63 protein-coding genes and 2 pseudogenes (2 of these 65 cut by a window edge) are annotated in these 57,671 nt (G+C 47.3%); 6 read left to right on the forward strand and 59 right to left on the reverse strand.

From position 1 onward, the window contains the following. From C7U56_RS16180 to C7U56_RS04165, 34 genes and pseudogenes are all read right to left on the reverse strand, one after another. On the reverse strand, positions 1-119 hold the 5' end (the start) of the coding sequence (locus C7U56_RS16180) for a DUF4314 domain-containing protein (RefSeq protein WP_107000233.1). 349 nt of this gene lie to the left of the window's left edge; only the first 119 of its 468 coding nucleotides appear in the window; the start codon lies at positions 117-119; its stop codon lies beyond the left edge, outside the window. After that, a complete protein-coding gene (locus C7U56_RS04010) occupies positions 116-595 on the reverse strand; it encodes a gamma-glutamylcyclotransferase family protein (protein ID WP_107000234.1) in 480 nt (159 codons plus the stop codon). The genes C7U56_RS16180 and C7U56_RS04010 overlap by 4 nt, the downstream gene beginning before the upstream one ends. Positions 596-725: 130 nt before the next feature. Beyond that, positions 726-1,244 carry a gamma-glutamylcyclotransferase family protein gene (locus tag C7U56_RS04015; protein ID WP_181357161.1) on the reverse strand — a complete coding sequence of 173 codons (519 nt, stop codon included), beginning with the start codon at positions 1,242-1,244 and terminating at the stop codon, positions 726-728. After that, on the reverse strand, positions 1,237-1,473 hold the full coding sequence (locus tag C7U56_RS04020) for a DpnD/PcfM family protein (protein ID WP_107000236.1): 237 nt from the start codon (positions 1,471-1,473) through the stop codon (positions 1,237-1,239). Before C7U56_RS04020 ends, C7U56_RS04015 begins: the two co-directional genes overlap by 8 nt. A gap of 68 nt (positions 1,474-1,541) precedes the next feature. Next, a pseudogene (locus C7U56_RS04025) lies at positions 1,542-2,480 on the reverse strand (amidoligase family protein). A 232-nt stretch (positions 2,481-2,712) separates the two neighbouring features. Continuing rightward, positions 2,713-3,789 carry a hypothetical protein gene (locus tag C7U56_RS04030; RefSeq protein ID WP_107000237.1) on the reverse strand — a complete coding sequence of 359 codons (1,077 nt, stop codon included), beginning with the start codon at positions 3,787-3,789 and terminating at the stop codon, positions 2,713-2,715. A gap of 221 nt (positions 3,790-4,010) precedes the next feature. Then, complete coding sequence (locus C7U56_RS04035; protein WP_107000238.1) at positions 4,011-6,140, reverse strand: DNA cytosine methyltransferase; 2,130 nt, start codon at positions 6,138-6,140, stop codon at positions 4,011-4,013. After that, positions 6,130-7,401 (reverse strand): site-specific DNA-methyltransferase, encoded by a 1,272-nt coding sequence (locus C7U56_RS04040; protein WP_107000239.1) that lies wholly within the window; start codon positions 7,399-7,401, stop codon positions 6,130-6,132. The genes C7U56_RS04035 and C7U56_RS04040 overlap by 11 nt, the downstream gene beginning before the upstream one ends. Positions 7,402-7,417: 16 nt before the next feature. Next, a complete protein-coding gene (locus C7U56_RS04045; RefSeq protein ID WP_107000240.1) occupies positions 7,418-7,645 on the reverse strand; it encodes a hypothetical protein in 228 nt (75 codons plus the stop codon). After that, complete coding sequence (locus C7U56_RS04050) at positions 7,638-7,937, reverse strand: DUF2256 domain-containing protein (protein WP_107000241.1); 300 nt, start codon at positions 7,935-7,937, stop codon at positions 7,638-7,640. The genes C7U56_RS04045 and C7U56_RS04050 overlap by 8 nt, the downstream gene beginning before the upstream one ends. 401 nt (positions 7,938-8,338) lie before the next feature. Next, positions 8,339-8,698, reverse strand: a complete 360-nt coding sequence (locus C7U56_RS04055; RefSeq protein WP_107000242.1) for an HNH endonuclease — start codon at positions 8,696-8,698, stop codon at positions 8,339-8,341. 3 nt (positions 8,699-8,701) lie between these two features. Further along, the gene (gene metK, locus C7U56_RS04060) at positions 8,702-9,769 is read right to left on the reverse strand and encodes a methionine adenosyltransferase (RefSeq protein ID WP_107000243.1); all 1,068 of its coding nucleotides are present in this window, start codon (positions 9,767-9,769) and stop codon (positions 8,702-8,704) included. A gap of 274 nt (positions 9,770-10,043) precedes the next feature. Then, positions 10,044-12,473 carry a phage/plasmid primase, P4 family gene (locus tag C7U56_RS04065; protein ID WP_107000244.1) on the reverse strand — a complete coding sequence of 810 codons (2,430 nt, stop codon included), beginning with the start codon at positions 12,471-12,473 and terminating at the stop codon, positions 10,044-10,046. Continuing rightward, positions 12,470-13,033, reverse strand: a complete 564-nt coding sequence (locus C7U56_RS04070; protein WP_107000245.1) for a type II toxin-antitoxin system PemK/MazF family toxin — start codon at positions 13,031-13,033, stop codon at positions 12,470-12,472. Before C7U56_RS04070 ends, C7U56_RS04065 begins: the two co-directional genes overlap by 4 nt. Positions 13,034-13,243: 210 nt before the next feature. Next, on the reverse strand, positions 13,244-13,690 hold the full coding sequence (locus C7U56_RS04075) for a hypothetical protein (protein WP_107000246.1): 447 nt from the start codon (positions 13,688-13,690) through the stop codon (positions 13,244-13,246). 8 nt (positions 13,691-13,698) lie between these two features. Beyond that, complete coding sequence (locus C7U56_RS04080) at positions 13,699-14,247, reverse strand: hypothetical protein (protein WP_107000247.1); 549 nt, start codon at positions 14,245-14,247, stop codon at positions 13,699-13,701. Positions 14,248-14,282: 35 nt separating this feature from the next. Further along, on the reverse strand, positions 14,283-14,594 hold the full coding sequence (locus C7U56_RS04085) for a hypothetical protein (RefSeq protein ID WP_107000248.1): 312 nt from the start codon (positions 14,592-14,594) through the stop codon (positions 14,283-14,285). After that, entirely contained in the window at positions 14,591-15,289 is a 699-nt protein-coding gene (locus C7U56_RS04090) for a hypothetical protein (protein WP_107000249.1), read from the reverse strand. Before C7U56_RS04090 ends, C7U56_RS04085 begins: the two co-directional genes overlap by 4 nt. Before the next feature lie 8 nt (positions 15,290-15,297). Continuing rightward, positions 15,298-16,680, reverse strand: a pseudogene (locus C7U56_RS04095) (SNF2-related protein). Next, the gene (locus C7U56_RS16185; RefSeq protein WP_338108845.1) at positions 16,677-17,096 is read right to left on the reverse strand and encodes a VRR-NUC domain-containing protein; all 420 of its coding nucleotides are present in this window, start codon (positions 17,094-17,096) and stop codon (positions 16,677-16,679) included. The pseudogene C7U56_RS04095 and the gene C7U56_RS16185 overlap by 4 nt, the downstream one beginning before the upstream one ends. Continuing rightward, entirely contained in the window at positions 17,083-17,319 is a 237-nt protein-coding gene (locus C7U56_RS04105) for a hypothetical protein (RefSeq protein ID WP_107000250.1), read from the reverse strand. Before C7U56_RS04105 ends, C7U56_RS16185 begins: the two co-directional genes overlap by 14 nt. A gap of 9 nt (positions 17,320-17,328) precedes the next feature. After that, positions 17,329-18,396: a DUF932 domain-containing protein gene (locus C7U56_RS04110; RefSeq protein WP_107000251.1), complete on the reverse strand. Its 1,068-nt coding sequence runs from the start codon at positions 18,394-18,396 to the stop codon at positions 17,329-17,331. A gap of 97 nt (positions 18,397-18,493) precedes the next feature. Beyond that, on the reverse strand, positions 18,494-18,832 hold the full coding sequence (locus tag C7U56_RS04115) for a hypothetical protein (protein ID WP_107000252.1): 339 nt from the start codon (positions 18,830-18,832) through the stop codon (positions 18,494-18,496). 12 nt (positions 18,833-18,844) lie between these two features. After that, positions 18,845-20,851 (reverse strand): DNA polymerase, encoded by a 2,007-nt coding sequence (locus C7U56_RS04120; protein WP_420867017.1) that lies wholly within the window; start codon positions 20,849-20,851, stop codon positions 18,845-18,847. Positions 20,852-20,920: 69 nt separating this feature from the next. Beyond that, positions 20,921-21,505 (reverse strand): DUF2815 family protein, encoded by a 585-nt coding sequence (locus C7U56_RS04125; RefSeq protein WP_107000254.1) that lies wholly within the window; start codon positions 21,503-21,505, stop codon positions 20,921-20,923. A 45-nt stretch (positions 21,506-21,550) separates the two neighbouring features. Then, positions 21,551-22,774 (reverse strand): DUF2800 domain-containing protein, encoded by a 1,224-nt coding sequence (locus C7U56_RS04130; RefSeq protein ID WP_107000255.1) that lies wholly within the window; start codon positions 22,772-22,774, stop codon positions 21,551-21,553. 11 nt (positions 22,775-22,785) lie between these two features. Then, positions 22,786-23,439 carry a hypothetical protein gene (locus C7U56_RS04135; protein ID WP_107000256.1) on the reverse strand — a complete coding sequence of 218 codons (654 nt, stop codon included), beginning with the start codon at positions 23,437-23,439 and terminating at the stop codon, positions 22,786-22,788. Next, entirely contained in the window at positions 23,436-23,870 is a 435-nt protein-coding gene (locus C7U56_RS04140; protein ID WP_146143903.1) for a hypothetical protein, read from the reverse strand. The genes C7U56_RS04135 and C7U56_RS04140 overlap by 4 nt, the downstream gene beginning before the upstream one ends. Further along, the gene (locus C7U56_RS04145) at positions 23,848-24,396 is read right to left on the reverse strand and encodes a DUF7768 domain-containing protein (RefSeq protein ID WP_107000258.1); all 549 of its coding nucleotides are present in this window, start codon (positions 24,394-24,396) and stop codon (positions 23,848-23,850) included. Before C7U56_RS04145 ends, C7U56_RS04140 begins: the two co-directional genes overlap by 23 nt. Before the next feature lie 81 nt (positions 24,397-24,477). Further along, positions 24,478-25,230, reverse strand: a complete 753-nt coding sequence (locus C7U56_RS04150) for a sigma-70 family RNA polymerase sigma factor (RefSeq protein ID WP_107000259.1) — start codon at positions 25,228-25,230, stop codon at positions 24,478-24,480. A gap of 428 nt (positions 25,231-25,658) precedes the next feature. Then, entirely contained in the window at positions 25,659-26,006 is a 348-nt protein-coding gene (locus C7U56_RS04155; RefSeq protein ID WP_181357162.1) for a helix-turn-helix domain-containing protein, read from the reverse strand. A 519-nt stretch (positions 26,007-26,525) separates the two neighbouring features. After that, a complete protein-coding gene (locus tag C7U56_RS16105) occupies positions 26,526-26,660 on the reverse strand; it encodes a hypothetical protein (RefSeq protein WP_267895294.1) in 135 nt (44 codons plus the stop codon). A gap of 294 nt (positions 26,661-26,954) precedes the next feature. Continuing rightward, complete coding sequence (locus tag C7U56_RS04160; RefSeq protein ID WP_055052881.1) at positions 26,955-27,158, reverse strand: hypothetical protein; 204 nt, start codon at positions 27,156-27,158, stop codon at positions 26,955-26,957. Between the two features lie 5 nt (positions 27,159-27,163). Next, a complete protein-coding gene (locus C7U56_RS04165) occupies positions 27,164-28,063 on the reverse strand; it encodes a helix-turn-helix domain-containing protein (protein ID WP_107000261.1) in 900 nt (299 codons plus the stop codon). Between the two features lie 358 nt (positions 28,064-28,421). Here C7U56_RS04165 and C7U56_RS04170 point away from each other — a divergent pair, with 358 nt between their 5' ends. The 6 genes from C7U56_RS04170 (at position 28,422) to C7U56_RS04195 (ending at position 32,247) form a co-directional block, all read left to right on the forward strand. Beyond that, positions 28,422-28,916: a helix-turn-helix domain-containing protein gene (locus tag C7U56_RS04170; protein ID WP_107000262.1), complete on the forward strand. Its 495-nt coding sequence runs from the start codon at positions 28,422-28,424 to the stop codon at positions 28,914-28,916. 27 nt (positions 28,917-28,943) lie between these two features. Next, positions 28,944-29,609, forward strand: coding sequence for an ImmA/IrrE family metallo-endopeptidase (locus tag C7U56_RS04175; RefSeq protein WP_181357163.1), 666 nt, complete (start codon positions 28,944-28,946; stop codon positions 29,607-29,609). A gap of 18 nt (positions 29,610-29,627) precedes the next feature. Next, positions 29,628-29,900 carry a hypothetical protein gene (locus C7U56_RS04180; RefSeq protein WP_107000264.1) on the forward strand — a complete coding sequence of 91 codons (273 nt, stop codon included), beginning with the start codon at positions 29,628-29,630 and terminating at the stop codon, positions 29,898-29,900. Positions 29,901-29,944: 44 nt separating this feature from the next. Continuing rightward, positions 29,945-31,417: a Y-family DNA polymerase gene (locus tag C7U56_RS04185; protein ID WP_107000265.1), complete on the forward strand. Its 1,473-nt coding sequence runs from the start codon at positions 29,945-29,947 to the stop codon at positions 31,415-31,417. 11 nt (positions 31,418-31,428) lie between these two features. Further along, the gene (locus C7U56_RS04190; protein WP_107000266.1) at positions 31,429-31,881 is read left to right on the forward strand and encodes a YolD-like family protein; all 453 of its coding nucleotides are present in this window, start codon (positions 31,429-31,431) and stop codon (positions 31,879-31,881) included. Positions 31,882-32,055: 174 nt separating this feature from the next. Beyond that, the gene (locus tag C7U56_RS04195) at positions 32,056-32,247 is read left to right on the forward strand and encodes a DUF6219 family protein (RefSeq protein ID WP_055247149.1); all 192 of its coding nucleotides are present in this window, start codon (positions 32,056-32,058) and stop codon (positions 32,245-32,247) included. Between the two features lie 66 nt (positions 32,248-32,313). Here the strand turns inward: C7U56_RS04195 and C7U56_RS04200 are convergent, their stop codons facing one another. The 25 genes from C7U56_RS04200 to C7U56_RS04315 all read right to left on the reverse strand — a co-directional run. Then, positions 32,314-32,637, reverse strand: a complete 324-nt coding sequence (locus C7U56_RS04200) for a hypothetical protein (protein WP_181357164.1) — start codon at positions 32,635-32,637, stop codon at positions 32,314-32,316. A 111-nt stretch (positions 32,638-32,748) separates the two neighbouring features. Then, positions 32,749-33,522, reverse strand: coding sequence for a hypothetical protein (locus tag C7U56_RS15875; RefSeq protein ID WP_233430176.1), 774 nt, complete (start codon positions 33,520-33,522; stop codon positions 32,749-32,751). Further along, positions 33,523-33,906 carry an SMU1112c/YaeR family gloxylase I-like metalloprotein gene (gloA2, locus tag C7U56_RS04210; protein ID WP_107000447.1) on the reverse strand — a complete coding sequence of 128 codons (384 nt, stop codon included), beginning with the start codon at positions 33,904-33,906 and terminating at the stop codon, positions 33,523-33,525. Between the two features lie 121 nt (positions 33,907-34,027). Continuing rightward, a complete protein-coding gene (locus C7U56_RS04215; protein ID WP_107000448.1) occupies positions 34,028-34,354 on the reverse strand; it encodes a hypothetical protein in 327 nt (108 codons plus the stop codon). A gap of 45 nt (positions 34,355-34,399) precedes the next feature. Next, on the reverse strand, positions 34,400-34,618 hold the full coding sequence (locus C7U56_RS04220) for a hypothetical protein (protein WP_107000268.1): 219 nt from the start codon (positions 34,616-34,618) through the stop codon (positions 34,400-34,402). 231 nt (positions 34,619-34,849) lie between these two features. Then, complete coding sequence (locus tag C7U56_RS04225; protein ID WP_233430177.1) at positions 34,850-35,299, reverse strand: VanZ family protein; 450 nt, start codon at positions 35,297-35,299, stop codon at positions 34,850-34,852. 168 nt (positions 35,300-35,467) lie between these two features. Then, positions 35,468-36,370 (reverse strand): sugar phosphate nucleotidyltransferase, encoded by a 903-nt coding sequence (locus C7U56_RS04230; RefSeq protein ID WP_107000270.1) that lies wholly within the window; start codon positions 36,368-36,370, stop codon positions 35,468-35,470. Between the two features lie 22 nt (positions 36,371-36,392). Then, on the reverse strand, positions 36,393-38,261 hold the full coding sequence (glmS, locus tag C7U56_RS04235) for a glutamine--fructose-6-phosphate transaminase (isomerizing) (RefSeq protein ID WP_107000271.1): 1,869 nt from the start codon (positions 38,259-38,261) through the stop codon (positions 36,393-36,395). A gap of 89 nt (positions 38,262-38,350) precedes the next feature. Then, positions 38,351-39,736 carry a phosphoglucosamine mutase gene (gene glmM, locus C7U56_RS04240; RefSeq protein ID WP_107000272.1) on the reverse strand — a complete coding sequence of 462 codons (1,386 nt, stop codon included), beginning with the start codon at positions 39,734-39,736 and terminating at the stop codon, positions 38,351-38,353. A gap of 1 nt (position 39,737) precedes the next feature. Continuing rightward, positions 39,738-41,159 (reverse strand): oligosaccharide flippase family protein, encoded by a 1,422-nt coding sequence (locus tag C7U56_RS04245; protein ID WP_107000273.1) that lies wholly within the window; start codon positions 41,157-41,159, stop codon positions 39,738-39,740. 184 nt (positions 41,160-41,343) lie between these two features. After that, the gene (locus C7U56_RS04250; protein ID WP_233430178.1) at positions 41,344-42,480 is read right to left on the reverse strand and encodes a Coenzyme F420 hydrogenase/dehydrogenase, beta subunit C-terminal domain; all 1,137 of its coding nucleotides are present in this window, start codon (positions 42,478-42,480) and stop codon (positions 41,344-41,346) included. A gap of 74 nt (positions 42,481-42,554) precedes the next feature. Next, the gene (locus C7U56_RS04255) at positions 42,555-43,661 is read right to left on the reverse strand and encodes a polysaccharide pyruvyl transferase family protein (protein WP_233430179.1); all 1,107 of its coding nucleotides are present in this window, start codon (positions 43,659-43,661) and stop codon (positions 42,555-42,557) included. 38 nt (positions 43,662-43,699) lie between these two features. After that, positions 43,700-44,095, reverse strand: coding sequence for a hypothetical protein (locus C7U56_RS16275; RefSeq protein WP_207655654.1), 396 nt, complete (start codon positions 44,093-44,095; stop codon positions 43,700-43,702). Then, positions 44,077-44,397 carry a hypothetical protein gene (locus C7U56_RS15745; RefSeq protein WP_207655655.1) on the reverse strand — a complete coding sequence of 107 codons (321 nt, stop codon included), beginning with the start codon at positions 44,395-44,397 and terminating at the stop codon, positions 44,077-44,079. Before C7U56_RS15745 ends, C7U56_RS16275 begins: the two co-directional genes overlap by 19 nt. Then, positions 44,387-45,709 carry a hypothetical protein gene (locus C7U56_RS04265; RefSeq protein ID WP_107000275.1) on the reverse strand — a complete coding sequence of 441 codons (1,323 nt, stop codon included), beginning with the start codon at positions 45,707-45,709 and terminating at the stop codon, positions 44,387-44,389. The genes C7U56_RS15745 and C7U56_RS04265 overlap by 11 nt, the downstream gene beginning before the upstream one ends. A 3-nt stretch (positions 45,710-45,712) precedes the next feature. Next, positions 45,713-46,753, reverse strand: a complete 1,041-nt coding sequence (locus C7U56_RS04270; RefSeq protein WP_233430196.1) for a glycosyltransferase family 2 protein — start codon at positions 46,751-46,753, stop codon at positions 45,713-45,715. A 54-nt stretch (positions 46,754-46,807) separates the two neighbouring features. After that, positions 46,808-48,019: a glycosyltransferase family 4 protein gene (locus C7U56_RS04275; RefSeq protein WP_107000277.1), complete on the reverse strand. Its 1,212-nt coding sequence runs from the start codon at positions 48,017-48,019 to the stop codon at positions 46,808-46,810. Continuing rightward, positions 48,019-49,200, reverse strand: coding sequence for a radical SAM protein (locus C7U56_RS04280; RefSeq protein ID WP_107000278.1), 1,182 nt, complete (start codon positions 49,198-49,200; stop codon positions 48,019-48,021). Before C7U56_RS04280 ends, C7U56_RS04275 begins: the two co-directional genes overlap by 1 nt. Positions 49,201-49,352: 152 nt before the next feature. Further along, the gene (locus C7U56_RS04285) at positions 49,353-50,201 is read right to left on the reverse strand and encodes an acyltransferase family protein (RefSeq protein ID WP_233430180.1); all 849 of its coding nucleotides are present in this window, start codon (positions 50,199-50,201) and stop codon (positions 49,353-49,355) included. Positions 50,202-50,289: 88 nt separating this feature from the next. Then, a complete protein-coding gene (locus C7U56_RS04290) occupies positions 50,290-51,399 on the reverse strand; it encodes a glycosyltransferase (RefSeq protein ID WP_107000279.1) in 1,110 nt (369 codons plus the stop codon). Positions 51,400-51,514: 115 nt separating this feature from the next. Continuing rightward, complete coding sequence (locus C7U56_RS04295; RefSeq protein WP_330663209.1) at positions 51,515-52,699, reverse strand: glycosyltransferase; 1,185 nt, start codon at positions 52,697-52,699, stop codon at positions 51,515-51,517. Positions 52,700-53,012: 313 nt separating this feature from the next. Further along, complete coding sequence (locus tag C7U56_RS04300) at positions 53,013-54,137, reverse strand: glycosyltransferase family 4 protein (RefSeq protein WP_107000281.1); 1,125 nt, start codon at positions 54,135-54,137, stop codon at positions 53,013-53,015. A gap of 472 nt (positions 54,138-54,609) precedes the next feature. Further along, positions 54,610-56,070, reverse strand: a complete 1,461-nt coding sequence (locus tag C7U56_RS04305; protein ID WP_107000282.1) for a sugar transferase — start codon at positions 56,068-56,070, stop codon at positions 54,610-54,612. Positions 56,071-56,381: 311 nt separating this feature from the next. Continuing rightward, positions 56,382-57,020 carry a hypothetical protein gene (locus C7U56_RS04310; RefSeq protein WP_107000283.1) on the reverse strand — a complete coding sequence of 213 codons (639 nt, stop codon included), beginning with the start codon at positions 57,018-57,020 and terminating at the stop codon, positions 56,382-56,384. A gap of 41 nt (positions 57,021-57,061) precedes the next feature. Continuing rightward, on the reverse strand, positions 57,062-57,671 hold the 3' portion of the coding sequence (locus tag C7U56_RS04315) for an LCP family protein (protein WP_107000284.1). 419 nt of this gene lie beyond the right edge of the window; 610 of the gene's 1,029 nt are visible here — the last part of the coding sequence; its start codon lies beyond the right edge, outside the window; it ends in the stop codon at positions 57,062-57,064.

Consider the following 57,671-nt stretch of genomic DNA (forward strand, 5'->3'; position numbering starts at 1 on the left):
GTTCCCTGCGTTCCGATGGGCGGTGCCTGCCTATCATCCATCTCATCGAGGACGATCCGGCATCCGACCGGGAACTCTTTTCTCAACTTCTTGACCATTTTCTGATCTGCGAAATTCATGCCTGCACCTCCTCAATCATCCGCTGGGCGGCATCCTTATCCATGCATTCCTTCAGCGCACCTTCGAGGATGTGCATCGGGAAGTGGAATGCCTTGTAGCCGTCATGCAGGACTTTGTAGTAATACCGGCTCGGTGCGCGGCGTCCGAAGTCGTTCTCCATGATATATACCATTGCGGTCACCATCTCCGGTTCTGCCCCTTCCCGGAGCAGTTCGATGTTCAGGTCTTCCTTGCGGTAGTAATTCGGGTAGCCCTCATAGAGGTCGAGGTTTCCTTCGTCCCTTTCCGAAATCTCCCACACCAGAACCGGCGTGTTCTTCTTCGGGTTCGGTGCGATGGTGGCGCAGCCCCGGAACAAAAGCTCCCAGCCTGCCAGCACCGCCTGCCCTGCAATTTTTGCATCCGGACACCGGTATGCCATCTGCTCCACCGACAGGTTGCTGCCGTAGGCGATGTAATATTTCTTGTTCTTCATTTAAATCTCTCCCTTCGGTTTTCTCCGCTCTTGTCTGGCGGTATGGTATATATCACTCTTCTGCCCTGATTTATCAAGGCCGATGAGCATCATATACTGCACAATGTTTTTTGCTTTTGATCGTGTACTCTTACATCATCTGCTTCTTCAGATACCGGATGGCTTCCGCCCTTCCGATACTAGCTGTCAGTCCACGCTTCAGTGTGTCCAGCGGAAATTCCCAGTCGCTGTATCCGCCGCGCAGCAGTTCAAAATACTCGGCATCCGGGCAGCCAAGCCGCCGGTCCTCGTGCATCACATAAGCGATGCAGGGCTTTGCCTTTTTCATGCGGTTCCCGTTCAGGTTCCAGACCGGAAGCTGGAACTGCTTCTTGTAGTAATATCTTGGGCAGCCCTCGTACCGGTCAAGCAGGAGTTCATCATATTCCGAGAGCTTCCAGACCACTGCCGGTACGCTTTCATTGGCGTCCTGCTCAATGGTGGCATAGCAGCCGGTCTTGCTCTTTTTGAACAGAAGCCGGTAGCCCTTGATCTCGGTCGTGCCGACCACCACAGCATAGGGGCATCTCTTTCCCATCCGCTCCATGTCGAGGTTGCTTCCGTAGGCAAGATAATATCTGGATGGGCTTCGGCTGATCAATTCAAACATCCGCCTCACCGTCCTCCCTGCCAGTGAATTCCACGCCCTGAAAATCATCTGTCCCAAGCTCAATCTGGCTGTCCTGCCACCAGTCCTCTGCCACTCGCTGGGCTTCCTCCACGGTCGGCTCTTTCATTTCGGATTCATAAATGGTCACCGTTCTCTGGTAGGTCTCGGTGATGGTCACCTTAAAGGTCCTGCCGCCCGGTGTGCTTTCATTTTTTAACGTGCTTTTCATAAACCTGCACCTCCTTCTACCACCTCAAGGGCGGTTGCCCGCCCAAAAGGTGCCCGTACAGCTGGCGCTTATTTGTTGCGCCATGCTGCGTTGCCCTCCATATTCCGCAGAAGGATTTCCCTTGCCGTTGCGAACTCCTCACCAATGAATCCCAGCCGGAGCATTCAGCACCGCATTGCGTATTTGTCGTTGTCGGTCTGCTGGGGCTTCGGGCTTGCCGTTCTGACCATCTTGGCAAGCTGGCTCATTGCGAGGCAAAGCTGGATGTAGGCTTTCATCTCACCGGCATGCAGTCCGTTACGCTTTCCGTCCGCTGGGTCTGCGAATTGGAAAAGGCGGAATTCAATGGTTCCTTTTGTAAAGGTGGCATGGAGGTTCAGCATATGGTACCGGCTTGAATTGTAGTGGGCATTCCGGTTTTCCCAGCTTGAACCGTTGCCTTCGTACCAGATGTCTTCCAGCTTGCGCATGGTGGTCGGCTTCTCGCGGTTCAGCCGGTCAAGGAAGCGGTGGTTGACCACCTGGCAATAATGTCCGGTGCGCCCCGCGTCAATCCGGATGGCTCTGCCGATCTGCTGTTCGTGCGCCGCCATGATGTTCACAAGGTTGCGGATGGTCTTTGCGGTGTGGTCGCCCTTGCCGATGTGGATGTGGACCCCGCATCCGCGGCTTGGGCTGCTCTTTGCTCCTGCCTTGCGGAGCAGCCGAATGATTTCCTGCAAGGTTTCGATGTCGTCGTAGGTGAGGATTGGGGTGACCAGTTCGCATTTTTCTGCGTCCGGTCCGTAGATGCTCACATCCCTCTGGAATTTCCAAACCCTGCCCTGCTGGTCTTTGCAAGCCCAGCTGTAATATCCGTACTCACTGGCGGCGTTCCATGCTCTGGTTCCGAAGTACTCGGCAACCTTTCTTGCCGCTTTTTCTCTGGTGATGTTGTTCATCTCGATCTCAACTCCGATGGTCTGGTTCTTCATGGCTTCAATCTGCTCTCTTGTTTTATCGTTCATGGTATGTTCTCCTTTGTTTTTTCCTTGTTTTCCCTTTCGGTATGTGCATATTACCGTCAGGTGCGGATAATAGCAAGGATATAAAAGAACATATATTCGACAAATATGAGGTGGAATGATCGTGTACATTTCTGCGGTTTATCCGCTTGATAATGTACATTTTCAGAGTTAATATCGGTATAATGGAAGAGGGTATCACTTATTTTCCGGCCCCCATTTGGGGCTTGGGAGCTTACGCTCCCGCCTCCAGCATCTGCGCCGTATCCGCCCCACAGTCGGGCTGTGTCGGCTGGGCTGCATCCTGTGCGGCCGTTTCCCCAGTGGCAGGATTGCCGTTCTGTGCCGCCTGTTTCGCGGCTTTCAGGGCATCCCGCTTTGCCTTTTCCCTTGCGAGGAACTTCTGTGCTTCCTCATCCGTGCGGAAAGCCGCATGGCCGGAAAGATTCTCCATGAGGATCTTGCGGGTCTCTTTGAAATCCGGACCGTTCATCCCCAGCCGCAGGAGCCATGTGCGGAGTGCGTATTTCTCATTCTCATCGTTGACATCCTTTGCCTGGATACGCTTCTGGCTGATGGCCTGCTGGTTCATCAGGATGGCAAGGTGGCCAAAAGCCGTCAGGTGATCATAGTCGGAAGCCGTCGGGAATCCTGTGAAGGAAACCTTTTCTTCTGTGATCACCAGACCTTCCATCGCAGTTCCGCACTGTGCTTCGTAACTCTTAAGCGCCTCGATGAAGTTTGCCACCGTGTAAGTACAGCTATCATCCCGCAGTGTTTCGACCAGATCGGTTTCCACATGGAAGTGCCCGCCCGTTGCCTTGCTGATGAGTCGGCCCCGGCTGTAGATGAGGTTGACCAGATTGCGAAGGCTCACGCCGTTATGCTGGCTGGTGGGGAAAGCAAGTTCCAGATCCAGCGGCACTTCTTCCGGCTGCTCTTCTGCTTCCGGCTGCTCTTCGCTTTCCGATTCCTCTGCATCCGGCTCATCCTCTGCCGTGTCATCCGGCTCTGCTTCGGCCACAGGCTCCTCTGCCAAGTTTTCAGTCGGCTCTGTGTTTTCCGGCTGGTCACCCGCACTCTCAATGCTCTCGCCGCCGCGGATCAGTCCCTCATTCAGCAGGGTTTTCAGCAACTCGGCATCTGCATTTTCCGGTTCGACCAGAAGATTACCGTCCCGGTCGATGGTGTAGTTGCCGATGTCATAAGCATACAGCGGTGCTCTGGTGTAGTAAGGATGGATACCCGTCAGCTCCTCCATGCGATTTGCAAGTGTCTTGCGGTCGGCTATGTTCAATTCAAATTTCAACATAATTCATTGCCCCTTTCGTTTTTTGTCTTTGTACGTCCCGATGTTTTTTTCGGTAGCACATATATCACTCTGAACCGGTCAAATAGCAAGGCCATTTCCCGATATTCTTCATGTTCGACCAATTACACAAGGGACTGCGAAATCTGTTGTGTAAATAGGACCAATATGTAAGCCCACCATATCACTAGGTCGCTTTCTACCTAGTAATATAGCGGGCCAGTTTATTCTTCCAGACCTGCACACCATGCGATGCCGGCCAGAACAAAAAATGCGTTGGCTAAGCATATGCCGTTGCCCCAGATACGGTACTCTGCCGAATCCGTATACGGGTCAGCCAGCCATTTCCGGATCTGTTTCTCCGTTTTCGGCTTCTTGGCGTGGGTCACGATCTTGCGGTGCGTTTCAAACACATCTGCCCAGAACGCCAGCTCTTCTTCGGTCGGATCTTCTGTTCCAAGGTTCCGGCACCACCAGTCCGGGAAGCCCTGCAGTCTGGCACACTCGGTCGGTGTCAAGCGGCGGACGGTATAGGTCACAGGTGTCGGCTGCGCTTCCGGGTTATCGATGACCAGACGGTCATTGAAAGCATCCTGCCCGTTGAAGCCGCTTGGATGCGCCCCGGTTGCCACCGTTCCCATGACACCCTCGTTCAGATGCGGCACCGGTGCGACGGTGGTCGGGTCTTTGTAGTCCCGTGCCATCAGAGTCGGTGCGACTTCTTTTGCCACCTGCATATAGGAGCCGGTGGTCATGGCATACACATCCTCCGGTGCGCAGACTGCATGGCGGTCAGTGGCATCCAGTGTAAAGCAGACATCCTCATTGACGCCATCCCCCTGCGGACCGTTCTCATCCTTGCGGCCGATCATGTTACCCTGCAGGACGAAGGTCTGCTGCTTCATTCCCGGCTCTGCTGCAAGTGCCGCTGACTTCTCTCCCAGATCCCGGACTTCATCCCTCTGGTTCTGGGTAAAGGCGACCGGCTCTACCACGCAGATACCGCCCTGATTGCAGGTCGGATCTCCACCACTGCGGTCTAGTGTCCGGGAGGTCTCCGCTTCATAGAAGCCGCTATGTGGATTATCGGACATCATGGAGTGGCTGGCTTTAGAGCAGACACCGTAGCATTTCGGAACGAACAGTGTCTGGTCGTTGTTGCAGCCGAGGGTAGCTGACTTTTCTTCCTGCCAGATAGCGCCCTTGCCACCGCCTTCACACCCGGAACGGATCTTCAATGTGACCGCCGGAGAGTTTTCAACTTCTTTCACCGGGCTTTCCACTGAATTTTCAACAGCGTCCATGACCATTGGGACATTACCGCCACCCGTACCACACCGGCTTGTCAGTGTCTGCACCTTACCGTCCTCGGAAATCTTCACCCGGCTGTCCGCAGGATGATTTTCCAGTGCGATGGCGGCCGGCACGACACCAGCCCGGAGGGTCGGTGACCGTTCCTCTTCGTATCCAATGCTTCTGGCATTTGCGGAATGCTCGGTACAGAAACCAGCGGCTTCCATAACACACGGCGGATGATGTGCCTCCGCACGGAGGGTGGCTGTCACCTCTTCCGTCACATCCATCCTCTCTCCGCCCTGATCGTTCAGACAGAGCCGTCCTCCTGCTCCACTGCAGCCTGTCTCTCCAGTGCTGCTTTCAGCACCGGCGGCAGCTCTTTGCCACGCACGGAAGCCCTCCGCAGAATACCGAGACACGCCTTCGGACTCAAATAATACCTTTTGGGCACTCTGGTCTGCAAAATCTGCGACAAGGTAGATACGTTTTCTTCTTTGGGGAACGCCCCACCATTGTGCATCAAAAACTCGATACGCGACGCTCCATCCGTCTCCCACGTAGTAGTCAGCGTCGGGCCATCCTTTCTTCTCAGGCGCAGGCACCGAGGCGGACGGTTCTTTAACACCGATGACGGCTTCGAGGACTGCTTTGAAGTCCTGTCCTTGGTTTGAGGAGAAGGCCCCTGGCACATTCTCCCACACGATAAATCTTGGTTTTTCTCCATTGGTCTTACACCTCATTTCCTTCACGATTCGGATTGCTTCGTAAAACAGGCTGGACCGTGAACCATCCAGACCATCCCGCTTACCCGCGATGGACATATCCTGACAGGGACTGCCAAAAGTGATGATGTCTACAGGAGGTAGGTCTGCACCGCTGATAGTAGACACATCTCCATAATGCTTCACCTGCGGCAGACGCTTGGTCGTGACCCGGATGGCAAACGGCTCGATCTCACTGCTCCACACCGGAGTAATCTGCCCGGTCAAAAGCCCGCCCAATGGAAAACCCCCGGAGCCATCAAAGAGACTGCCGAGGGTCAGCTGTTTATTCTCCATCAGCGACCTCCCTTTCCGGCTCGAAGGTCGCCACTTCCTCGAACTTCAGCTTCTGACTGTCACGGATGACATACACATCATCGTAGTGACCCTCGCTGTGTTCGATATAACGCTTCACGATCACATCCACGAACTTCGGGTCCAGCTCGATGCCCCGGCACACACGGTCGGTTTCTTCGCAAGCGATCAGGGTAGAACCGCTGCCAAGGAACGGATCGAGGACGATGCCGTTGGTCATGGTGGAATTTCGGATCGGATAGCTCATCAGGCCGATGGGCTTCATGGTCGGATGATCCTTGTTGGACTTCGGCCGGTCATACTCCCAGATGGTCGTCTGCTTCCGGTCGGAATACCACTGGTGTTTCCCCTTCTGCTTCCAGCCGTAAAGACACGGCTCGTGCTGCCACTGGTAAGGACTGCGTCCCAGCACCAGAGCATTCTTCTTCCAGATACAGCACCCGGACAGGTAGAACCCTGCATCCTTGAATGCCTTTCTAAAGTTCAGCCCTTCCGTATCTGCATGGAAGATATAGATGGAGCCGTCATCCGCCAGATGCCCGTGCATCTGCTGGAACGCTGCCAGCAGGAACTGGTAGAATTCCGAATCGCCCATGTTGTCGTTCAGGATCTTGCCAGCCGTTTCTTCCACATCCACGTTATAAGGGGGATCGGAAAGTACCAGATTTGCCTTGGTGCCGTCCATCAGGGTATCGTAGCATTCTGGCTTGGTGGAATCGCCGCACAGAACGATGTGCTTACCCAGATGCCAGAGATCGCCCTCTTTGGAGAAGCTCGGCTGCTTCAGCTCCGATTCCACATCGAAGTCATCTTCCTTGACCTCCTTGCTGTGGACCTTGTTGAACAGCGTCTCGATCTCCGGCGGTTCAAAACCGGTCTTTCCAAGATCGAAGTTGGAATCCTCAATGTCCTTCAAAAGATCAGCCAGCAGGGAATCATCCCATGCACCCGTGATCTTGTTGAGTGCGATATTCAGGGCCTTCTCCCTGGTCTTGTCGATGTCCACCACCGCGCAAGGTACTTCGGTGTAGCCCAGCTCCATCGCTACTGTCAGTCTCTGGTGACCACCGATAATCGTCATGTCGGCATTGACCACCAAAGGATCTGCGAAGCCGAACTCCGTAATGGAGTTCTTGATTTTCTCGTACTCTTTATCCCCCGGCTTCAGCTTTTTCCGGGGATTGTATGCAGCCGGCTTGAGTACGGACACCGGCAGCATCTTCAGTTCAGCAGTCGCTTTCATGTAGGTTCCTCCTAATTCAGATTCCCATGCGAATGACCCCTGAAAACGGCACGAAAAAGGAGCCGAACAAAAAGCCCGACTCTATTTCATCTCCATCTTCCTGCGGCTGTTCAGCCATCTCGCACCATTCCGGGTTTTCCCCATTCACAGATGCCAAGACCTTATCTTCCGCATCGTCAATCGCATGTACACAGATACCCCCGGTGTTGAACATCGGATACACACCGATAATTTTCTTACTCACTCCTGTTCGCCTCCTTCTTCCTGCCCCGATTGGCACAAGCCCGACTGCAATATTTTCGTTCCAGTCCGTACTGATGCCGGTAGGAAAACTCTCTGCCGCACACCGGACAGATCTTTGACCGCACTGTTCTCCAGTTTTCCGGCTTTGGGTGGGTGTTGTTCCATCTTGACCGGCATTCTGGTGAGCAAAACTTTCTCGGTCTGCCTTTATGATTCGGTACAATGGCTGTACCGCACTGAGGGCAGAAGGAAAAAGCCATGTCCTTGATCATCTCAGCCGTGTAATCATCCATCTGTCCTCACCATCCTCTCATTTTTCGCCGTTTCTGCGGCGGTTTCTTAGAAAAATCTCATAATTCATGCGAAAAGGGGCGAAGTGGAAATCGGCACTGTCCCGCCCGGTTGAATTGTTGTTGCGGCGGCCGATTTTCGCTCGCCCTCGCTCCTCCCGGAACAAGCTAAAATGTGCGAAAGCTCCCTGTTTTCGAGAAGTTTCACACACTTTGGTTCATTTCGGGGAAAAAGAATGGCACCGAAACCGAAGCTCCGATGCCTGTACATTTTCCTGTTTCATTTTGCGCCGTTAATCCTCTGACCCCCGGCCTATGAATTTTGCGGTTTTTCACAGAAAAGGGCGCACCGGTCTCCGTGTGACTTCACCGTAGAGAAGTGACCCCGGCCCCCGGCGGGGGTGTCAGTAGGTGTAGGTCGGGTTGATGTCTTCGGTCAGCGTCTTCTTATCGTGACAACTCTTGCAGAGAGACTGCCAGTTGTTCTGATCCCAGAAAAGTTTCTGATCACCACGGTGTGGAATGATGTGATCCACAACCGTTGCCCGGACGTACTTGCCCTGCTTGGCACACTGCACACAGAGCGGATGAGCTTCGAGATACGACTTCCGGGCTTTCTGCCAACGTCTGTTGTATCCACGCTTCGCTGCCGGGCGGGTCACCTCTGGATGGAGAGGCAGGTGCTTCTCACAGTAGAGCCGGCCGGCTTCCACCAGCTCTGGGCAGCCGGGGTGATGGCACGGTGTCTTTGGTCTGTATGGCATGGGTCAGTCCTCCCACGGAAGACCAGCCTTACCGAAGTGACCGTAAGCACTGACCTTGTTGTAGTCTACATCCAGCAGTCCCAGACGCTGGATGATCCCCTGCGGGGTCAGATCGTAGCTGTCATGGACATAGGCTTCGATGAAGTCAATGGACTGGTGTTCCGTACCGAAGCACTCCACCGACACCCCCACCGGCTGCACCACGCCGATAGCGTAAGCCAGCTGGACTTCGCACTTGTCAGCGTAGCCCGCCTGCACGATGTCCTTGGCAATCTTCCTCGCCATGTATGCTGCGGAACGGTCTACCTTGGTGGGATCTTTACCGCTCAGAGCGCCACCACCCATGCGACCGATACCGCCGTAGGTATCGCACGCCAGCTTTCGGCCAGTTACACCACAGTCGGCGTAGCTGCCGCCCAGCACGAAACGACCGGTCGGATTGACGAGCTTCGTAAAGTCACCGTCCAGACCGTATTCGCAGGCGGCCAATACCATCATGGATTCGATGATGTGCCGGAAGTCGCTGACCTCCACATCCGGGCTATGCTGCACGGAACAGAGGAAGGTGGTGATACGACCGGTGTCGTAATCGTAGCTGACCTGTGCCTTGGCATCTGCACGGAACATCTTAGACGGATGGTTCTTCAGCAGTTGCAGGAACTTGGTAGCGACCATATACGGGATCGGCATCTGCTCTGCCGTCTCGTTGGTGGCGTAGCCATACATGATTCCCTGGTCACCGGCACCGCCCTTATCCACACCCAGTGCAATATCCGGGGACTGCTTGTCCACCAGAATGCCGATGCGAAGAAGCTCGGTCAAGTTCCAGCCCAGCTTTTCAGCACCGATGCGGTTGAACACATCGTGGACAATCTGCTGATAGTTTGGCCGGTAATCGGTGGTGACCTCGCCGGCAATAAAGAGCTGACTCTTTTTCAGCAGACACTCAATCGCCACACGGGCGTTCCTGTCATGCTGAAGAATGTCGGTCGCAATGGCATCTGCAATCTGGTCACAGATCTTATCGGGATGGCCATTGCTGACCTGTTCACAGGTGATAATCTTACTCATGTTCTGTCCTCTCTTTCATGTATCACAAAGCAGGCCGTTTTTGCCCTTGCCCACAAATAGGCTCCCACAAAGACTGCCTGCCCTGTCTCTGTTCATGGTTTCCGTTCATTCTCTTACTTCCCTTTCTTCTTCTCAACTCATGTAGCATGTAGCAACCATGTAGCTGAATTTTATATAAGAAAGCTATAAAAGAAAGTAATAATAAAAAAGGTTATGAAATCTCGGCTACAAACCAGCTACATGCTACAAAGCACCCAAAATCAGACAAAATAGGTCACAAAAGACTGTCCTTTGGCTTATATGCATCCTGTACCGTCAGGTCTTCCGCTCCAGCTTCTACTTCCTTGAACTTGCAGTCCATGATCAGCGTAGTCTGTCCGCCACCGCCTTTGGGGCGCTTTCGGACCACTTTGAAATGCACGCCGATAGCATTTTTAAAGTTCTTCTGATTCTCTGAGGAATACCCGTTCTCCTCACACCACTTTGTGTACAGCTGGTATGCTGCTGCCGTCCGAAGTTCCGACCCATCCTCTTTTTCAAGCCACGCCTCAATGAACTGCCCGATCCAATCAGAATCATCCTTGTAATCTTCCGTGGCTTTCGTGACAGCCTGCGGAAGTTCCAAACCCCGCTGGCAGAACTTTTTGTACCCTTCCAGACACCAGTTAAAAATACCTGACAGGTTCTCTGGCTTCGCAAACTGCCCCTTCAGCCCCTGGTCCTGTTCTCCCTCTTCAAAGTGACGGTTAAACGGGATGATCTTCAGTCGGCCGGATTGGAACAAGGTCATATCATTGACATTAGGCAGGTAGTTCGTATTGATAAAAATCTTGAACACCGGCACAAAATCAAAGCTGTTCTCATTTAGGAATCGGGCGTTGATGGTATCGTTGCCGGTCATTCTTTTTACGAGAGCTGCATTAAATGTGATCTTCTTCTCCGGCTCAGAGATATTTACAAATCTGGAGCCGACCAGACGAGCCACTTCTTCCGAAGGTCCGCCTGTGTTCCCACCACGGAATTTAGCTGCCAGCATATCCGGATTCGATGTCTTTCCATAGTCGCCCATGATCTTCAGGAAGGTTTCCATTGCAGTGCCTTTGCCGTTTCGGGAAGTGGCACCGTAAAGGATAAACATACACTCCTGCGAGGTATCTCCTGTCAGGGCGTATCCCAAAGAACGCTGAAGGAAGTCTGCCAGATCTGCATCTCCACACATGACCTCCTTGATAAACGAGTGCCAGCGTGGACAGTCTGCATCCGGGTCATAGGTAATACCGGATTCCATTGTGAGATAATCCTCCGGCCGATGTTCCCTGAATTCCAGTGTCCTCATATCCAACGTTCCATTTTTGCAGTTGAAGAAATACTTGTTCCTGTCAAATGCCTGCATGGAGATCGGATACACGGACATGGCATCTCTTAGCATTGTTTCCCGATTCTTACGCAGCTGCAGTTTTCGGACACGGTCGATGAACCGCTTCCTGGCATCCTCTTCGGTGATCGTCAAAGCAAACACATACAGCTTGTCAGCCAGCAGCTTTGCCAGTTCCGATACCTTGAGATTGCCTTTGTCCGGCCGCCAGACAGAGCCGTCATAGACATACCAGCCTTTACGCTCACTGTTGTACCGGGCGATCTGCTTGAAATAATCCGCAAACATATTGCCCATGCCGATCTCATTTCGGCCATACCGGGAATTTGTGTGCGGTGCCATTTCTTCCAGCGTGATCGTGATCTTGGTAAGATCCGGCTGGAATTCGATATAGTCATCCTCATCCAGCTTGGAAAACTCTTCATCCACAATATCCTGTGCGTTGACCGGCATATAGATGGCCGCACAGGTATTGACCGTATTGCGGATAGAGATTGCACCATAAGTTGAACCAGCCTGCTTGCGGTCCCACTTGTCACGCATCAGACCGGAAGTACGGAAGATACGGTCCATCTGCTCCTCATCACAGCCACACCAGAATGCCAGAATAGACAGCAATGCCATATCTGCATCCGACTGGCTGCCGTAGAGGTCTTCCCAGTCACCGGCAAAGAGTTTTTTGAACTTCTCCGAGTTGCTGGCTTCGTTGGCGTGTGCGATGACAGCCTCATCATCCAGGTACGAATGGTGCTGGAAATGTGTCTGCTGCACCTGCTTGTTTCGCTTCATCAGCGTGTCCAGCAGTGTTGTCATTGCCGTTTCATCGTTCGGGATCTCACCTGTGCGGTAAACATCTCCCGTTACGGTGACGAAGCGGTTTGTCGCACCGGGCATATACACTTCCAGACCCTTGCTACGGTTGTTGATGTAGTAGACCGTCTTGTCGTAGACGTAGTCTTCCGGCACACAAAAGAAACCTCGCAATCCTTTCCCGGATGGAGATTTTTCCACGTAAGCCGTAGAAAAGATGGAAAGGACGGTATCCGCCGTATCGTTCAGCGTACCGTCCTCCCGGATACAATGGTCGATATCAAAAGCTCCGATTCCGTTGCCAACAGCAATACCGATACCGTCATAGCCGCCCATTGCATAAGTGACAAGGGTATTCTTGAAATCTGAGAATGTACGCAGGTCATTGATCCTTGCCCGTTCCCCCGTTGCCGGGTTAAATGGCATCTTGGTCTTCTGGCCATTGCGCTTTTCAAACTTCCAGACACAGAAGCTGCAGGTCGTTTTCAGCTTGCCCGGAATGTTCTTGATGTCCATCATGCCTGCGCCTCCCTTCCCATGCAAGCCTGCATCGCAAACTGCTTTTTAACAGCAGCTTCGATCTCCTGCTTTTTCTTGGCCGAGGTCACACGGCAGAGCCGGTTGCACAGGACCATCTTGTCAATGGTCGTGATCTGCTCCACCAGCAGAATGGATTCTTCCAGTCCCTCATCCCGGAGCATTTCGCAGTCTCTCCCGGTGACCGGAATGTGTACCGGCAGCTCCAGCTTCTTCAGCTTGGAACTCATCGGAATCACCGTGATAATCGGAGAATTGCGGTTTGCCATATCGTTGCTGATAACCAGCACCGGGCGGTTTCCGCTCTGCACCGAAGTACCATAATGATTCCCCAGTTCTGCAAACCAGATTTCATACTGCTTCGGTATCTTTGGTACCGGCCATCTGGTAAGCGGCATCTCCTGAATCGGCACTCTATTAGGTGCCGGCTGACAGGAGACTACTGCCCTTTTCTTGGTCTTCCCTCGCTGATTGATGTATTTATTAACATGGATTTTCCGTCCATGTGCTGCTGACCGGGCATTCTTTTTCTTTCTCCCCATTGGGATCTCACCTCCAGTTTGATAGCAAAAAGGCCGCCGAAGATGGAATCCTCATAGCGGTCGTAAATGTAAAAAGGCATAAAAACACCGGATGCTTTCCAGTATCTTTATGCCTTTGTTTTCCTATTTTCCTAGTTTAAAGTATAGCAAAAAACCGATGTACAGTTAAGAAGGAAAAGTTCAAAAACGGTTCGTTTCCGTTCGTAAAGTTCAGTTTTTGCAGAACTTTTTTTCCAGCTGCCGCATCTGCGCCTTGCTGGAGAAAAGCTCTTCTGAAAACTGCTGCAGCCCGATTTTTTTATGATAAAAGACGGCTGTTTTTCCCATGTGCTTCCCGTTCTCAAATTCAACCGCTTTCAGCGGAATCCGATCCAGACAGTGCTGTCTCACAACGATCTGCGCCTTACTGTCTTTGATCCGAAACGCCGCTGCATCAGCCAGCTTAAGCCACTCTCTTAGAGCTGTATACCTTGCAAGGCTTTCTTCTGCCTGCCGGTCATACATTTCCTTTTCACCCGGATATTTAGAATCCGCAGCCATTTCAAGATCCTGCCTCCACTGCATTTGTGTTTCCTCCGCCAGCATTTTTACCCTGCTGTATTTCTGGCAGACTTCTTTTGCAAAATCCAACATATCCTCTTCTGTTTCCTGTTTCATATTCCGTATCACCTCCTCTGATAGCGGCCAATTGTGTCGGCCATTCCAATAAGGGCATTTTCTTTCTCCCGGACTACCGTTCTCCGGGTCAGCAATTTCCCTTCCGCCCCCGTAATCTCCGACTGCTTCTTCCCATCCACAAACAACTGCTCCGCCACAAGCCGGGTCTGGCCGCGCAGACTGCGAAGCCCGATCTCAAAGAGTTCGATCTGCTCACAAACCTCATAGTAAGGCTCCAGAAACTGCTCGGTACGCTGTGTCTGTACTTCCCGGTTCATGGATGACAGCACCTTATCGCAATTAAGGACCGTGCGTTCCACTGGGTTCGACAAGCCGCTCGTCTGCACCCGTTCGGATTCCTCATGTGCACCCTGCGACAACTTGTAAACGATCTCTTCCTTCGTGTAAAACCACGACTTCGATTCTTCATACTGCTGTCGGAGCAGTTCCCGCCTGCGGATCAAACATCGGTAGGAATCGGCCAGTTTTTTGACCAGCTCCAGACAATCCACCTGTTCAGGCTTTGTGACAGTTGCCACATTCTTTTCCTCATCCATAGTTCGTCCTCCTTTCTGACCGATTCAATTGGTTTTTATCCGGACGCTTTCCCGGTGGCTTTCTTCTTTCGCCGCTTGGCTGCTTCCTGAAGCACCCGCTCCTGCACCCCTTCGATCAGGCGGTCTGCATCCAGATCTGTAAGCGCCTCATACCACGGAGAGTGAAAGAATCGTTCCAATCTTTCTTTCTCGTGCATCGCATCCCGGTTCTTTGGATTGGCACCCAGCCGGTGAAGTGCCCGCTTATAATCCTTGACCGCCTGCAGGATGATGGCGTTTGCCAGGTTCTCATAGCAGGCAGTATTTTCACTGACAGCAACTTTTGCAGCACTTCTTACTCTGCTCATTTTTCAACGCCTCCCATCCTGTCATACCAGGGTGCCGGCACCTTCTCCGGAGCAGTTCCGTACTTGAAAACATAGATCGTGTGCCACGCAGTCTCATATAAAAGATCCAGCAAACGGCGGTTTGCTTCCGGCAGTTCATTTGCTTTCTTGATGAACTGTTCGATAAAGTGCTCCCGGTTCGTGTTCCCCAGATTCTGGCTCTTATCCCTTGCAATGACCGCCTCTGCGAACTGAAAACAGATCTTTTTGTACTGCTGGACACAGTTGTATTTCCACGTGACTGCATCCAACAGGATCTTTCGTTTCCCATCCGGGGTGAGCTTGGGCATATTCTGGATCTTGGATTTCTGATACAGTTCCATAGCCTGTTCTTCCTTACAGAATTCCTGCTGCATCCAGAGCTCACTTGCCCGGATATGGCACATCAGAAGTTCCACTTCATGCTCATAGGCTTCCTTCATGAGAAGATCACGGTTCATCCGCAGGTCTGCTGCCCTGCGGATCGGGTTCGCACCAAAGAGCTCACAAAGAAGTCCCTTTTCGCCAATCGGCCGAAACATTGCCCAGGGGATGAAGAATCCCTCCTCATCTCTTTTGGCTTTCATTGCCGTTACCGGCTTGGACTTTTTATAACGATAATCGCTCTCCTCTGCCGGACGGCGGTCCTCTGCATTCAAAAACAGATACTTTTTCATATTCTCTCCTATCTCCCCAGCTGTGCCTTGACCGCTGAGATCAGTTTTTCCTGTGTCATGTCCTTCTGCTCCAAAGCCGCCATGACATCCTCGTCCACCGTGTCCTTGGTGATGATATGGTGGATGGTGACCACATCCGTCTGCCCCTGCCGCCAGAGTCTGGCATTGGTCTGCTGATACAATTCCAAGCTCCATGTCAATCCAAACCAGATCAGGATGTGTCCGCCTTGCTGGATGTTCAAACCATGTCCGGCCGATGCCGGGTGAATCAGGGCAACCGGGATGTTCCCGGCATTCCAGTCCCTGATGTCGGTGCTGCTCTTGATATCCCGTACCGGAATCTTTTGCTTTGCCAAATGCTCCATGATGCGCTGGCGGTCATGCTTGAACCAGTACGCCACCAGAACAGGCTGCCCGTTGGCCGCTTCGATCAGGTCTTCCAACGCCTCCAGCTTATGGTCATGGATGATGCGGGCTTTTCCGTTCTCATCGTAGACAGCGCCATTGCTCATCTGCAACAGCTTTCCTGTCAGTGATGCGGCATTGGCAGCATCTATGTCACCATCTTTCAGCGGAATCAGCAGGTCCTTCCGAAGCATATCGTAGAGTTCCCGCTCCGGTGCACTCATCTCCACCTCATACCGGCTTGGAATACAGTCCGGCATATGGAGGTAATCCAGTGCTTTCATAGAAATTGTGATATCCGAGATCCGCTGGTAGATCAGCTCCTCTGCTCCTTCTCTGGGCTTGTATTGGAACACAACACCCGTGGAAGGATTCATGGAAGAAGCCTTGAAATAAGCCTCCCTGTACCGGCCGATGAATTTGCCAAGCCGCTCCCCGCCATCCAGAATCCCGATCTCCGCCCAAAGATCCATGAGACCATTGGAAGAAGGGGTGCCGGTCAATCCGACCCATCGTTTCACATACGGGCGGACTTTCCGCAGGAATTTAAAACGCTGGGACTGGTAGTTTTTGAACGATGACAGCTCATCGATCACGACCATGCCAAAATCCCAGCGCATTCCGTTTTTCTCATAATACTCCACCAGCCATTTGATATTTTCACGGTTGATGACATAGATCATCGCCGGATGGTGGAGTGCTGCAATGCGGGTCTTTGTATCACCTACGATGACAGAAATATCCAGGCCTTGCAGATGATCCCACTTTTCGATCTCTGCCGGCCATGTATCACGGGCCACACGCAGCGGCGCAATGATCAGGACCTTGCTGACCTCGAAGGTCTCCAGCATAAGGTCTTTGATGGCCGTCAATGTGATAACGGTCTTTCCTTAACCCAAGCCCATATCCAGAAAAAGGGCTGCGACCGGGTGTGTTTTGATATACTCCGTACAGTAGCTCTGATAATCATGTGGAATGAACTTCATTTGGGCATCACCTCCTCCCCGGCATCCTGTGCCCGTGTTTGCAGCTCCTCGCTTTGTGTATTTCCCTGCGGCAGCCTAACTTCCGGCATCTCCGGGATCTTTGCACCGATTCCCTGGGGGATAGGCTCGCCCGGTTTCCAGCGAAGCAACGCATGGATAGCAGGCTGAATCTGTTCCGGGCGGTCTACGCAGAATACCGGGAAGCCCAGTGCCTCCAGCTGCAGTCTGCGTTTTCTCTGAAGGATACGCATCTGCTTGCCGGGAGCTTTCAGTTCCACAAACGCACACTTGCCGCCGAGCAGCAAAACCAGTCGATCCGGCACACCGTTCATGCTCTGACTGGTGAATTTAAGGGCCTGCCCACCGGCGGCCCTGACTGCTTCCACAAACTGCTTTTCGACTTCATTCTCCCTCATCCGGCTTCGCCTCCTCTGCCCGCCAGACACCGATGCGTGGACGTTTCTTTTCCTGGCATTCCCTTTTCGGGTGTTTCCTTTTCTGGTGCTTCTTCCTGCGCTCTTCCCGAACCACATTGCCGATGGCTTCATTGGCGGTCGGGTCCGGGTGGCTGTGGCTGACTTTCCTGTTCAGAGATCCTTCTTCTTTGTGTTCTGTGATCCAGTGAATGACATCTTCCATACCGTCACCTCACTGATTGATCTGCTTCCACTGCTGCGGCTCCATCGTGGCGACCTGCCAGCCGATGCCTTCCAGTGCGGTGGCACGGTCGTAAGAAACAACATCCTGCGATGCACGGGTCACCGCATTGGACAGACCGTACAGAGAAAGGTCTCCGCCTTCAATGAGGTACTTGAGGATACCTTCCTGTTCCTCGGCATTGATGCCATAGCTCTGGGCAGTCAGCTGCACCACATCCTGTATCCTGCCGGTGATCGGCACTGCCATAGATTCCTGCAGACGGCCGACCACCTGGGAAAAGCGAGCCTCATCAATGGCAGCCATCGTGGTATCGCGGAGTTTCAGCAGGAATGCCTTGTCCTCTGCTTCCATCGTCTCATCCGAATACAGGGCAAAGCTGTCCTCCACTGCTTTTGCCTGCCGGCCCACATGATGACGGCGTTCGCCCATGTCATTCACCACCATACCGTTGGTGCAGACGAGACGATATACCAAAGGCTGAATGGACACAGCTCCCAGACCAACCTCGGAGTTGGAGATCATCACACCGGCCTGGACGATATCGCCTTTACGGACTTCCATCTCCAGACGGTGATTGACCACCTTGAGGTACAGACGGTTTTCCGTCACCTCACAGGACATGACCTCGTACTGATCATTGCCTGCAAACAGTGGCAGGACAGCTGTGGCAATCTCCATGTTGTCGATACGGCGATAACGTTCCGACAGCAGCGCACGGGCTACCTGTCCGGCACCGTAATCCATCGAGCGGACCATGTAAGAGCCGGGCTTGTCCGCAAACCAGCTGTTCACGTTCTCTGCCAGCAGCTCCGGCTTCTGTGCCTGCATGAGATCATAGTATTTGGCCGGGATGCCCAGTGCCGATGCCACCTGCCGATGGAACAGCGAAGTAGTGCCGAACACCTCCTGCTGATTCGTGGTCAGGTGGTTAATCTCAAAGGTGTGTCCATCTTCCCGGAGGTGCATCCCCTGCGCCGGGCTGATAAAATCCTGCTTTGCCTGATTCTGACGGTTCAGTTCGACCAGGACTTCCTGCAAATTTCTGCCTGTTTTCATAAATTTTTCCTTTCTATCCTGCGGCGCATATTTATACGCCCGTTTATGCGTCCGTGTCCTTCCGACAAAAACGCCGTGTTTTTATAACTGCAAGTGCTTATAATTCCCGGTTGATCATCTGCCGGATGATTCGGACGGCTCCCTGCATACGTCTGCGGTTCAGCCGGGTATCCTGCAGGAGTGTGTCCAGAGCGTCCAACTCTTCCCGGATGTTACAGAGCACGGACCGCTGATGGTCAGCCAGGCGTTCATTCTCCTGTTCCATGCGTTCGTACTCATTTTCGTAATCATCGATATCCTGCACATTGGTTTCGATGTACTCCTCAATCTCCCGGCGAAGTTCCTCTCCGGCATAGTCCTGCACCGCATCCAGCAGATCCCGGATGCCAAAGGGTATCAGAAGTTTTCCGTCCTTCATTTTCAGAACATGAGGCATCTTGCTCCCCCTTTAATCCTTGAAGTAGTAGCTGCCCTTATATCCGGCAGCATTCAGAGGAAGATCCTTGCACCACTCCGGGTTAACGGACATCAGCTTGCAGACCTCATCCACCGTGTACCGATCCTTGGGTGCTTCGATGATGACTTCATCGTGAACATGACCTACGATATTCAGGCCATAGCCTTCCATCCGGGCCATTGCTTCTGCCAGAATGTCACGTGCAATCGCCTGTGTCGCATTCTCCACCAGACGGCCGGAGTAGGTTTCCTGTCTGGCCCATTTGTGGTTCTGCCCCACTCCTTCATAGGTCAGGCTCATGCGACCGAAGCGGTTCGGCTGCAGTCTCGGCTTCAGATACGCCAGCTTTCTTCCAGAAGGAAGCAGCATCCAGAGCGTACCGGAATAAAACTCAAACGCCAGCTTACCGATCTCCTGTCGCTTTCCGGTTTTAAACGCCTGCGTTGCCGCCTTTTCCACATCCCACCAATACTGGACGATCTTCGGATTGGCTTCCCGCCAGGAATCGATGATCTCCGGCAGTTCCTCTTCTTTCAGACCCATCTGCAGAGCACCCATGCTGATGAGTGCGCCGGAAGAACCGCCATAGCCGCAGGCCAGCTCTGCCACCTTTCCTTTCTGCCGAAGTTCCCCGTTGATGCCGTGCTTCACCACCGGCACATGGAACATCTGGCTGGCAGAGGCACAGTAGATGTCCTTTCCTTCCAGAAAGGCTTCCAGCCGCCAGTCCTCCCCGGCTTCCCATGCAAGCACACGGGCTTCGATGGCGGAGAAGTCGGCCACGATGAACTCACAGCCCTCTCTTGGGATCAGCATGGTTCGGATCAGTTGGGAAAGCACATCCGGGGTATTGCCATAGATGGTCTCGACCATATCAAAGCACCCCAGCTTCACCAGTTCCCTCGCCTCATTCAGCGTGGAAATATGGTTCTGTGGCAGATTCTGCAACTGGATATTCCGGCCGGAATACCGACCTGTGCGGCTGGCTCCATAGAACTGGAACAGCCCTCTGGCTCTTCCATCTGAACAGACACAGCGTTCTGCCGCCTGGTATTTCTTCACAGAACTTTTCGCCATCTGAAGTCGGAGCTTCAGCATGTCCATTGCCTCAGCATCCACTCCGTTCTTGTCCAGTTCATCGATCATCTGTGCTACATCCTTTTTTCCGAGCGTGTCCATCGGAATGCCGCGCTCATCCAGCCATGACTTCAGCTGTGACACAGAGTTTGGATTCTCAAGCCCGGTCAGTTCGTAGGCTTTCTTACTCATAGCGTCCGAGAGCAGCAGGTCACAGGCAATGGCCTGCTGCACCAACTCCGTGTCGATCTTTACGCCCCGGTCATTGATACGCTCATTGACCCGGTAATGCTTCCACTCCTGCTCCGGCATCGGGAATTTCTTCAGCCGCTTATAAATGTCCACCTCGGTGTTGACATCCTGAATGCAGTAATACTTAAACTTCTCCCAGTCAGCAGGGTAATGCTCCGGAAGATTCCGGGTACGCATCCCATTACTCTTCGTTGGCTTACAGGGCATGGAAAACAGCTTGATCAGCCGCTCGCCTTCCTTGTCTTTCTGCTGGCTGGTCTTCAACACAATGCCAACATCCTTTAGGGCCATTGGCAGAGTCAGCGATGCCGCCATAACCATCGTGCAGATCCAGCTGTCCGGCGAAAGGAACTCTCCGGGTTTCAGATACTGTCCCGGCAGATGTCTTTGCAGATGCACAGAAAAACAGACCCGCTCAAAGGAAGCATTGTGGGCAATCAGGCGCACATTGCCGGACTGGAAATCCTCCAGCAGCTCTTTGGGGAGCGGTTCTCCCGATGCAAGGTCTGCACACCTGGTCTCGCCAAAACCATCCCCTTCATCGGTCGCCCAGGCAACCAGCAGGATCTCAAAGCTTGGATCTGTGGCATAACGGTACAGGCCGCATTTTCCGATATCCACCTCGCTGTAGGTCTCAATATCGATCAGCGTTTCTTTCAAATATCTCACCTCTATTCGATGTAAAAAGCCGGAGGACACCCTGGCATCCCCCGGCACGGTTACTTATCTGTGTTTCTCTTAGCGAAGGTAATCCGGCAGTTCCTCACCGGCATCGCCGCCCAGAACATCCTCATCGTCCAGCGCGTCAAAATCAGACTCTGCTGATGCCTTGCCGGACAGACGGTCACCATCCTTGACAAACTGCACGTTCCCCAAACCAGCAGCCACACCGCGGTTGCCGTTGGCGTTAAAAGCGTAGAAGTTCACGCTGACATTGCAGTAGCAGCCGGAGTAGACCATCATCGGGTCTGTCACAGGCTGGACATGACGGTCCACGACCTGCGGTGCATCCTTGCTGGAGGCATTCACAAAGAAATGCTCCTGGTAGTTCTCATCGTCCGGGCGGTCGATGTCGCCGTCACGCAGAGGCAGCTTCAGGTTCGGCGGGATCTTACCGCCCCACTTACGGGTCTTGCCATCCTCCTTGGCGGCCTCCACTGCCTTGTGGATCGCCAGCAGGGTCTTCTTATCCTCCTTCGGGATCAGACAGGAAACGGAATACTTGGCCTCACCGCCGTTGATGCTCTTTGCTTCAAAAATGTTTGCGAAAGAGATACGGCACGGAATCACGACCTTAGTTGCACTGGAAATCTTGTTAGCCATAATAAAAATCCTCCATCAATCTGTTTTTGTGTATTGCTGCTGCCCTCAATCGAGGACAGCAAATTCATCTTCCGCAGTCTGCAGATCGACTGCTTCTCTGGGGTCCGAATCCGGGACAAGTGCCAGCTTACCGGGCGGCTTGACCACATACTCTCCCAGAATCTCCTGGAACTTTTTCTTCCCCATAAGCTTTTCAAAGGCTGTCAGAGAGATCAGCTCCGTCTTATAAATATCGGTGTATCCGGCCTTCTCTGCAGCAGCCACCACCGATTTCGTATCAAGGAACTGCCTCTTGCTCCTACCCTCGACCACCTTATACCCATCCCAGCTGACACCATGATTGATGGCCTCCGAACTGACATAGGCAAAGATGGCTTCGATCCAGGACTCGATACGGTTCAGGGTCGGCAGCATCTTCTCAATGTCTGTCTTTGAAAGCAGGGCCGGGGATTTAAAGGTCGGCACCGAAATGTCCGGATCAAAGGATGCTGTCGCATCCGTTTCCTCGGTTTCATCCTCCAGCACACCGGCATCCAGATCCAGAAATTCTTCTTTCACCAGAGCCATAGCTTCATCGGCACAGGCTTTACAGGAAGTTCTGGCACGGCAGAACCGGCACCAGTCCCCGGGAACCTGCTCGCCTTTTCCTTCAAAGGCCAGCTTTGCCCTCGGTCTGACATAGGTCTCTGCCCAGTCCAGCAGTTCCTCCACACTGCATTCAAACGTTGAGATATTTTCCAGTCTCGGCTGGATAATGGTCATGGACACCTTTTTGATACTGTACAGATATCCGTAGGCGTGGTAAGCACCTAGGGCGTACAGCATCATCTGCGGATTATGGTCACAGTTTACGAACACTCCCTTGCCGTTCTTGTAGTCCATGACATAAAGCGTACCGTCTGCGATGATCACGCAGTCGCCGGTACCAAAGCCAGATGGAACCAGGTAGCTGTAATCCAGCCGCTCCTCCACCATGACCAGCGGATGCGGACAGGTCTCCTTGATGCGCTCCACTGTGGAAATGATGAACTCCGCATAGATATCGGTGTTCGCTTCCATCTCCTCATCCTCGTACTCGGAGGTTGGACGCTTCACCCGTTCATGCAGATATTTCCGCAGCTTGTATTCGCCCAGCTCATGGGCAGCAGTTCCCTCCTCGGCGTACACCGAGGATTCATTTGGAAAGTTCTGCTCCAGCCTTGCAGATGGTGTACAGTTCAGCCACCTCTTAGAGCTGGAAGCAGAAAGGATTGCATGTACTTCCGGCATGATGACCTCCCTTAAATCTGGGAGACATCTGCCAGAAATGCTTCGTACTTCTCTGCAAGCAGGTCAGACAGCTGGGCCACACCGTAGGTCTTCAGAAGCTGACCGATCTTCTCGTTGTTATCACGCTTCTTCTTGATCTTGGCGACAATGACCGCCGTGATCTCGTCCTTGGTGATCGTCACTGCAGACTGTGTTTCCTCCTTGGCAGCAGGTGTGTCCTTGTCCGTGGTTTTATCGGACGGTACTTCTTTTTGGCCGGTATCTTCTTCCCACGGCAGCGCATCCGCATCATCCACCGGATGCTCACTCTCTGCGGTTTCTGAACTCTCGGAGTTCACTGCTTTCTCCGCCTCGTCAGGGTCTTCTACCACAGGCACCTCTGCGGTTTCCTCGATGGCCGAAGTAACCGTCTCTTCCACCTTTTTGGTTTTCTTGACCGGCTTCTTACGGGGATGCGAAACCGCCGGGCCTTTCTTTTCTGTTACGGGCAGTACTGGCTGCTCTGCCACCGGAAGCTCCAGTTCATCCTCCGTCTTTGCATTTGCCGCCAGCATATCCAGCTGCTCGGATACGCCGGCAAACATCTGCGCCAGACCGTCAAAGACCTCGACCAGACCGTCCACGACTTTTTTCGGAGCGTTCAAAGCATTCAGTTCGTCCATCATGCGTTTGCCTCCTCTCCGGTTTCTTCCTCATCCCCCCACAGGTCATCCAGATAATCGGCCTGTGCCTTCAGGACTGCCAGAATGACCTTCTCGCACAGACCGGTTTCCTTGTGGATGTGAGCCAGCATCTCATCGAAGTCGATGTCCTCTACCGGGTCATCTGCTTCAGCATCCGGCTCCTGTCCGAAACCGTAGTTGTACGAGGTCATACGCTCATCCATGTGGAGGTGCAGGTTCTTGATGCTGAGCGAAAGGAACGGAACACCAGACGGGCGTGCCGGCATCGGCTTATCCTGCTCCTGAGTTTCCGTTTTTTCCTCTGCCCTGGCAGGAAGCGGAACCTTTACCACCTTGGCGTCCTTCAGCATCTCGCTGATCATTTCCTCCAGAGTCATGCTCTTCTCATTCTTATTCTCCATTGTCTTTCTCACTTTCTGCAGCTTCCTGCTGCTCTTTCGTTTTATCTTCCATTGGTATGTGATACTGCTCGGAAAGTCTCTTCAAAAGCAGTTCGACCATGCGTCCCGGCTCCGGGAGGTTGCAAACAGGCTTCTTCAGCTCATGTGCTCTTTTGATCTCCGCCGCCATCCCCTCGGATATGGTTTCGCCGAACACCCACACTTCATCAGCTGCTTCCAGCCACTCCATTCCGAATCGGATTCCTGTCGCACGCTCCTGTGCGTCCTCATCCTTTAAGAACTGAGTAAAATACAGATGCGGAGCCAGTGGCAGGACTCCCATTGTGGCCAGAATCCTGCAGGCGGTCTTTGCCCTCTGGATGTTTGCCTCCATCTGTGTCTTCCTGCACGGCGGGTCATTTGCTGTCGGTCGGTACGGCGAGCAGATAAAAATCTTCTTCGGTGCCGATGCCAGCGGGAACCCGCCGGGCGGACGAGCCTCCTTAGAACCTCCTATCTTGGCGGTTGCATTCGCCATATTCATGCGTTCTGCTTTCATAGGTTTTTCCTCCTGTCGATGTACTTGAGAAGTGGTCCTCTCATAAAGCGCACGATTTTCGACCAAAAGTTAAGTAGTTCATCAAAAACTTTTTCGGATTTTTTTGAGAGCACCCTGCATCGAATAATGAACAGCAGGCTTTGACATCCCCAACTCCTCTGCAATCTCCTGCAGCGTCATACCTTTATAGAAGTAAAGCTGAATCACCTCTGTCTGCCGCTCGGTCAGCTTACTCATGGCTGCATACAGCTTCCGCAGTTCCTCATCTGCCAATATTTCAGCGTTTTCTTTTTCCATGAAGTCGATCATGGCAGCATCCGTCCAGTCAGAACCATCGCAAACCAAAGCAAATTCTTCATAGTCACGGCTGATTTTGTTGCGATTATTTTCCAGGCGACGCTCACCCTCCATAACCAACCGCACAGACCACTCTGCTTCCTCAAACACCTCTGCTGGAACCACCTGATAGGTGCCATCTGTGAAATCATAGCGGTAATCCCCACAGCGATTCACATCCAGCACCGTATGAGCACCATCTGCCTCGTACACTGCATAGCCATTTTCATAGGCAGTAACGACTGCGCCATTCACCATTGCCCTTGCGACTGCAACCGGATGCATTGCCATAAGCTGCTTGTAACCTGGGATTTTCTTCTCCAATACCAGTTCCACACGCTCTTTCAGTTCATGCAGGGTAATGTGTACGTTCAAAGCCGTCTGGTCGACTGCCTGCGCCGCATTCTCCACAATCTGGTCAACCATTTTCGGCTGGCAGATCTCCATCACGCCTACGCCACCATTGATTGCTACTGCTCCAGTCATCATGTTCATCATTTTTCTGTCCTTTCCCCCGGACTTCTGGGAGGGAAAGATACCGAAGCAGGATGCAGATGAGGCACCAAACCATCTGGCAAGGCTGTGAAACACAAAAAGCCCGATTCCAGAGATAGGTAGAGTAATCCCATTCGCATACCTCCAGCACCAGCAAATAAATCGCTGTACTGTGAGGTTCTGCTATGGTATCCTTCGCCTGCTCTAGAATCGGGCTTACGATATTTTTATTTGTCCGAGAGAGTGCCGACAGATTCATACTCTGTGGTTCTGTGGGCTTGTCCCTTGAACTGACTATATGATAACAAAATGACGGTCTCTTGCAGATTTCAGACTTGACACACTTTGGGGTCAAATTTGATACATTTTTGAATTCACGACATTATGGGCATAAAAAAAGACCGCACAGCTTGATTTGTACTGTACGATCTTCAAATTGCCACTTTCCGCTCTTTAAGCAGATAGCAGTCGATGCTTTCTCTCACCATCTCCTGATGCATGGGGTTCAGCATATCGTATTTTTCCTGAATGGATGTGTCTGCACAAGGAGGCTCATCTTCTTCGTCCATCAGTGTATCCATCGACACACCGAGGGCTCTGGCAAACCGCTTCAGCATCACGCAATTTATCACACCACGTTCACCGTTTTCAATTCCGGAAATATTGGCGCGGTCAATGTCCACAGCATCGCTGAGGTCTTTTTGTGACCAGCCTTTCTGTTTACGATATTTTCTGATATTCTGACCAATAATATACTCATCACTGTGAATATCGACCACGCCTGACACCCCCTTTTCCAAAGCATAAACAGCAAAAAAGGCCGGGGCATCCCTGTGACTATGTACTCAGATGCTACTCAAAGTACACAGTCTCTGGAATGCTCCGACCCAATCCTTCTGAAAAAGGGTGTCGACAACAAGTCAGATTAAAATCTACGATTTCTTCCTGAGCAACCCCGTACTTCGGCCTCCTATGAAATTGTTTGCGCTGATTACGCTTCTAATTAAAATCAAAATCTTCATACTATGTATTTTCCTATCTATGTATTTGCTTTCGTTATTGGTATAGTTTCCTGCCACTTATGGGGGAAATCTCAGTTCAGTTATGTATACTAAGTGGCTTTCAGGTCAAACAGCAGGTATTTTCTACCAATTGCTGTAGTTCCGTTGAACGCTCTTATAGTATACACCCGACACCAATAATCGACAACCAAAAGTGTCCAAAAATCGACAGGTGGATATGTCGAATTTTAATAACTTTTTTGGTGCAAATGCACTAAAAATCAGACTTCTTTTTTATCACTCCTTAACAATTTTATCGCCTTTACGTTTATACCCCACGCCTTTTTCAAACAGTGCATTCACAACAGAAGAACCAACACCAATGGTCATTCTTTTTGAAATTCCTGACACGGAAATCCACCATGTAAGCAATCAGTGCCACTCCCACCAAGCTGGATTTCCACTACTAAGTAATAACCCAGTATTTCATATTTTTTAGACGTCTGCGTGATGTAAAGATGCTCACGGCATCGCTCTTGTAAACTCAGATAACAAAAAAGCCGAGGCAGACCCAAGACAACCTAAACTAAGGTCATCTAAAGTCTACCTCGGCTTACCACGCACACTATGCTTTCCAGCATATCCGGGCAGCACCTGCAGGCAGGTGTAAATTCAATCAGGCTGGCTCACACGTCCTGCGATGAGTCAAGCGGTTACCGGGAGCAGTCACATCCTGAGCTGTTCCTTTTTATCTTCAAAGGTCATGTATGGACCAGAATAACATTGCTCATTAAAATCATCCAGGTACTCATACCCCTGCAATTGCCCGTTCTTCACATAAGCAACAGCCTTACGACCATTTACAACCGCACGGGTTGCAAGGAGCACCCGCTTTCCTTGCGACGTATAAATTCCACATTTTGAAATCAATATCCTCATCTCCCATCTTGTACATTAAACACTGACTTCTCTGTTCCATCGATTCGCGGAATGCAAAATTCATCTTTCACACATCGGTTCACCGGGTCGATTAAAATAAAGGAAAAATAATCCCTTATTTTGCAGCCAGCATAATACTCTCTCGCCTGTTCAATCATAGCTACATGGTTTACTACTACTGAAACCTTAATGCCATGCTCACGAGGACTCTCCATATATGCCATCGCAAACAGCTGATTCATCTTGCCAATCGTACCCCTTCCGATTCCCGCTGTATAAGATTTACACTCAAACAGCCATGTATCAATGCCTTCTTCTAAAAGAGCATTTGTCCGAATTGCAAAATCAGCCCTGTACTGTTTGGTTCTTGGCCAGATCATATTTTCGTAGGAAACCAATTCTACAAAATAGCCGTTCATAAGGAACGCGTTCTGCAGCGTTTCCCTGTAAGTTTGCTCTAACATATATCCGGTAAGCGTCTTCGCTGCATTCCGTAAGAACATATTTGATGAATTGGGATCTGGCTCAATATTCTGCTCTTCTGCGATATCCGCCAATCCAAAAACAATCTGAGATGGAGATACAACGGCTCCTTCTGTTCCAGCAGGAACAAGTTTCACCATTCCGTTTGCCGCCAACAGTTTCTCCAGTGTGACCCCACTGTTCGGATCTGCAGCCTTTGATATCGCCACCAGCACCTCATCAGAACAAGCCGTTGTGTTCTTCATATTAATAATACGGGAAATCGTCGATGTGTTTACCCCGCACTCATTCGCAAAGTCATTCATCGACCGTTCTCCCTTTGCACTCAGAACCAACTGACTCAGCACTTCTAGGTCGGCCTTTCCCGTCCGAATGTAATCAGGAAAAAGATTCGTTATCTTCTTTCTTCCCATCGGTGTCACACCTCCTCTGTTTATATAGTAGCACTTTATTGCATACTTGTCAATATTACGCAATGATTTTATCTTATTGCTTTTGTTGCGTTACCAAACTCGTAGTTACGTTTTAGTAAGTCCATGTTACATCCACAGTTACATCCCATACCATAATAAAAAGGAACAGAAGTTCATTTCCCTCTTGACTTCTACAACTTCTTATTGTATCATAGGAACAGAAGTTCACGAACTGTTGTTCTTAGTATATAGGAACAGTTGTTCCTTGTCAAGTAGGCTTTACAAAAAATTGCTGCTTCTCACCGGCAACTTTCCCTTCCGGCAAAAAGCAGCAAAATATCCCACATGGAGGCATGACATGAAAAAAGATACGAACTTACTAGACACTCAGGATGTCCGGGCTGAAGCAGCCACTGCACTTACACCGAATGCGACCAATGGCGAGAAGATCAAAGCTCTGCGATCCGCACAAGGTATGAGCATGGCCGAGCTCTCCAGACGAGCATCTATGTCTGATCGTGCCATCCGCTATATCGAAGCCGGCGAGCGCGAACCAAGCGTGGACGCAATCCAGAAGATTGCCGCTGCTCTTGGTGTCACGACCGACTACTTTATGGATGATGCCACCTTCCAGAAGGAACTCAGCGATGACCAATTCTACGCTGACGTCCGTAAGAAGTATGGCTCCCGCGGTGTAGCTCAGGCAAAGAAAATAAAAGAACAGACCTCTGCCCTTTTTGCAGGCGGCGAGCTGTCCGAAGAAGATCAGGCTAATTTCATTAAGGAAATGGAAGCTCTCTTCCTTGATGCAAAAGAAGAGGCAAAAAAGTTTACTCCTAAAAAATATCTGTAATCGACTTACAGAGGAAAGGAGTCGCTGTTGGACAACTTTGCTATTACTGCCGCCGACGCTGTAAGCCGCCGATATAAGAGCAATGACCCGGAAGCTATCATTGCCCAGCGCGCCATTAAAATTAAAGACATCCGGTTCTGCGAAGAGCTCCTTGGATTTTATACAGTACTTCTAAATTGCGAATACATCGGCATCAATCCAAACTGCTCAAAGCAACAACGCAGATCCGCACTGGCTCACGAACTTGGGCATTCCATTTTCGACCGGAAACATGCGGCATCCGGTCAAGCTTTCCAGGATACATATTTTTATAGTCTCAGCAACGCAAAAGCAGAGCGCAGGGCAAATACGTTTGCTGCTGAACTGCTATTGTCAGATGATGATGTACTGAAACCAATCGGCTTCTATGAATTCAACGCCGACAGGCTTCAAATGGAGGCTTCTCTGCCAACCCACTGCTCTAGCACATACCGTGCCTTGAAATACCACGAGCTGCTGCAGGACTTTCAATACACGCATACAGGATTCGCCACCATTGAGGAGATTGCACAGATGGCTGGAATCGAAAAAAACTTTGTTGATTTTAAACTGAACATTCTTACCGCAAAAGGCTACCAGCTTCCTGCTGTGCCAGAGCTTCAGAGCAATTTTCTGAAGGATTCCATGAAGAATTGCTCTAAATGTTACGATTAAACATGGAGGTGACTGCTTATGACAAAAGAACGAGTCTATGTAAAGGTATCCTCCGACTTTGATTCTACAGGCTATATGCAGCCGACATCAATCACATGGTCGGATGGACGTACCTTCCCAATCGAAACAGTGCGTGACTTCCGCCCTGCTGGGACTGCCGATAACGGTTACTCTGGTGACTGCTTTACTGTACTCATCCAGGGGCAGGAGAAGCACCTATTCTTTGAACACCTCGACTCACGCTTCAACGGACGATTAGGCCGATGGTTTGTCGAGAGAACCGGACATTAAAAGCATTATTATGAGAACACAGTCAGAAAGGAGGAAATTGCACGATGCAACGCACATATCTTGCGATAGATCTTAAAAGCTATTACGCGAGTGCGGAATGCGCCGCTCGCCACCTCGACCCGCTTACCACAAATCTGGTCGTGGCAGATTCCTCCCGCACTGAGAAAACTATCTGTCTCTCTGTGTCTCCTTCCCTGAAAGCCTATGGCATTCCGGGTCGCGCCAGACTGTTCGAGGTCGTGCAGAAGGTCAAAGAGGTCAATACGAATCGGTTAAGGGAAGTGGTACGATTAAGAAAAGCTGTGTATAAGGACGGTAAACCATCCTTTTCCTCGGCCTCCTATGATTCCTTATCCCTTGCCACCGACCCATCACTCGAACTCTCTTACCTCGTTGCACCACCCCGGATGGCATACTATGAAAAGGTGTCGCGACAGATTTTTGGCATCTATCTGAAATACATTGCCCCGGAGGACATCGTGGTATATTCCATCGACGAGGTGTTCATCGATGCCACCTCGTACTTATCCCACTACAACATGACAGCACACGACCTTGCCATGACAATGATCCGGGAAGTGCTGTATACAACTGGCATTACAGCCACCGCCGGGATTGGTACGAATCTGTATCTGGCGAAGCTGGCAATGGACATCACCGCCAAACATGCTGCACCGGACAAGGACGGTGTTCGCATCGCTGAGCTGGATGAAGAGAGTTTCCGTTATCTCCTCTGGGATCACAAACCACTCACAGACTTCTGGATGACTGGCCCCGGCACCGTCAAGCGACTAGAAAAACACGGCATCCATACGATGGGCGAACTGGCCTATTTCAGCACCGTCAATCAGGATATCTTATATAAGGAATTCGGCGTTGATGCTGAACTGCTGATTGATCATGCTTGGGGTCTGGAACCCTGCGGCATGAAAGAAATCAAAGCCTACAAACCCAGCACTAATAGTATCTCCGAAGGACAGGTTCTCTCCTGCCCTTACCCATATGACAAAGCCAGAATCATTGTCATGGAGATGGCTGACAGCTTAGTATTGCAATTAACAGATAAAGGACTGGTTACGGATAGCCTGACGTTGGATGTGGGCTATGACCGGGAAAACTGTGACAGCGGAAAATATCACGGTCCGGTACACATCGATCACTACGGCCGCACCGTTCCGAAGGGTGCACATGGCAGTACGAAACTGGATAATCCAACCAACCTCGGAAGCATCCTGATCTCTGCCACAACTGAGTTATTCGAGAGAATAGCCGATAAAACACTGACCGTAAGACGGATCACAATAGCCGCCAACCGTGTGGTCAAAGACGAGGGCTTCTTCCAAGTTGACCTATTCACAGACACGACCAAGCTGGAAAAAGAGAAGAAGCTGCAGAATGCGATGCTAGGACTCAAGAAGAAGTTCGGCAAGAACGCCGTTCTGAAAGGAACCAACTATCTGGATGGTGCAACGATGAGGGAAAGAAATCAGCAGATAGGCGGCCACAAGGCTAAGTAAGGAGGGAGAACATGGACTACAAGAACACGCCGGAAGGCAAAGCCGTCCAAAGTAAGTATGGCAAAATACTCCATGCTTCCCGTCCGGAGCCACCGCACGATCATCCCCGGATGCCGATGTCAAATCGCGCTAAAATCTTCTCTCCTTTTGCCGCCTTACGAGGCTATGAGGATGAGATTGCATCTGAAGGCAGGGATCACCTGAAAGGAAATAGAATCGAACTGTCTGAAGAAGGTAAGGAAGCTCTGAGCCAAAAGATCGGCCAACTTCGGAAGGAACAAAAGGTCACAATTAAATATTTCACGGATGGCTACTATGAAGATATAGACGGGGTACTGGATGCTGTGGATGCGATAAGCAAAGAACTGCGAATTTACACAGGATTTATAAACGATACCGGCAAAGAGCTGCCGACCATTATTGCATTTGAAGATATATTAGAGATTGGGGTGAATATGACTTGAATTACTACTTTTGCGATGCCTGCCGCTACTGCTTCTCTGCCGAGAAGCTGCCAGATCGATGCCCTGACTGCGGAGCACAAACCTATAAAGAGAAGTCAGCGGTGCGCTTAGCGAGTAACAATGAAATAGAGGAATTGCTTAAAATACGGAAAGAAGATAAGGAGGACATACAAAATGAAAGCACATAAATATTGGTCACTCGGAGCACTTGCCTGCATGGCAGGATGCTTCTACACAGGCTGCAAGAAGCTGATGCAGGCTCACAAGTATTTCGCTTGCGGTTCTCTGGTCTGCATGGGTATGGCAATCTACTCCGGCCACAAAATTGCACCGAAGAAGAAAAAAGCTGAAAAGCCTGAAAAATAAGAACACACGCCCTCGCCGTAACAAGCGAGGGCTTTTTTTGAACTCCAGGAGTTCACTTTATTTCCGTCACAAACTATACGCTTCCACCATCAGCCGCATCCCGACTTTCAGACCTTCCTCAAAGGCGGTCTTCTCCCATGCACAGCACACCGTCCCCTGCCGGTCCATGATTTTTTCCCAGAGCGGAATTTTATCTCCGATATAATCATCTACCAACCTATCCATACCATCTAGCCCACGCAGCCACTCTTCCAGTTCCTTTTCCTTGGTCTTTGCTGCCTTCCCGGCAACTGTGTTTTTCTCTACTGGGTTTTTCTCTGTATAATGCTCGTAGATCAGATCCAGCAGATTTTCTACAGGCGGATAATACTCCGGCTCTGTTTTCTTCAAATACTCCTCCAGCATTTCCTTCAATTTTTCTATAATGCTACCATCCTTCCCAACTGAGATTCACATCCTCAGTTACGGCACATATTACCGTAGACTTTTGCACATAGCAACCTATTTTTTGCGGTCTTTCGGATGGCCCATCTTCTCCTTTATCTCGTCCGGCACATCAATCAGCCCAAACCGGTAGAACATTCCGTATATGTAAGTCACGCCCCGGATATCGCCCAGAGCTTTCGGGCGGTCTACCACTTCTCCTTTAATATTCTTCAGCGCCAGCAGCACTGAACTCCACGCTAGACTTTTGCTCTTCTCTCGGCGGTCGATCCACAGCTCTTTTGTGTACTCGCCATTCTTGCCTTTTTTAATTTCGTAAGTGAATGGCAACCCAGAGTAGGTTTTGAATTTCACACCAGCATAGGCCAGAACCACGCTCCAGAAGTTTTCTTCTGTCGAATCAGCCTTCCACCGCTTCATCGCTCTGTATCTCCGCTGCCGCTCTGCTCCTACACTGATTTTCTCTTTTGATGCAGTACTTGGGAAGTACACACCTTTCTGATAAGGCAGGTACGAAGTGACGGAGGCTTTGGAGAGGTCAAGGGCTGCTACGGTTGATAGCAATGCGGTTTTATAGTCTTGTGTTTCTCGATACTTCTCGAAAGTATCCTGTACCTTCTCCGCCACATCTGATTCATACACACCGGCTGTGATGAGCAGCTTCCGTACCTTTATTGGATTTAATCCCAGTTCTTCACCGACGGCCTGCAAGGACATCTCAGAATCATAAAGTGCCACAGCAGCATCCAGCTGCTCTTTCAGGTTCTTCCCGGCATCGTACTCTGGCTTCAACTTCTTCCGGCCACCGCCTGGTTTTCTTGTTTTCTTCATTTACTCATGCAGCTCCAGCGGCTGTCCATCCGGGTCGTGGAAGAAAGTCATCTTCTTGCCGGTGTAATCATCCACGCGGATTGGCTCACATTCAATGCCTACCTCCGCCAGTTCATTCACTGTCTGCTCTACGCTGTCTACACAAAATGCAAGGTGACGCAGGCCACAGGCCTCCGGACGGTTCACACGCTTTGGAGGATTTTCCTCAGCGAAAATTTCAAGTTCCGTAAGTTCATTGACACGAAGATCCAACTTCCAATCCCTGCGCTCCGAGCGATAATTCTCTCTGATAACAGAGAAGCCCAACTTGTTCACATAGAAATCCTTCGCGACTTCGTAGTCAGATACGATGATCGCGATGTGGTGTATTTTAGATAAGTTCATTTTTTTCATGCTCCATTTCTTTTATTTTTGTTCTTCTTTTATTTTCGTTATAAACTATACGGAAGCCTGCAAAAACACCGTGTGAACTTCTGGAGTTCAGTTTGTCCACACGGCAATGGTTTTATTTCAGTTTTTCGAGGATCTCGTCCGCGCTCATGCCACTTGCCAGCAACTTCTTCAGCACAGCCTCTGCCTCGGTCTTCTTTGCTTCTTCAGCGGCCTTAGCATCTGCCTTTGCCTTCTTCGCTTCCAAGGATGCCACTTCTTTTTCGGCCTTCTTCAGAGCAGACTTCTTCTCTTTCAGTGTGTTCTTCTGCTCTTCAATCGCTTTCTGGATGGATACGATCTCAGTATTCAGATATGCAATAGTCTCCTGCTTCTCTGCTATCTGGGATGCGTAGTCATTGATTGTCTTCGGTTTGTTCTTGCTGCCTTTCGTTCTGGGCATATTCATTCAGCCTTTCTTTTACATACACTCATTTCCCATTGATCTTTAAATGTACTGCTCGACAATAGAACTGATCTCATCAATATAATTTCTTACCTCATCGGCTGCATTATTCTCGTCCGGATATTCAAAAATAGTCTCATATTTATTGAGGAACTCATCGAACTGGTATGGACCGCTCTCACGATGATTAGCATGAATATAAGAAACAACCAAAACTGCTGCCTGAATTGGATGACCTTCAAAATAATCTGCATCAGCCATACCAGAGACGCCACCTCAATCACAGCCATAAAGCCTTCTAACCTGATGTTCCAACTCAATTGCGTCATTGTGATTAATTCTAAACATTTTATTGTCCCCCAATCTAATTTTCTTTTCTCACATCTTCGCCGATCATAGATCGTTGCCTGCTGCTCACCACGGAGAGGTGTGTGATTATTACGAGCAGCGTAGGGAGCTACCGCTCCCAGTATATCACAATTTCATCCCGTTTTACAGACGCTTTCTTGCCTTCATCGCCACACAGTACAATAACCCGCCTAGCACTCCGCCGACTGTGTTGTAGAAGATGTCAGATAGCTGAAACGTCCCGAGCCGCAGGAGTAACTGCAGCATCTCTATTATCAAAGAAAAGCCAAACGCTATCTTCCCGCTTTGCCACAGTATCTTCTTCCAGCCGTTTCCTATCTTTTCTTCGAACGTCCACATCGCTACAGCTGAAAACGGTACCATCATGATCACGTTCTCGATGCACTCGGTGGTCAGCTTCTGTTCGCCATTCACAGTCTCCCAGATGCCCCAGCCACCCATGACATCGGATAAAGGATTCATCCAAAGATTGCGGTTTAACAGGGTTCGGAACAGAATAAGTGAAGTCACAAAGGCCAGGAAGAACAGTTTCCGAAAGAACACACTCTCCTTGAACTTCTGATACCATGTCACTATGGCATTCTTCCATCCTTTGCCAGCATGTATTGGCTCATACGCATACAGGTAGAAAAACATAGCTAGGAAAGAAAGAAGGAGTGAGAATCCAAACGGCTCATACATCGCAGTCAGGATGTTTGTGAGTATCTTTCCGAGTAAATCAATCGTTTCATTCATCGTCGTTTACAGATCACTGAACAGGTCAGCCTTGTACACGCCATCCGCCAGCATCTTCTTGAAACTGTCCTTTACTGCTGCAACGTCCTCATGGTAGGTCATGCCATACCAGGTGTCGTTGGTCTTCAGAACCTTTACAGACATCTTTCCATGCTCCAGCAATTCACCGATGAAGATAGGAATCAGATACTCTGCTTTCAGAGGATTGCCCGGGACTTCTTTCTCAAAGAACTCTTTGAAACCTTCCTCCAGAACATCCAGAAAATCAGGAGTTAATCCCCACATATTCATAGAAACCGGAGAATTCACATCAATCACTTTTCCTTCTGTTTCTGCTCCGGTTGCGGTCTTCACAATATTTTTTGTCTCTACAACTTCGGTCAGATTGTTCTGCTCATCCATTTTGCAGATACCGCGAGTTACGCCGCCGTTATCGGACAGAGTGTTCTTCAGCACAAAGCCTGCCATGCAGGACTTTCCGCCGTTCACCAGATACTCATGAACAGCCTTGAAGCCTTCCTTGCCATAGTAATCGTCTGCGTTAATGACGATGAACGGAGTTTTAATTACGTCCTTTGCTGCAAGCACAGCCTGACCGGTTCCCCAAGGTTTTGTACGACCTTCCGGCAGCGTACCAGGAATATCGTTAATATCCTGGAAAGCATAGTCAACAGTTACATTATGAGAAGAGCAAATGGAGGCAATGCGATCACCGATAACCTCTTTAAACTCCTTCTCGATATCCTTACGGATGATAAATACTACATGGTTGAAGCCTGCTTCAATCGCATCATGGATTGAGTAGTCCATGATGATATGACCAGCATCATCCACCGGCTCCAACTGTTTAATTCCCGTTCCGAAACGGCTACCGATACCGGCTGCCATAATAAGTAATGTTGTGTTCATAATTTTTTCCTCTTGCTATCTTTTATTCCACAGTCACACTCTTAGCTAGATTTCTCGGCTTATCCACATCCAGACCCTTGGCTACAGATACATAATAGCCCAGCAGCTGCAACGGAATCACAGCCAAACTGCCCACAAAGTGCTCGTCCACTTTCGGCACATATACCGTGAAGTTTACCTGATCTTCGATTTCATACTTGCCATATGTAGTCAGACCCATCAAATAAGCACCACGGCTCTTGCACTCTAACATATTGCTAATAGTCTTTTCATAGAGTTCGCTCTGGGTCAGTACGCCAATGACCAGTGTTCCCTGCTCAATCAGACTAATCGTTCCGTGCTTCAGTTCACCTGCAGCGTATGCTTCGGAGTGGATGTAGCTGATTTCTTTCAGCTTCAGACTCCCCTCCAAGCAGACAGCATAGTCAATGCCACGACCCACAAAGAACACATCGTGTGCATTCGCATACTTTGCTGCAAACCACTGAATGCGCTCTTTGTCTTCCAGAATCTTCTGCATCTTTTCCGGAATGGTCAGCAACTCGGAAATATAATAGCTGTACTGTTCCTCGGTGATTTTTTCTCTGACCTTGGCAAACTGAACTGCCAGGCAATACATTGCCGCCAGCTGTGCGCTGTATGCTTTTGTTGTAGCAACGGAGATTTCCGGACCGGCAAGGGTGTAGAACACCTTGTCTGCTTCACGGGCAATGCTGCTACCGACCACATTGACAACCGCCAGTGTCGTGATGCCCTTTTCTTTTGCAAGACGGAGCGCAGCCAGCGTATCTGCGGTTTCACCGGACTGGCTGACAACAATCACAAGTGCTTTCTGATTGACCGGCATCTTTCGATAACGGAATTCCGATGCCAATTCCACGCGCACCGGGATATCTGCCATATCTTCCAGCACATACTGAGCAGCCATGCCCACATGCCATGCGGAACCACAGGCTACGATGTAAATTTGCTCAAAGTTCTTAATTTCGTCCTCTGTGAGTTCCACGCTGGACAGGTCGACCTTGCCGTCCTTGATGACAGAGTTCAGCGTATCCTGCACAGCCTTCGGCTGTTCATGGATTTCTTTCATCATGAAATGCTCGAAGCCTGCCTTCTCTGCTGCTTCTGCATCCCACTTAATTTCCGTGGTCTGCTTCTCGATTTCGTCACCGTTCAGGTCATAGAAATGAGCCTCACCCGGAGTCAGCTTTGCAAACTCAAGGTTACCAATGTAATAAACATTCCGGGTATACTTCAGAATGGCAGGAACATCCGATGCCACATAGGTTTCGCCATCTGCAATACCGATGATCATCGGACTGTCCTTACGCGCCACCCAGATCTCACCTGGATAATCCCGGAACATCAACTCAAGGGCATAGGAGCCACGAACGCGCACCATCGTTTTGGCAATGGCATCAATAGGACCCAAATTATACTTTTTATAATAGTAGTCCACCAGCTTAATGACCACTTCGGTATCCGTCTGACTATAGAATGTATAGCCATGTTTCAGCAACTTTTCTTTCAGTTCAGTATAGTTCTCAATAATGCCGTTATGCACGCCAACGACCTCAGACTCCACTGTACCTGAACCAGAACGGGTGCAGTTGCCTGAGACATGCGGATGTGCATTGGTCTGGCTCGGCTCACCATGCGTTGCCCAGCGGGTATGACCAATACCACAGGTTCCTTTCAGTGCTCTACCACCATCTGTTTTCTCAATCAGATTAGACAAACGGCCTTTTGCCTTAACGACCTGCGCCAGATTTTCACCATCACGAACAGCCAGTCCGGCCGAGTCATATCCTCTATATTCCAGCTTTGACAGACCATCTAGCAGGATCAGTGCTGCTTGTCGATTTCCTGTAAAACCAACGATTCCACACATAGATTTATCCCTCCCAGTGTTTTTTCTTATACTTACCCTCTATTACAGAAAATGACTCCGGATTCAATCTCCAAGAGTCATCATCGACTTTACGCCTTGTAGCCCTTTTCACAAATCACATGGACTACTTCGTCCACATACTTCTGGCATATATCGTGGTCAGGTGCTTCCACCATGACACGCACCACCGGCTCGGTACCGGATTCACGCACCAAAATACGACCCGTGTCACCCAATGCTTCTGCCACTCGGCTTACAGCTTCCTGCACAGCCGGGTCGTTCTGTGCTGCCTTCTTATCTGTCACGCGGACATTTTCCAGCACCTGCGGATAGATCTTCAGCGGTGCAGCCAGCTCACTCATCGGCTTCTTCTTAGCCAGCATGACTTCCATCATCTTCAGGCTCGTCAGAATACCATCGCCGGTACTGGCGTACTTGCTGAAAATGATATGACCACTCTGCTCACCGCCAATGCGGCAACCGTTCTTTGCCATATATTCGTAGACGTACTTGTCACCAACAGCAGTCTTTGCATAACCGATGCCCTGCTCATCAAATGCCTTGTACAGACCAAAGTTGGACATAACGGTCGTGACAACGGTATTGTTCAGCAGTTTGCCACGCTCTTTCATGTAGCAGCCGTAGATATACAAAATGTGGTCGCCAGTGATGACATTGCCCTTTTCGTCCACGCACAGGCAACGGTCAGCGTCACCGTCATAGGCAAAACCAACATCCAGACCCTTTTCCACCACAAACTTCTGCAAGCCCTCAATATGGGTGGAGCCTGCATTGTTATTGATGTTCAGGCCGTTAGGCTGGTTATTGATCACATCGGTGTCTGCACCCAGTGCATCAAAGACGGATTTTGCAATGTTCCAGGAACTACCATTGGCACAGTCCAGACCGACTTTGACACCCTTGAAGGAATAGATGCCCAGAGAGATCAGATAACCCATGTAACGATTGCGACCTGCAACATAGTCCACAGTGCAACCGATATGCTCACGATGCGCAAACGGCAGTTCCGGCCAGTCCTTGTCAAATACATGGAGCTTGCCATCGATGTAGTCCTCTACCAGCAGCAGGGTTTCCTCCGGCATTTTCTCGCCATAGCAGTCGATCAGCTTGATGCCGTTGTCGTAATACGGATTGTGGCTGGCAGAAATCATGATGCCACAATCAAAGTCATCCACACGAGCGATATAGGCCACGGACGGGGTGGTGGTGACATGAAGCAGATAAGCGTCTGCGCCAGAAGCCGTCAGACCAGCCACCAGACTATATTCAAACATATAGGAGCTGCGGCGCGTATCCTTACCAATAACGATACGGGCGGGTTCGTTATCTCCATTACGCTCGCGAAGAGCATTATAATACCAGCCGAGAAAACGACCTACTTTGTAAGCGTGGTCGGCTGTTAAAGTAATTCCAGCTTCACCGCGGAAGCCATCTGTTCCAAAGTATTTACCCATTCTAGTGTTCCTTTTTATTTTTCAGTCGACATATTTTTGTTACAGCAAAAAACAATTGTTTAATATCATTTACATATATAAGTATCATTACACAAAATTCGAGAATCAATAACAGTTGTCCAACTGGATTATTGATAAACATAGTTATTGCCTGAACAAGAAGTAATGTCCCTGCAAATATATGACGCTTTTGCCAAATATATAATTTTAAGTACTTTTTTGTATCTCGGATTCTATAATAGAAGACAATAAAGTAGCTAGCCGCGGTAGCAAGGGCGGCTCCCATTGCTCCCATTTGAGGTATAAGAGCAAAATTCAATATAATATTGACCATTGCGCCTGCCGTACCAGACACCAAATAACCCATGCTGTCTTTATGCACTGTATAAGCTGTTGCAACAAATGTTCCCAATGTTGAAAAAATGAATCCAATAATTAGTACCGGCGTATATTTCCAAGCAATATAATACTCTGCTCCAACGTAATACCTTAGAAAAAACTTCATAACCATCATCAAACCGGCAGCACAGATGCAAACGATTACGACCAATCTATTATAAATATCATTGTTGTATTTTTCTTCGTCTGAACTTCCCTCTTCTCTTATCGCCGAATATGACCAAGCCTGATTAAAAACCTGCGTAACAGATGACAATAGGGTTGGAATCTTATATGCTACAGCATAAATACCATTAGCAGCCACCCCGACCATAGCCGTAACCATCAATCGATCAGATGAGTTCATAATCCACCACATAAAAGAGTTTGGAACTAAAACAATTGCATACTTTACCATTTGCACAAGAAGTTTTGAATCAAAAGAGAAATGTTTCATAGCGTTGAAAACATTTCCTGCCACCATCGCATACATTGCGGTCACAAAATTTGCAATAATATAGGCTAACAGGTATCCTTTAATTCCTTTATTAAATTGCACTAAGAATAAAATGTTAAACAAGGCAACGCAAAAAGTTTGAATAATATTTCCTATTGAGTATCTCAGCAATAATTCTTTGCCGCGCAAATAGCAAAGAAACATCTGACTAAATGCAAGCGATACAGCATACATGTACACATATACCGCATACTCATTCAGAGATTTAATTTTAGCAGTTACTGGGAAGATTATTCCGCCAGCAAAAATCGCCAAGAAAAGCGAACATATTCCAACGCTTATTATTTTATTTAAGTCTGCATTTTCGTCCAACGAAAATCGCATTACGGCTTCGCATATATTCAATGTCAACAATGGGACTAATACCATTCCTATTGTTGAGATCATATCAACAGTTCCATATTCACTCGTTGTAAGAATATTGGTGTATAAGGGGACAAGGAAGAAACTAATAAATTTTGTCCCAAAACTCCCTAATGCAAATATTGCTGTATTTTTTAGTAAATATTTTTTTCTCGATGTGCTCATTTATTTTTCCCGTTATTCCTTCGTTATATTCGCTTTACCATTCCTTAAGGAGCCACAAAATGCATCCATCTACGACAATTTTAATTATATGTACAATCCAAGAATTTATAGATAAAATCCATCAAATTATAACCCCAAACACTTTCTTCATTTCTTTCATTTGAAGCTAATCTTATATTCTATTTTATATGTCCCCCCCCCGAATGATTTTGAATTTTATCAGACTTTCTTTTAATTTTTGTTTATAATATACTTTAGGCGCACTCTTCGAAATAGCTTTATAAAATCCCTTGCTCAAATTCGCAAAAAACATCTCTCGGGTCTCTGGTGCAATGGAAGGATGTCTTAATTGATGGTTAGCCTCTAGTGCCTTTTCAATATCAACTTCCTCTAATTTAATTCCGGAGTTCTGAATCAAGGTTACCCCTTTGGTTGTCTGACATAAAACCAAAGAAATACCTTTTTCTTGCTCCCTATCGATTTGATTGCTTCCCCAAGAATCTCCAAGAGTAACATCGGATACTCTCCCCCATGTTGCATACCGACAAGAGTAACAATTTTCTGTGTAATCTAAAGATGTAAGAAATGCATGAGTATACATATCCTGAACACCTGCCGGCACTATCGTTTTATATTCACCATCCTCATCTCGTGAAGACAATCCAAAATTTGTTTTATTTCTGAATCGAATCTCTTTCAGTTGCAAGATGTCAATGCCTTTTTCATATAATGCAAATTTCAAGATTTTTGGTGACGGTGATCCATGACAGATCAAATCAACTGTATAAAGGTTCTCTCTTATATTATCTGGCATTGCCAGCATATAGTTTTTTACCGCTGCCACTTGACAAGGCAAACCAATAAATAGAACGCTATTTCCATTCTTGAGTTTCTCGATAACTTTATCATAAATACCAACTGGATTACTTTTCACATATTTTGAACCTACAAAATGAACCAATTCCTCTTTTTTATTCGTTATGTCAAAAACAAATTCTCCATTACTAAACAGGCAGGCTGCCACATAGCCACCATCATTGACAAAATATTCCATCATAGCAGAAGCTGCACCTCCCGATGATGCTTTGCTTCTAATATTATCTGGCGCCCAACCTTCTTTCCAATAAATAGGTTCATTCAGGTTCACTTTGTGATTATTAGGGCATACTCGTTCGCATGCTCCACAACTAACACATTTGCTTTCATCAATAACTGCATTATATGCCGACACATTATCCTGAATTGATATGGCCTCTTTTTTACATTTTCCTACGCAAGCCATGCAACCTGTGCATAAATCCTGTTTACATACAGTTCTCATCACCCAACCAACTCCCGCTTTTCTAACTATATTTTAATTTATATTGTAAAAATCTATATTGCTGTTTATTTACCTTATATATTTTTGTTCAAATACTGTAAGGTCCTTTGTGTTTCTTCTTCAACAATTGAATCAAAGTTTTCCTTATTTTTCAAAAGGCCATATTTTTCTTCCAGTTCTAAAAGATTACTCATCAAATGATCTTTCATTCCTATTTTTCTAATCAAATCTAGCAGTTTATTTTTATTGCTAGCCCTTGCTAACACTGCAAATTTATCTGCATATTTTGAAGCAAAAATTGTGCCATGAAATGTATCCGTAATTACAAAATCCGACTCTTTAAAAATCTTTAGACACTGAAATGGTGAACATACAATATAATCTTTAATCCAGAATTGCGGTGCACCAATTGCAATCGGTGTCAACTCATGCCTTTTACAAAAAACTTTAATTGCATCAATCTCTTCTGCCGTGTGAATTCGGTTATAATAGGAATAAACCACACAATAATGCTTTGGCATTTTAGGCAAATTCGCCTGTTCCACCTCACAGTTAAAATTATATATCAGCACAGGATCTAAATTATCGTCAATCAACTTATTTGTTAGTTTTTCAACAAATTTGTGCGTATTCTCATCTCTCACCGAAATAGCTGCAACATTTTCAAATGTTTTTCTGATTTTTTTAGCAACCATTGCTGGAAGTTCCTCATATTTTGTGGAGCCACAGGATGCTGCGTAGGTAATCACTTTGTTTGCCTCTGGAACATTACCAAATAACTGTGAAGTAAATCCCCATTCGCCAGAATTCAAGCAATTAAAAACCTCATCACTACCAATAACGCACATATCATATTTCGAGCTTTTTCTATCAATAAAGAGTTCTTTTTGACGAAATTTCTCAAAGATATTTTCCTGGTCAATGCTCTTCTTTTTTATTCTTAGACGGTTCAGTGTGTATCTATCCGTTTTCTTTATTTTTCCAATCAAGCCTGTCGTTTCTTTTTCTTTATCATACTTCTGTTTATAATCACCCAACAATTTATAGTCATCTTCTCTTTTTTCAATATCTATAAATTCCACCTGATGACCGAGTCTTTCAATTGTTGTCTTCAGCGCATACGATTGAAGTAAGGACCCCATATTACCAACCCGTTGCATCGACAAAATACATACTTTCACTTTTTTGTTCCTCCTTCGTTCCTACACGCTTTTATATTCTAAACATTCTTCAAGAAGTCTTTCATATTCAAGAACTTCTTTTGATTTTTTCTGAGTTTTTCTTTGGAATACTCGTAATTTCCTCCGAGTCTCATCATGTTATCCCAGCACTCAGGAAGCTCATCATTTCCATCTGTGAAGAGCCAAAAAAACTCATGTAATGCATGTTCATCTGGTTCTTTTCCATAGTGCTCCCGATATAGCATTACGAGTTCCTTTGCCTCATCAACTTGAGCCGCTTTTCTCTTCTCATGGTATTCCTCAAGACTCATTATAACTTTACAGGGATTACCAGCTGCAACACAATTATCTGGGATATCTTTATTAACTAACGAATTGGCTCCGATAATTACATTGTTTCCAATATGCACGCCCTTTAAGATTGTTGTCTGCATACCGATAAAAACATTGTCTCCGATTTTGACCCCCCCCCCGATGATCCAAGAATGTCACCATAGACACCTTTCAAAACGGACCAATCAAATCCATGCGTCAAAATCGTTACTCCCTCTGTTATTTTTACATTCTTTCCAATATCAATCAACCAAGGACGTGTGGTATCAATTTGTGTTTTTGTCGGAACATAAATTGTTGATTCATCTCCTATCTTCATACCCAAACTGCGGAGATATTTAATATACGTTTCTGTGGATGCCTTATGGCCATAGATCAGCTTTCTAATTATTCTATTTATCATAACAGTTGTTCTCCTCCATAAATATATCAACTATTGCCGGAACTGAAAAAATAAAAAAAGCCATATAGCCCGCATCCATATTTAAAGCACTATTATAAACCGAATTGATAATACATAATATTGCTGTAATTCCAGCCACCTGCACTACACATCTAAGTTGTTGTGAAATATCATTACTATATCTATTTGCAATTCTTTTATTTATTTTTCTGGAATAAGTAAATATTCTCAGAAAGAACAATTCATAAAGCATAAGTCCAACAGTTCCAGTTTCAATAAAGATTATTGCATCCGTAAACCATTGATAATGCAGTGCTTGATTCAGAAGATAAAACCGACTATTAAAGAACGAAAACGCAGCTGAATAGCTTGCGTTTCCAAGACCTATACCAAATAACGTTCCCAACGGATTCCCATTTAGAAACCTTTCATAAAGTTGTGAAACTGCATTCATTCGACTTAAATCTCCGGAGTTTGTATATCCGCGATCTCCCATATATTTTGTAATCGCATCAGAAGTAAAAAACTCCAATCCAGACGATTCAAAATAATGCCCAAGCATTGAAATTCCTACGGCTATTCCGCAAACTCCAAGCATAATAATTATTATTTTTCTAAAGCTAAATTTAGCATTAAGCATACCAATCAAGATTATAACTGGAAGTTCGAAAAGATAAACTTTCAATTCTGCTATTGCCATCAAAAAAAAGCAACTCATGATGGAAATCATAGTCTGCATAAGGCCTATCTTTTTTTCCAAATATTCTGTTACATAAATTGCAGAAATTACAATCATGAACAGATTTAAATAACCATTACATCCTGTTTGTGTTCCAAATATTCCTCCGATATTATCTCCTGAGTATCCCAATCCTAACTCTACAAGACAAATAAAGAAATTAATTATATAGATTTTTTTTAATTTGGGAATAATTTCTAGCACATCTGATATATCTAATAGCGCAATGCATGATATAAAATATGCATAATATCTAAAAACATTTCTAAAGCCCCATATATAGAGTATTGGCGAACCCTCTACTGCAATCAGTCCTATAACCGTAGAACAAAAAAAAGACAGTATTATCCACAATCCAACTCTACTGTTCCCGTATTTAATCATTTTCCCATTAACAATGACATAAACAATGAGAATAATATTAAACAAATCGAGCACATATGCCACATACCCAGGAACTCCAACAAGATCTCTAAGTACGCCATAAAACATCAACCAATACAGTTGAAACCAGACCAATGATTTTATGTTTTTATGAAAATATAATGAATTGCCTCTTTTTTCAATTATCATATATTATATCCTCATCCCGACCATAGAATAACTCATGTAATATATCTTATACTTTACTGCCAGCCAAAACAGCCTCTTTTTTAGGGTCATCTTTTTCATATCCACATTTTTGATTACCCTATGAAGATGTTCATCTTTTACTATATCCATAAACATATCTTTTTTTTGTTTAGCCATCAAATCAGATTGAAGAACCATTTTAAGTGCCGCCATAGTATTATCCATATATGGTTTTGATAAACGAAGTTTTATTTCCTCGGAATATCCTAGATTTTCGCATTCATTAATTGCTCGATCGTAAAAATCCTTGATTCTCTCATAGCGGTCCACTCTTAATGTATGCGTTAGAGACCCCATATTTGTACAATAGTAATAAAAAGGCTCGGCTAGAAACGCAACACTTTTTACACTATTGTATAACTGAAGTAATGAGTATACATCTTCAGAGATAATATCTCTTTCTGACACTAACCGCCAGTTTGCTCCATTGATCAGTCGCATTGAAAACAAACCGCCACACACGCTCATCCAAAATTCATCCCCTGCATTTGGATCAGTTGCTATCATATTAGGTAGAACATAATTTTGTATTTCCTCATTTTTATAAAATGTCTTATACGGCTTTGGTATGCATTCCTTTACCTTTTTCCCATTAGAGTCGACTACGTTATATCCGTACATTACTATATCTGCATTATACTGTTCCGCACATTTATATGTTTTCTCTACCATATCTGTAGCAATATAATCGTCACTATCAACAAAACAAATATACTCTCCGGTTGCACAATCAATGCCTGTATTTCTTGCGTATCCCAAACCAGCATTCTTTTTATGCACTACCTTAATCCTGTTATCTCGATTTTTCCAAGACTCACAAATTTGAGGGCAATTATCTGGCGACTCATCATCCACTAATATTATTTCTAAATTTTTATATGTTTGACCAACAACACTTTCAATGCATCTATTCAGGTACTTTTCAACATTATAAATCGGTATCACTACCGTAACCGTTTTACTCATGCCATCCTTTTTATCCATTTGCTTCAAGCCAAAACTCCTTATCTCTACGGTTCCTTACATACAGGATCATTATTAATTACAATTTAGTCTTTTGTATATTTTTTCATATTGATCACATTTTCTTTTCCATGTATAGTCTTTTACTTTTTTTCTAGCATTTTGTCCACGCTTTTCTACTTCTTTTGGATTCACAATACAAGCAACCATTGCGTTTTTCAAACCAGCTATGTATGATTTTCGATTTTCACCGCTATATAACCAGCCAGTATTTTCATCTACAAGTATTGCTCCTCCAAACTTATTAATTGTAATTATAGGCATCCCTTGCGACATAGCTTCGATCAACACCGTTCCAGTTGTTTCTCTAATACTTGGCATGATTAGTACATCTGACATTTCATATTCCCTTTGCATTTCAGAGTATTCAACTGCCCCCATGAACTGTACATGTGCAGACAACAAGGAGTTTGATTCACAACGATGTTTTAAATGTGAAAGTTCCGGGCCAGTTCCTACTATTTTCACTATGTATTTCCACTCGTCTGGAATTTCCATTATTGCATCAAAGAGTAATTCCAGTCCTTTTCGATACACCATTCTTCCTGCAAACAAGAAAACGAGTTCATTATTTATATCATTTGGTACAATTCTTTCCTCAATTGATATTTCATCCGCAGCAATTTCTGTAACCAAAGGAACATTTTCATCTAATCCCAAAAAATCGCGTGTCTCTCGATTCGCAAACATAATATAGTCGCAGCGATTTAGTTTGCCCGTAATTCTCAGCTTAAAACGATACCAACGATTTATCCCTGAACGAACAACTTCAATGATTTCATGTCCCTTTGCGTAATCTTTTAACCCATTAGGCAAAGACTCGCCTCCGCCAAGTGGCCCGCAAATAAATTTGATATTTGCTATCTTTCCATAGTCGCCAATTGCACGGAACTCAATTGGCGTAATCTGATGAATAACGTCAATTTTTTGATCTGCACAGATTTTCTTTGCAAGAGGAAGTACCCGTCTATTCCACACATTAAGTCTTCCAGAATACATGAATCCCTTGAAGATTTTCTTATAAAAATTCGGGATATCAACATAATAAAACTTTATATTTTGAAGTGGGTGTCTCTGCAAATATTTTTCGACTGGTTCACGCTGCTCTTCCTTTGTAATTACATAAACAGTATTCGTTTTTGAAATTTCATAAGGAACACACCAACCTATTTTATCTTCACTTCCGGCAAAAGGATTACATGAATAAGCTATATATAGGATATTCATTACTTATTCTCCATCTGCTGTGCGATATCAGCATCCACGATTTCCTCACCAGTCTTATGCTTCAGCTGTTCCTTAGATGCTTCACTCAGACCGTTGTTGATCACACAGTTCATATCGCAAGTGCTACACTTATCAAGATCCTCTTTGGTAACTTTGCCATCACGGTAGTCACGGCAAATCTTCAACTCATACATGCTGTACGGATGCTTGGTGAAGAGAGCCTTAAACTTGTGAACCAGAACCCATGTAGCAGGCTTCCAAATGTACTTGTGCATAGCAGGACTTACACTACCGATCATCCAGCAGTCACGGTCACAGCAACGAACTTTTGCACGAACCTTCTCTGCTTCCGGGCTGTTCCACAGCTCGTCCCAAGTCTGATTGTTCAGGTTGCCCATGACCTCTTTATCCTTGGTACCATTGCAAGGCATAACATCACCATACGGGTCGATGAAGAAAGTATCGAAGCTCATGTCACAGGGCAGCAGACGCTTCTGGCCATAGATGTAATTGATCAGGCCGTGGTTAAAGTAGGCACGGAACCACTTCTTCGGGCTGTTGCTACGGAGCAGTTCGTTGACCAGATTCTCGAAGTTCTTTGCAACCATCGGACGGTCATGAATGATGTTCTTCGCCTCAACGAAATAGAAGCTGTTGTGCAGGGAAGCGGTTGCGAACTCCATACCCATCTCGTTAGAGATTTTGTACAGAGAAACCAGATCCGGAGCATTCTTGTCCTGAACAGTCATGCCGAAACCAACGTCTTTCATTCCCATCTCACGCAGCTTCTTCAGCGTACCGTAACCACGCTGGTAGCCGTTCTGCAGGCCACGGATTTCGTTGTTGGTCTGCTCCAGACCCTCGATGGAAATACGGATACCGATCTGCGGGAACTCCTTGCACAGATCAACGATACGATCTGTGAAGAAACCGTTGGTAGAGATAACGATACGATCAGACTTCTTGTACAGTTCGCGCACGATATCCTTCAGGTCAGTACGGATGAACGGCTCACCGCCGGTAATGTTGGTAAAGTACATCTTCGGCAGCTTCTTGATGGTTTCGATGCTGATTTCTTCTTCCGGCTTGGAAGGTGCTTTATAACGGTTGCACATGGAGCAACGAGCGTTGCAGCGGTAAGTAACGATAACCGTACCATTTAACTTCTTTTCTTCAGACATGATTAACTCTCCTATTAACAATCAAAGTTTCAATTTTATTTAAGAACCACTTGGCACATACCGAGAACACAACTGCGCCGCAAATAACTGCGCCCGCTGTGAAGATATATGCAAGTAAGCCATTACCAAACAGATGGACAAGGTGCAATTTTTCAAGCACACGATAAATTACCATGTGGCACAGATAGATCTCGAAGCATATGCCACCGAGGAATTTTGCGACTGGATTGACCAGTACCCCCCCACTTACATCCGAGGGTATAAAGCAATGCTGCCACACAAAAAAACAGCATCGTAAAAGTGGAGCTGCCTAACACGAAATACGCAACTGTGGCTGCCAGCAGAATCGCACCGGTGATTACCTTATGTTTCTGTGCAAATTCAGCAAGTTCTTTCCGGTAAAGGTAGATCAAGCCACCTGCGATAAAGTAGATTGCATCGTAGACAATATTTGTTCTGTCGGCATTGAAGTAGCTACCACACAGAAAATTGAACACCAATGCGACTATCGCCACTCCCCACGCTCTCTTCTTATTTCCAAGTAGGAAGCAGAAAAACGGGAACAGCATATAGAACACAAAAATAACCGCCAGTGTCCAACTCACACCAATGACCGTAATATTCGCATTTGGCAGAAGTCCCTGACATAAAGTCAAATTAGCGAATACTTCAGACAACGATTCTTTGCTCGGTGAAATTACAAAGTCCAACGCACAAAGCAGTGCAAAGTACGGCCAGATTTTTATGTATCGCTTCTTGTAGAAATCTTCCATGCTGATCTTGCGGTCTATGATTTTCTGGTAATAGCCGCAGCACATACCAAAACCGCTGACCATCATAAAAAGAAAAACGAGGTTCGTGAAAGATGGTATAAGCCGTTCAAACGCAAATCCTCCAAGTTCATATTTTCCATTTGAAAGGACGTGCATCAAAGCAATGCCAATGATGGCATACGCTTTCAATCCATCGATTCCCTCATATCGATCCGCTTTTATAGCCATCGATTCTCTCCTCCTTTACCGATCTTACTGATACACCTTCAACATTTTCTCCCAATGTTCATCACGACTGATGACACAAATATATAATTTATAATCGAAATTGAACTCCAAAAAGTTTACCAAGATTCACCGCATATATCATCAATACATGTAAGTCATATTTCAAAGCAAAAAGCGGAATATCTACTTTTTTTCGCCCCGTAAACGGTAAAACTTTTATAGACTCTTTTACAATCGAATTCCGGATATACTTTTTCGTCTCTCTCCTTGCAGAAAAAGGCATCTTAATTATCAATTCAAAGCAAGACATAACATTTGATCCTGCATAGTCCTTAATAGAAAAATCAAAGCCTCTTTTATTTAAATCATTCACAATGTTACTACGTGCTTCGAGCAATGCCGTTTTATTTTCCACCAGTTCCGCATCTCGTTTTTTCATAAAAGCACCGGATGGACGAATCGTATAGCAATAAAATCCCTTATTCAATGTTCTAATTTTTTGTGCTCGAGAAAAGCACATTGCATTGAACATACTATCTTCATTTAATCGAATTGAAGGATTAAAACGGATTTGGTTTTTATTCAAAAAATCTCTACGATACACATTTCGCCAAACAGCTCCCCATTCAAGCCTTTTCGATATCGCCTCTGTTGACTTCGCCCATTTCAAAATGTCCTCAACTGAATATCCAAGATATTTTGGAAGAACAGTTCTAACCGTTTCTTCGACCGAATTGGAAATATAATTCTTTTGCGGAAAAATTTCTCCTTCTTTAACTATATTTCCATTTTTATCTTCTACAATTTGATAAAATCCCAAAATGGCAACATCTACGTTTATCGATGTCATAAAGGTCTTTATCGTGGAAAAATAATTTTCTTTCACAGTATCATCTGGATCAATAAATATAATGTAATCACTGGTTGCATTTTCAATCCCTGTGTTTCTTGCTGCTGAAACACCACAATTACACGTGTGAATTATTTTAATCCGTGCATCTTTGTACTCAAATTCTATATTGTGATCACAATTGCTCTTATCAAAATATTGGCTTAACCCCCCCCCGATATCATCAGAAGAACCATCGTTCACCAATACAATTTCAATATCATTACAATCATTTTTAAAAATACTATCTAAGCATTTCGGCAAATATTTCATCACATTGTAGCATGGCAAAACCAAACTTAAACTCATTTTTTACCTCGTAAATATTTCTCATTTTGAGAATCAAGTGCATTATAATGCAATCCTTTAATATGTGAAAACTTCAAGCCTGCATTACACAACAAATAGCTCCCTCAAATTCTTTTTATCTATAAACTCTCATAATTTTCTCGTAATACTCATCAATGGTATCGAAGCTGATGCCCTTACAATTTTCACTGTACTCTCTGCACAGCTCCTTATCGCCCCAGAGCTTCTGAATCTTACTCTTCAGTTCTTCCGAACTACCGCTCTTAAACAGCTCACCGGTCTTACCGACCTGGATCAGTTCCGGGATACCACCAATATCAGCTCCCAGCACCGGTGTGCCATACATCTGGGATTCCATCACAGAGAACGGGCAGTTCTCGTACCACTCGGACGGATAAATGGAAAACCGCGCCTCACGGATCAGCTTCTCCAGTGCCTCGCCTTTCTGGAAGCCAACATTTTTAATGTTACTTACACCCTTGATGCTCTCTTCCAGCGGGCCAGTGCCGGCGAAGATAAACTGCACATCCGGCAGCTCCTTACAGACCTTGATGAGTGTGCCGATACCCTTTTCCTCAGAGAAGCGGCCGAAGTAAAGGACGTAATCCTTCTTCGGAGTCTCTTTCCACTCCACCTTATCGATGAAGTTATGCATTGCCACGGTCTTCGTCGCAAACAGCGGATTGCTGTCCATCTTGCTCTTCATGAACTCAGAGCAGCAGATCATGGTGTCAATGTACTTGTAAGTTCCTTTCCGCTTCCAGAACTCTGCCTCCATCATGCCGATGGCAGACTTCGCCGTGGAGCCGTGGATACACTTGCCTTTCATGCAGTTCACGAAATGGCCGCCGAGGCACTTCTCACAGTTCTGGTGGGTGTTCGGATTGTTCAGCATGTGGTTCGGGCAAACCAGCTGGTAGTCATGTGCCGTGAAGATGATCTTGCAATCCCTTCCAGTCTCCTTGCGCCACTTCACGATTTCTAGGATGATGGAAGGAGTCAGTTGGTAGTTAAAATTGTTCAGGTGACAGACATCCGGCTTGAAGTCGTCCAGAACTTTTCTCAACTGCACCCGTGCTTCCTTGCTGTAGATGGTCTTGATCGGGTAGGTCAGCTTGCTCAGTTTGCTGCCGCCGTGGAAATCCATATCAGATGTATAAGCATTGACACGGTTACCTACGCAGCGACCTTCATGCTCCATTCCGAAGTACTGAACTTCGTGTCCGTGCTGCTCCAGTGCCTCACCTAACTTGAATATATACGTCTCACTTCCGCCGTTTCGGTGCAGAAATTTATTCAAAATCAGCGTCCTCACGTTAAATTTCTCCTTATTCTATGTTCTATTTCACTACCTCTGTTCAGATAAAGCACTTCCAATGTGTTGTTCATAAACCAGAGTGCTCCATACAAACGCAGGTAGTGATACTGAAAGTTCTTATGATAAAATCATCTGCTGTTACTGAACCTAGGTAGCGAGATAAAAACCGCTCTCGCAGCTCTACTCATCTCTCGAAAAGTTCCGTAAATACGCCATTTTTAGGCGTTTTCACTATGTACATCTCACTACCTGCGTTCGGTTAGAGGAGATTATTTATTATCAATACTCTCATCTATTATTTTCTCCTGTACAGTTTTATCGTTTCCTTTACAACTTCATCCCAGTTGTATTTCTCGCAGATAAAGTCAGCTGCCTGATTCTTCATTTTCATAACCATTTCTGGATGGTCACAGGCCTCTTGCAGTTTTTCTCGCAAGTCCTCTACATCTGACTTTTTGAAAATCAATGCCTTATCTTCTACAACCTCTGCGCATTCTGGAATATCGGATACCAGACAGCAATTGCCGTAGCTCATTGCCTCCAGCAGACTTAATGGCATTCCTTCCAGATCGGACGGCAGCGTGTAAATGTAAGCATTGCTGTATAGTTCATCCAGCATTGCTCCCTGTACAAACCCGGTAAAGAGAATCCGAGCGTCGCCCTTCGCCAGGTCTTTCAATTCCTCCATAAAGGAATCCGTATCGCTGGAGCCGCCTGCGATGACCAGCTTTTTATCCGTCTTGACATTCTTGAAGGCCTCAACCAGATATCGAATGCCCTTTTCCGGTACCAGACGACCGAGGAACAATATGTATGAGTCTTTTTTCAGTCCAAAATTATCGGTGATTAACTTTGCCTCCCGAACCTCTGGCCGATTGACACCATTAGGGATAAAATGCGTCTCCCTCCCGTACGTATCCATGAAGTACTTCTGAACGCCTTTGCTTAAAACGATGATTTCGTCCGCATATTTCACGGCGTTTTTTTCGCCGCCACGAATGAACTTGGATGCAACGCTTCCGCGCCACTTCTCGCGGGCCCAGTCCAAACCGTGAATAGTGCTGATTACACGCTTGCCAAAAAGTTTTGGTATCCAACAGAAAAAGGCAGGGCCTTCTGCATGGATATGCACCACATCGTATCTTCCAAATGCACTACAAAGTGCTGCAAAAAAGGAAGAGCTTACCGCTGCAAGTCCCTTCTTCTCAATGGTCGGAACAACCTTTTGACGGATACCATCATATTCAATTGTTTTGTCATACTCTGCACCGCTCACATGATGGCCTGCTCTATTGTAGCAAGTCACATCACAACCATTCTGTGTCATTCGGGTGCATAACTCCTTTACAACAATCTCTATCCCGCCTTCACGCGAAAGACGTTTCTGTCCGAAAACCGCAAGTCTGATTTTTTCTTCCATTACTTCTCTCCAACCGTCATTCCATAGTTTCTATTCTTGTCCTAGGCTTATACACAATCCCAGCAGTTCTTTTCCTTAAATTGTCATGCTCGTCTTTCACTATTCACCTTTCCTACTTCATAGCACAACAACAAGCCTGTATACAGATTGCAGCAACAATCTATACGCAGGCTTGTCCTCGTACCTCCTCATTCTGTTTTCTGCTCTATCAGCTTTCGCTGTGGTGGGTTAAGTATAGAGCGCAACCAGAAGCCATTAACTCCCGAAAACACGCAGGTCATAACGCACCATGACAAGCAGAAACAAGTTGAGGTGAAAAGGTCAAGCCGCGCAAACCCGCATGAAATCAGGCTTTTCTCTGGTTGTCCATATTCAACTCCACCATAGACCATCAGACCTCAACTGATTTTGTTGAGTAGACATTTATTATCCAAACATCCAATCCGTCTCTGGGCTCTTCTTCTACCGGTCATTACATCGATCCATCCTCCTTCAAAACCACCATCACCGTCTTCACCAGTATCTTGATATCCATCCCGATATTCCAGTTACTGATATACTCTCGGTCAAGCCTTACAACCTCTTCAAAATCGGTAATGTCACTCCGACCGCTTACCTGCCACATCCCGGTAATCCCCGGCTTGATCGCCAGCCGGGCTTTATGATGCAGCTCATAAAGATTGGTTTCCGAAATCAACGGCGGGCGCGTGCCGACGATCGACATATCACCTTTCAGCACATTGAAAAACTGCGGAAATTCATCTAAACTGGTACGGCGGATGAAATCGCCGATTCCGGTCTTGTGGCTTCCATCCGGCAGGATCTTGTTTCCGATAACACGCGGATCGAAATCAAGTTTGAACATCTTTCCATCGCCAAGTCGGTTATCTTTCATCAGCTCTGCTTTTCGTGCCTCGGCATCCATGTACATGCTTCTGAATTTATACATCTTGAACCGTTTTCCGTTTTTACCAACACGCTCCTGGGCGAAGAAGATCGGTCCCGGGGACGCCAGGTAGATTGCTGTGCCGACAAACGGAAGCAATAGTACTGTAATTGTGCAGCCGACCAGACCGCCCATGATATCCATTGCGCGCTTTAAGAAAAGCTGGAAGGAGGACGCATAGTTGATGCTGGTTGTCAGCACCGTGTACGGTCCTATCTTTTCGACAAACTGTTTTTTCCCCGGCTCACTCATTACCTTTGCCAGACCCAAGTGCACCGTCACGCCGGTTTCCATCAGCTGGCTTAAAAGCTTTCCCGGATACGGCACCTCGTCTGAGGTGACCACCAGGACTTCATCGATCCAGTCCTGACAGACATAGTGCGGAATACCCGCTTCCTCTGCCACGACCGGAACTCCATCTATTTTCTCTCCGACGGAATATTTTCCACCTCCGATGAGAGAAACACCTGCAACTATATATTGTGCATAGTTATTTTCTTTAATTGTTTTGACGACGCGCTCGACGACATCTTCACTCGCTGCAATCAGAAGGGCGCTTTTTCCCTCGTCGCTCGTCTTTTTCTTCTGTAGGTGCCATTTCCAGAGCTCCCGGACTGCATATGCCACAACGCTGTAGCATACCGGCATCAGAAGCAATACCGGCCTCGAATAGTTCTGCCCTTCCTGTAAAAGGAACAGATATAAAAGTGCAATTCCTTCTATAAAAACTGCCTGCTTTACCGTCATGGTAAATTCCCGGAAATGTCCTCTCCGTATCACGCCTTTCATCGTTTCCCGGCATATGAGCAACATCAGATCTGCCAGTCCCAGAAACATAGCCACATTCCGATATAAGATCGGTGTGTATATATCCCATCCATACCCACTGCACGCATATGCAAGCGTCAGTGCTACCTGCAGGCAGAGTATATCCAGGATGATAAAATCAACGTGTTTCATCCAGCCGCCCGAATTTCTTTTGTACATACTTCTTCCCCCTTGTCAATTTTTGCCCTGTTCTCTGGATGAAACCTATATTCCAGATAAATCCCTTATCCGTTTCCGGCAAAATCAACGATATTTTGTTTTCGGGTATATTCCGCCAGTTCGTTTTCGTTCCGATAATCTAACGAATCTGACTTTCTTATTTGACATTGACGGGTCATGACCATCTATCTATATTGGTCTTGTAATGGTCTGTCCCACTCAAAGTTAGAAATTTAGAAATTATTTTTATTGTTTAGGGAAGCAGCAGGCTTTCCCAAACAGGTTCCTGCCGCTTTCCGCCTATCTACAGATTAGTTCTTATGAACCAGTGTAAATATAGCATTGCCCGGCATCGTAACGTTGATTGTGTTGGTCGCATAATCAACACTGTTTACAGCTGCCAGTTCCCATGCATGGGTTGTCTCATTGTAGAAATACAGCTGGATGTTCTGAGCATTGCCCAGGGCTGCAACTGAAATATTGACAATCACTGCTTCTTTCGTTACAGCGCCGTTTGCATCAGTTGCCTGCAGCTGCTGTGCCGGCATCAGCGGAGAGTATCCAACCAGAGCCGGATCACCGGTTACACGGTACAGTGGGATACCTGCATTGATCTCAAATACTTTCTCAGCAACTGCCCAGCTGTTGCCGTCTTTGATCTGCTGATCGGATGCAAATCCAACTGCATTGTTGCTTCCAGAAGTTCCCTGGGAAACAGTGATTCCGTTGGAACCATTCTGTCCGTTGTTCTTGATACCTGTGGTGGTCTTGTTTGTGATGGTTCCTGCATTCACATTCAGACCTGCGGACTTGGAAGACGCGCTTGAGCTATGTCCTCCTCCGTGACTAACCGTCGCGTTTGTGTTCGGGCTTCCGGCAGCCATGGCCAGAGTGCCCGGCACTGCCATGATAGCGGCTGCTACCAGAAGTGCTGCGTACTTCTTTTTCATTGTACTTCCCTTTCCTTTCCAGCTTTTTAAGCCTGCGCCTTTTAAGCTTTTTCTTTATAAAAAAGATTGATAACAATCTCTTTTAACTCATCCATATCCGGATAAAATTCTTCGAATTTACCCTGATAAATCTCTCCCGACAGCTCGATAAAATCGCCGTCCTCCATGGTTTTCGGGCTGTTTAACATTGCAAGTCCCATGTCCATGTACTGGTCTTTTGCCATATTGGTGATCGCCTTTTCCTGGATGCCATCTACCAGGCGCGTAATCGTTGTTTTATCCGCTGTCTGGCTTTCTTTGGCTTTCTGAATAAAGGATTTCAGATATCCTTTCTGACGGTGCAGGCGCACTGTAGCAGAACCATCTTCGTTGATATCTCGGAACCGGACGTATTTCTCCGTCAGGTCACCGTTCAGAGTGACGGTTTCTCCCATCTTGAAATCGTCAGGATATTTCTCTGCGACCATCTCATCTTCAACCGTGATGGGTACGCCGCCGACCGCGTCGTTAAAATAGGGGATGGAGTCCATATTGACGGCAAAGTATCCGTCTATCTGAAGTCCAAATAGCAGCTTAGAAAGCGCTCCCACTGTCAGCTCACAGCTTTTTTCGCGTCCGTCCCCGAACGCATAGGCAAGTGTCAGCTGCTTC

The organism is Clostridium fessum, from assembly GCF_003024715.1.
Taxonomy (GTDB): domain Bacteria; phylum Bacillota; class Clostridia; order Lachnospirales; family Lachnospiraceae; genus Otoolea; species Otoolea fessa.

Excerpts from the sequence above, each read along its gene's own strand:
- C7U56_RS04010 (WP_107000234.1), bottom strand. The coding sequence starts at position 595 with ATGAAGAACAAGAAATATTACATCGCCTACGGCAGCAACCTGTCGGTG.
- C7U56_RS04015 (WP_181357161.1), bottom strand. The coding sequence starts at position 1,244 with ATGTTTGAATTGATCAGCCGAAGCCCATCCAGATATTATCTTGCCTAC.
- C7U56_RS04020 (WP_107000236.1), bottom strand. The coding sequence starts at position 1,473 with ATGAAAAGCACGTTAAAAAATGAAAGCACACCGGGCGGCAGGACCTTT.
- C7U56_RS04030 (WP_107000237.1), bottom strand. The coding sequence starts at position 3,789 with ATGTTGAAATTTGAATTGAACATAGCCGACCGCAAGACACTTGCAAAT.
- C7U56_RS04035 (WP_107000238.1), bottom strand. The coding sequence starts at position 6,140 with ATGGAGAATAAACAGCTGACCCTCGGCAGTCTCTTTGATGGCTCCGGG.
- C7U56_RS04040 (WP_107000239.1), bottom strand. The coding sequence starts at position 7,401 with ATGAAAGCGACTGCTGAACTGAAGATGCTGCCGGTGTCCGTACTCAAG.
- C7U56_RS04050 (WP_107000241.1), bottom strand. The coding sequence starts at position 7,937 with ATGGATGATTACACGGCTGAGATGATCAAGGACATGGCTTTTTCCTTC.
- C7U56_RS04055 (WP_107000242.1), bottom strand. The coding sequence starts at position 8,698 with ATGCCATACAGACCAAAGACACCGTGCCATCACCCCGGCTGCCCAGAG.
- metK (WP_107000243.1), bottom strand. The coding sequence starts at position 9,769 with ATGAGTAAGATTATCACCTGTGAACAGGTCAGCAATGGCCATCCCGAT.
- C7U56_RS04065 (WP_107000244.1), bottom strand. The coding sequence starts at position 12,473 with ATGATGGACATCAAGAACATTCCGGGCAAGCTGAAAACGACCTGCAGC.
- C7U56_RS04070 (WP_107000245.1), bottom strand. The coding sequence starts at position 13,033 with ATGGGGAGAAAGAAAAAGAATGCCCGGTCAGCAGCACATGGACGGAAA.
- C7U56_RS04075 (WP_107000246.1), bottom strand. The coding sequence starts at position 13,690 with ATGAAACAGGAAACAGAAGAGGATATGTTGGATTTTGCAAAAGAAGTC.
- C7U56_RS04080 (WP_107000247.1), bottom strand. The coding sequence starts at position 14,247 with ATGGATGAGGAAAAGAATGTGGCAACTGTCACAAAGCCTGAACAGGTG.
- C7U56_RS04085 (WP_107000248.1), bottom strand. The coding sequence starts at position 14,594 with ATGAGCAGAGTAAGAAGTGCTGCAAAAGTTGCTGTCAGTGAAAATACT.
- C7U56_RS04090 (WP_107000249.1), bottom strand. The coding sequence starts at position 15,289 with ATGAAAAAGTATCTGTTTTTGAATGCAGAGGACCGCCGTCCGGCAGAG.
- C7U56_RS16185 (WP_338108845.1), bottom strand. The coding sequence starts at position 17,096 with ATGAGGGAGAATGAAGTCGAAAAGCAGTTTGTGGAAGCAGTCAGGGCC.
- C7U56_RS04105 (WP_107000250.1), bottom strand. The coding sequence starts at position 17,319 with ATGGAAGATGTCATTCACTGGATCACAGAACACAAAGAAGAAGGATCT.
- C7U56_RS04110 (WP_107000251.1), bottom strand. The coding sequence starts at position 18,396 with ATGAAAACAGGCAGAAATTTGCAGGAAGTCCTGGTCGAACTGAACCGT.
- C7U56_RS04115 (WP_107000252.1), bottom strand. The coding sequence starts at position 18,832 with ATGCCTCATGTTCTGAAAATGAAGGACGGAAAACTTCTGATACCCTTT.
- C7U56_RS04125 (WP_107000254.1), bottom strand. The coding sequence starts at position 21,505 with ATGGCTAACAAGATTTCCAGTGCAACTAAGGTCGTGATTCCGTGCCGT.
- C7U56_RS04130 (WP_107000255.1), bottom strand. The coding sequence starts at position 22,774 with ATGCCGGAAGTACATGCAATCCTTTCTGCTTCCAGCTCTAAGAGGTGG.
- C7U56_RS04135 (WP_107000256.1), bottom strand. The coding sequence starts at position 23,439 with ATGATGGACGAACTGAATGCTTTGAACGCTCCGAAAAAAGTCGTGGAC.
- C7U56_RS04145 (WP_107000258.1), bottom strand. The coding sequence starts at position 24,396 with ATGAAAGCAGAACGCATGAATATGGCGAATGCAACCGCCAAGATAGGA.
- C7U56_RS04150 (WP_107000259.1), bottom strand. The coding sequence starts at position 25,230 with ATGATGAACATGATGACTGGAGCAGTAGCAATCAATGGTGGCGTAGGC.
- C7U56_RS04165 (WP_107000261.1), bottom strand. The coding sequence starts at position 28,063 with ATGGGAAGAAAGAAGATAACGAATCTTTTTCCTGATTACATTCGGACG.
- C7U56_RS04170 (WP_107000262.1), top strand. The coding sequence starts at position 28,422 with ATGAAAAAAGATACGAACTTACTAGACACTCAGGATGTCCGGGCTGAA.
- C7U56_RS04180 (WP_107000264.1), top strand. The coding sequence starts at position 29,628 with ATGACAAAAGAACGAGTCTATGTAAAGGTATCCTCCGACTTTGATTCT.
- C7U56_RS04185 (WP_107000265.1), top strand. The coding sequence starts at position 29,945 with ATGCAACGCACATATCTTGCGATAGATCTTAAAAGCTATTACGCGAGT.
- C7U56_RS04190 (WP_107000266.1), top strand. The coding sequence starts at position 31,429 with ATGGACTACAAGAACACGCCGGAAGGCAAAGCCGTCCAAAGTAAGTAT.
- C7U56_RS04195 (WP_055247149.1), top strand. The coding sequence starts at position 32,056 with ATGAAAGCACATAAATATTGGTCACTCGGAGCACTTGCCTGCATGGCA.
- C7U56_RS15875 (WP_233430176.1), bottom strand. The coding sequence starts at position 33,522 with ATGAAGAAAACAAGAAAACCAGGCGGTGGCCGGAAGAAGTTGAAGCCA.
- gloA2 (WP_107000447.1), bottom strand. The coding sequence starts at position 33,906 with ATGAACTTATCTAAAATACACCACATCGCGATCATCGTATCTGACTAC.
- C7U56_RS04215 (WP_107000448.1), bottom strand. The coding sequence starts at position 34,354 with ATGCCCAGAACGAAAGGCAGCAAGAACAAACCGAAGACAATCAATGAC.
- C7U56_RS04220 (WP_107000268.1), bottom strand. The coding sequence starts at position 34,618 with ATGGCTGATGCAGATTATTTTGAAGGTCATCCAATTCAGGCAGCAGTT.
- C7U56_RS04230 (WP_107000270.1), bottom strand. The coding sequence starts at position 36,370 with ATGAACACAACATTACTTATTATGGCAGCCGGTATCGGTAGCCGTTTC.
- glmS (WP_107000271.1), bottom strand. The coding sequence starts at position 38,261 with ATGTGTGGAATCGTTGGTTTTACAGGAAATCGACAAGCAGCACTGATC.
- glmM (WP_107000272.1), bottom strand. The coding sequence starts at position 39,736 with ATGGGTAAATACTTTGGAACAGATGGCTTCCGCGGTGAAGCTGGAATT.
- C7U56_RS04245 (WP_107000273.1), bottom strand. The coding sequence starts at position 41,159 with ATGAGCACATCGAGAAAAAAATATTTACTAAAAAATACAGCAATATTT.
- C7U56_RS04250 (WP_233430178.1), bottom strand. The coding sequence starts at position 42,480 with ATGAGAACTGTATGTAAACAGGATTTATGCACAGGTTGCATGGCTTGC.
- C7U56_RS16275 (WP_207655654.1), bottom strand. The coding sequence starts at position 44,095 with ATGCAGACAACAATCTTAAAGGGCGTGCATATTGGAAACAATGTAATT.
- C7U56_RS15745 (WP_207655655.1), bottom strand. The coding sequence starts at position 44,397 with ATGATAAATAGAATAATTAGAAAGCTGATCTATGGCCATAAGGCATCC.
- C7U56_RS04265 (WP_107000275.1), bottom strand. The coding sequence starts at position 45,709 with ATGATAATTGAAAAAAGAGGCAATTCATTATATTTTCATAAAAACATA.
- C7U56_RS04270 (WP_233430196.1), bottom strand. The coding sequence starts at position 46,753 with ATGGATAAAAAGGATGGCATGAGTAAAACGGTTACGGTAGTGATACCG.
- C7U56_RS04275 (WP_107000277.1), bottom strand. The coding sequence starts at position 48,019 with ATGAATATCCTATATATAGCTTATTCATGTAATCCTTTTGCCGGAAGT.
- C7U56_RS04280 (WP_107000278.1), bottom strand. The coding sequence starts at position 49,200 with ATGTCTGAAGAAAAGAAGTTAAATGGTACGGTTATCGTTACTTACCGC.
- C7U56_RS04285 (WP_233430180.1), bottom strand. The coding sequence starts at position 50,201 with ATGGCTATAAAAGCGGATCGATATGAGGGAATCGATGGATTGAAAGCG.
- C7U56_RS04290 (WP_107000279.1), bottom strand. The coding sequence starts at position 51,399 with ATGAGTTTAAGTTTGGTTTTGCCATGCTACAATGTGATGAAATATTTG.
- C7U56_RS04300 (WP_107000281.1), bottom strand. The coding sequence starts at position 54,137 with ATGGAAGAAAAAATCAGACTTGCGGTTTTCGGACAGAAACGTCTTTCG.
- C7U56_RS04305 (WP_107000282.1), bottom strand. The coding sequence starts at position 56,070 with ATGTACAAAAGAAATTCGGGCGGCTGGATGAAACACGTTGATTTTATC.
- C7U56_RS04310 (WP_107000283.1), bottom strand. The coding sequence starts at position 57,020 with ATGAAAAAGAAGTACGCAGCACTTCTGGTAGCAGCCGCTATCATGGCA.